The following is a 57,361-nucleotide window of genomic DNA, read 5'->3' as shown; positions in this document are numbered from 1 at the left end:
GCACCGTGGTCGCCACGTCCCGGCTGCGGTCGTTCGCGTTGACCGGCGAGACGAGCTGACCCTTTATCCTTGGATCCATGGCGGAGCTGGGCGTTGCCGACACCAACGGCATCCTGGCGCTGCCATGGATCCAGCCGGAACGCACCAGCGCCGGCCTCGGCTGGGAGCACGTGTTCGTGTCCAAACAGCACGAGGAGCCGTTCCAGGCCACGTTCGCGCCGGCCAGGACGCACCAGCTGATCCTGCACCTGGCCGGTCCGGTGGCCGTCCGCCGGGGCGGCGCGGCGCCACGCCGGGTGCAGGCCGGTGGCCTCTTCCTCCAGCCGGCGCACGGTGACCTGGCCGTGGAGCTGTGCGGCCCGCTGGACACGTTGCACGTCTACCTGGCCGACACGGCTGTCCAGGACGTGCACGAGGGGCCGGTCGAACTGGCTGAGGAACTGGGTGTCAACGATCCGCTGGTCGAGCAGCTCGCGCTGGCGTTGGACACGACCGCGCGGGACTGGGAGCCCAGTGCGCGCACGTACGTCGACCAGCTGACCTCCCTGCTCGCCACTCGTCTGGTCCGCGAGCACAGCGCGACCCGCAAGGCCCGTGCGGTTCACTCGAACGGCTTGTCCGAACGCCAGTTCACCCAGGTGCGGGACCTGTTGGCGGACCGGATCGCCGAACCGGTGCCGTTGGCGGACATGGCCAGGGTCGCCGGCCTGTCGGTGAGCCAGTTCTCCCGCCAGTTCAAGGCGACGGCCGGCGTCGCACCGCACCGGTTCCTGCTCCGGATGCGGGTCCGGCAGGCCGAACTGCTGCTGCGGACGAGTTCGGTGCCGATCGCGGAGATCGCGGCCCGGTGCGGGTTCACCCACCAGGAGCACATGACCAGGGTGATCCGCGCCCAGCTCGGCACCACCCCGGGGGCGCTGCGGCACGGCTGAGCGTTTCATGCAGTGCACTCAGCAGGATCGTGCAGGCGGACCAGGAGCCCCGGTCCGATACTCGGTGGATGACGTCATTCAGCTACACGGCCGGTCCGGCCCGGGTGGTGTTCGCGCCCGGCGCGGTACGGCACCTCGATCTCGACGTCCGCAGGCTGGGTGCCACGCGCGTCCTGCTGCTGTCCGGCGGCCGTCATGCCGAGGCCGTCGAGCAGGCGCTCGGCCCGCTGCTGGTGGCCAGGTTCGAGGGCGCCGTCATGCACACCCCGGTCGAGGTCACCGAGCAGGCGATGGCCGAACTGCGGGACTCGGCGGCCGACTGCGTCGTCGCGCTCGGCGGCGGTTCCGTGATCAACCTGGGCAAGGCGCTGGCCCTGCGGACCGACGTCCCGCAGATCGCCGTGCCCACCACGTACGCGGGCTCCGAGGCCACGCCGGTGCTGGGCGAGACGGCGGACGGCCGCAAGACCACCCAGCGGTCGCCGGCGATCCTGCCGGAGGTCGTTGTGTACGACGTATACTTGACGCTCACCCTGCCGGTGGCGATGTCCGTGACCAGCGGCGTCAACGCCCTGGCGCACGCGGTCGAAGCGCTGTACTCGGCCGACGCGAACCCGATCACCGACCAGTTGGCGTTGGAGGCGATCCGTCGGCTCGCCCGCGGGCTCCCCCAGATCGTGTCCGATCCGTCGGATGTGTCGGCCAGATCGGACGTCCTGCAGGCCGCGTGGCTGGCAGGCACGTGCCTGGGCACGGTCGGCATGGGTCTGCACCACAAGCTGTGCCACACGCTCGGCGGCTCGTTCGGTATGCCGCATGCGGAGACGCACACCGTCGTGTTGCCGCATGTGATGGCGTACAACGCCGCCGCGGCACCGGACGTGATGCGGCGGATCGCTGAGGCGCTCGGCGTGGACGACGCACCCGGTGGCGTCCACGACTTGATCGTCCGCTTGGGCGGCCCGACTTCGTTGCGAGAGCTGGGAATGGCCTTTGATGACTTGCCTAGGGCAGCCGAACTCGCGACGGCTCAGCCGTATCCGAACCCGCGTGAGGTCACTGCCGACGGGGTCCTCCGTGTGCTGGAGGAGGCGTGGACCGGCGAACGGCCGCAGGGCGGCTCGGCTGTCCCGAAGCTCACCGCCCAGGTGGTCGCGAGTTTCGACGACGCCCCGCCGCGGTTGCGTGTGCTGCTTCAGGACCTGGTCAGGACCTTGCACTCGTATGCCGTACGGACCGACCTGACCGAGTCGGAATGGTTGTCCGCCATCACGTTCCTGACCAGGACCGGACAGATCTCCAGCGACACGCGCCAGGAGTTCATCCTGCTGTCGGACACCCTGGGGGTGTCCAGTGTGGTCGATCTGCTGACCAACTCGCGTTCGCCGGACACCACGCCGTCCGCGGTGCTCGGACCGTTCTATGTGGACGGACCGCCAGCACGACCGCACGGTGTGGACATCGCCGAGGGCCTGCCGGGTGTTCCGTTGTGGGTGGACGTCCGGATCGTCGACACGCACGGAACGCCGGTGTCGGACGCGACCGTGGATGTCTGGCAGGCCAACGAGGACGGCTTCTACGACGTGCAACTGCCTGACCTCGACGGTCCCGTGTTGCGTGCTCGGTTCCGCACGGACGCCGACGGCCGGCTGACGTTCTGGACGATCCTGCCCGCGGCGTATCCGATCCCTGACGACGGGCCGGTCGGAGCGATGCTGACGGCCACTGGCCGGCACCAGTTCCGCGCCCCACACGTCCATTTCATGATCGCCAAACCCGGTTTCCGCACGCTGGTCACGCAATTGTTCGTCCAGGGCGGCGAGTATCTGGACTCGGACACCGTGTTCGGGGTGAAGGACGGACTGATCGTGGACTTCGTTGAGCAGCAGGGACCCACACCCGACGGTCGGGCCGTCGACTCGTGGCGCAAGGTGGACTTCGTGTTCCGTGTCTCCCAGGGGGTTTGATGACGTACGACACCGATGTGGTGGTGGTCGGCACCGGCCCGGCCGGTGGCGCCGCCGCGTTGCTTCTGGCGACTTACGGCATCCGCACGCTTGTGGTGAACAAGTACGGCTGGCTGGCGAACACGCCACGTTCGCACATCACCAACCAACGCACCATGGAGGTCCTGCGCGACCTCGGCGTCGAGCAGGAGGCTCTGGCCAGTGGTACGCCTCAGGAACTGATGGGCGACACGGTGTTGTGCACGTCCCTCGCCGGCGCCGAACTCGGTCGGATCACCAGTTGGGGCACGGGTGCGCGGTCGGCGACCGAATACCGGGCCGCCAGTCCGTGCCCACTGATCGACCTCCCGCAGACGTACCTCGAACCGATCCTGGTCACCAACGCGGCCGCGCGTGGCGCGAAGGTCCGGATGGACACCGAGTTCCTGTCGTTCACCCAGGATTCCTCTGGCGTCACTGTGCTTTTGCGGGACCGTGTCCGGGATGACTCGTACGAGGTTCGGGCCCGGTACCTGATCGGCGCGGATGGCGGCCGTAGCAAGGTCGCCGAGCAGGCTGGCCTGCCGATCGCCGGGCAGACCGGCAAGGCGGGCAGCATGAACATCACGTTCACCGCAGACCTGAGCAGGTACGTGGCGCACCGGCCGAGCGTCCTCTACTGGGTGATGCGGCCGGGCGCGCACATGGGCGGAATCGGCATGGGCCTGGTCCGGATGGTCCGCCCGTGGAACGAATGGCTGCTGGTGTGGGGTTACGACATCAGCAAGCCGCCACCGGAGGTCACCCGCGAGGAGGCGGTCGCGATCGTCCGTGACCTGGTCGGCGATCCCGACCTGGACGTGGCGATCACCTCGACATCACTGTGGACGGTCAACCACAACTACGCCACCGCCTACTCGGCCGGCCGAGTGTTCTGCGCGGGCGACGCCGTCCACCGCCACCCACCATCAAACGGCCTCGGTTCCAACACATCCATCCAGGACTCCTACAACCTGGCCTGGAAACTGGCGATGGTGGTCCGCGGCCAAGCCGGCCCGGCACTGCTGGACACCTACTCGGCCGAGCGAGCCCCAGTCGGCAAACAGGTGGTCGACCGCGCCAACCTCAGCCGTGACCAGTTCGGCCCCATCTTCGAAGCCCTCGGAATCACCGGCGACACCTCCCCAGCCGGCATCGACCAAGGCCTGGCCGCCTGTCTCGCCGAAACCCCAGAGGGCGCGCACCGCCGTCGTCAACTGGAAGCCGCGATCACCCTGAAGAACTACGAGTTCAACGCCCACGGCGTGGAACTGGACCAACGGTACGTCTCGACAGCCGTAATCAACCCACTGCCGTCCGAACAACTGGACGAACTCCGCCACCACCCGTCCGCCCAGCCCGGCGCCAAACTCCCCCACGCCTGGCTGGTCGGTCCGAACGGCCGCCGAGTGTCCACTCTGGACCTGGTTGGCGGCGGTCAGTTCACGGTGCTCACAGGACTCGCCGGAACCGAATGGGCACCAGCCGCCCACCAAGTGAGCGACCTCCTGGGCATCGCGCTCCGCGTAACGAGAATCGGCTCGGCGGACGCCCGCGACGCCTACGGCGACTGGACCCGACTCACCCGCCTGTCGGAAGAAGCCGCTCTCCTGGTCCGCCCGGACGGCTACATCGCCTGGCGCGCTGACACCCAACACGACGCGTACAACCAGTTGACAGCCGCGCTTGTGCCTGTTTTGGATCTTGTCCCCGCGCCGTCCGTCAGATAGCTCCGCAGTGTTGTAGTAGTCCAGCAGGGGAGCTGAGATGGGCGGTCGGGAGGCGTTGCTCGAAGAGATGTCGCGGCGCGTGCGCCTGGTCACCGAGGAACCGAGCGTCACATGGATCCTCGATGCCGACGCGCTGAGGCAGGCGGACCTGCTCGCCGGTTCGCTCGACGAAGCGGCGGGAACCGATCTCCCGGCCCGGTACGTCCTGGGATGGTTCTACTGGTACCGGTTCCGCGCCCTGCCGCACGAACCGGACGGCGGTGCGCGGGATCGGGTGCTGGAGATGCTGACGCCGTGCTTCCTTGCCGGTATGGCCGACCTCCCCGAAGCATTGTTGCCGCACCTGGCATATCGGGCGACGCTCACTGCCTTGGCGGCCCTCGTTCAGGAGAGTCCCGCTGAAGATCCACAGGCGGGTTCCGTCTCATTCGGTCAATGGTCACGCATTCTGCAGTCCATCCCGGACGACCACCCCTACCGGGCGATCGCGTTGGTGCGGTTCGGTGCCGCGTTGAAGGGCCGGTTCGATCGGACCGGGGTGCTGGACGAGCTGGACCAAGCTGTGGATGTCACCCGCCAGGCCGTGGACGTCAGCCGCCGTGCTGAGCACACCGCTCCCCCTGACGAGCCTGTTCAGGCAATGGCACTGTCGAATCTCGTGGGAATGTTGATGGCCCGGTTCGAGCGGGCGCGCCGTACGAGGGACTCCGTCGAGCGGTCGGGCGCGAAGGACTACTTGGATGAGGCCATCGACGTTGGACGCCAAGCTGTGAACGCCAGTCCGACCCATCACTTCATCCGATTACTGGCCCTGTCGAATCTCGGTCCGGCACTGCGGACCCGATTCGAGTGGACAGGCGCAACAGATGACTTGGACGAAGCCGTAGATTGCGCGCGCCAGGTCATGAACGTCAACCCCACCCCTGACTTGGACTGGGCAGGACGACTGTCGAACCTCGGCGTCACTTTGCGAGCTCGATTCGTGCGGACGGGAGTGCTGAGTGACCTGGCGGAGGCCGTGGATGCCGGCCGCCGAGCCGTGGACGCCACCCCCGACGGCCATCCCGACCAGGCAAGGCGACTGTCGAACCTCGGCATCACTTTGCGGGCTCGGTTCGCGCGGACCGGGGTGCTGAGTGACTTGAACGAGACCATGACCATCATGCGCCGGGCCGTGGCCGCCACCCCAGCCGACCACCTCGACCAGGCGCTCTACCTGGGAAACCTGGGAAGCGCGTTGCTTACCAGGTTCGCGCGGACCGCGGTGCTGGGTGACCTGGACGAGGCTGTGGACGTGTGCCGGCGGGCCGCTGCCATTGCCCCGCTCGATGACCCCAGTCAGGTGGTGTTGTTCAGGAATCTGGGTACCGCGTTGCTGACGCGGTTCAGGCGAATCGGAGCACTGGGCGACCTGGACGAGTCCATAGCCGCCGCGCTGCAGACGTGGGTTGCCACCGGGATCGGTCAACCCGAAGGTGTAGAAGCGCTGTCACTTCTCGCTGCGACGTTCAGGGACAGGTTCGAGCTGTTCGGGACGTTGACTGATCTGGACGCAGCCGTGGCTTGCCAACGCGATGCGGTGAACGAGGCCCCGGCCAACCACCCCGGCCAGGCAGGACTGCTGTCGGGCCTGTGCACGGCCTTGCACGTGCGGTTCCAGCGAACCGGGGTGCTGGATGACTTGCACGAGGCCGTGGACGCCGGTCGCCGGGCCGTGGACGCCACCCCCGTGGATCACCCCTACCGGGCGGGGCGGCTGAGCGGCCTCGGCAATGTCCTCGGGGACTTGTTCGAGCAGACCGGGATGCCGGGTGACTTGGACGAAGCCGTAGCTGTCGGCCGGCAAGCCGTGGACGCCACCCCGGCAGACCACCCCGATCGGGCATCCTGGCTGTACAACCTCGGCCTCACGTTGAGGACACGCTTCGAGCACACCGCCGTCGCGGCCGACCTGGACGATGCTCTGGGTGCCTTCGCCGAGGCGGCGCGGGTTGATTCGGCGAAACCATCCGTGCGGATCGACGCCGCCAGAAACGCGGCTTTCTATGCCGAGCGGAAGAACGACCTGGCCGGTGCGGCGGATTGGTGGGAAACCGCAGTCCGTCTGCTGCCCGAGGTGGCCCCGCGCCGCCTGCGCCGTGCGGACCGGCAGGTCTGGGTCTCCCGCATCGGCGGTCTCGCCAACCACGCCGCCGCAACGGTCTTGGCGGACACGACGACGCCTGCTCCACGGCGTGCCGAGCGCGCCCTGGCCTTGCTCGAGACCGGCCGAGCGGTCCTGCTCAGCCAGAGCCTGGAGACTCGCAGCGACCTCGCCGATCTGCGCCAGGCACACCCCGATCTGGCCGCACGTTTCGCCGAACTGCGAGATCACCTGGACCAGGACACCAGGGACACAGTGCACACCGACCCCGTAGCGGGCCGAAGAAAGATTCCCTCCGAGCTCTTCACGGCACTGTCCGACGCCGCTGGCCAGTCCGGCGCCGTCGACCAGCAGGACGCCGCCGACCGCATCGCGCTGGCCGAGGAACTGGCCACGACCCTGCGCAGTATTCGGACTCTGGACGGATTCGCCACCTTCGGCCTGCCGCCGACCGGTCAGGAGTTGACGGCCGAGGCCGCCGACGGGCCTGTGGTGACCTTCAACATCGCCAGCAAGCGTTGCGACGCCTTGATCCTCACCAGCGACCGGATCATGTCCTTGGAGCTGCCCGGGTTGACCGAGCAGGCTCTGATCGATCAGGTCACCGCGTTCCACCAGGCGTTGCCCGCGGCGGCCAGCCTCGACTTCGCCACCCATGTCGTCAACCGGGAGATCGAGGCGGTCTCCACCGGATCGAGTGCCCGCGACACGCTGAACTCCGTCCTCGCGTGGCTGTGGGACAACGCTGCCGGCCCGGTGCTGGACACCCTGGGATTTCACGGCACTCCATCGGGCGACATCACCGAATGGCCACGTCTCTGGTGGGCCCCTGGCGGTCGGCTCGGTCTGCTGCCGCTGCACGCGGCCGGCCACCACACCGACCCGGACACGCCCCAGCGGCGCACTGTCATGGACCGGGTCGTGTCGTCCTACACACCGACAATCCGCGCCCTGCGGCACGCCCGTCGATCTGGCGTCGCCAACCACCCGCCGAACCGCTCGCTGATTGTCGCCATGCCCACCACACCAGGGCTGCCGGGCAACGGACACCTGCCACATGTCCGCGCGGAAGCCGAGATCCTCAGCACCCTCCTGCCCCATCCGCTCACACTGATCGAACCCGACCCCGACGGCACGACGCCGGATGACACCAAGGCAGTCGCCACCGACCTTCCCACTGCCCGCCGCGTGCTGGACGAACTTCCCTCGCACGCGATCGTGCACTTCGCCTGCCACGGCACCCACGACCCCACCGAGCCGGCTGCCAGTCGGCTCCTGCTGCATGACCACGCCGAGGCACCCCTGACCGTGGCGCACCTCGACCCGGTCGACCTCGATCGCGCGCAGTTGGCGTACTTGTCAGCGTGCGACACCGCTCTGAGCACAGCCGGCGGGTTCCTCGACGAAGCCATCCATCTCGCGTCAGCGTTCCAACTCGCTGGCTTTCCCCACGTCATCGGCACTCTGTGGGCAGTCGACGACAAGGTCGCCGTAGAGGTCGCCAGCCACTTCTACCGCGCACTGCGCGACCCCCGCACCGGACACCTCGACGTCGGTCGTGCTGCGTACGCCCTGCATCAGACGGTCCGCTCCCTGCGCGACAAACTGCCCGGCAGCCCATCCCTCTGGGCTGCCTACTTGCATTCAGGAGCTTGACTCCGCGGTGGCCTGGATGACGGCCTGGACGATTTTTCTGATCCGGTCCGGTGCTCGGTCCGGGTCGGGTTGGCCGGCGTCCAGCCAGGTCAGCACTGCCTCCAGGGTGACCGTGGGGAGTAGCCGGGCGGCCCAGTCGCGCATGGCGTCGTGCGGGATCTCCATCAGGTACGAGTACGCGACATCGCGGGAGTGGGACCGGAAGGTGTCGATCACGTCGCGGAACTCCGGTTCGCGGGCCGCGTGGCGGAACAGCAGGCGGAAGCCGTCCGGGTCGGCGGCTGCCGCGCGCAGCAGGGCGGGGATGGTCTCGGCGTGGTACCCGTCGGATCCCAACTGTTCCTGCAGTCGAAGTCGCGCGCGCTCCAGGACGGCTCGGTACATGTCGTTCTTGGAGTCGAAGTGGCGGTACAGCAGGACGCGCGTGATGCCTGCCTCCGCGGCCACGTCGTCGAGACCCGTTGCCGTGTAACCGGAACGGGCGAAGGCTCGGGTGGCCGCGTCGAGTATCTGCTCGCGGCGCTCCACCCTCGGCATGCGCTGGACCACGCCACCTCCTCTTGTTAACCAGTGAGTATACAAGTACGGTTGTTTACAGACGGATATACAACTTGCTGTCAACAAGGGGATATCGTGATCAAGACGCAGACGCCCACAGGCGACCCGGCCTGGCTGGCCACCGACCACGCCGAGGTGCGCCGACTGCTGGCCGACGAGCGGCTCGGCCGGTCCCATCCCGAGCCGGCGACCGCGGCCCGGACGGGTGCGTCGGCCCTGTTCGGTGGGCCGTCCGGCAACTTCGAGACCGAGCACGCCGACCATGCACGGATGCGGTCGCTGCTCCAGCCGCACTTCTCGCCCAAACGCATGCGCGCCCTCCGTCCCCGCATCCAGGCGCTCACCACCGAATTGCTGGACAAGCTGACGCCGCCGACGGACCTCCACGCCGAACTCGCACTCCCGCTGCCGATCCTCGTCATCTGCGAACTCCTCGGCGTGCCCTACGAGGACCGCGACCAGTTCCGGCAGTGGACGCAGGACGCGGCGAACACCGTCGACGGGACACGTTCCCAGCAGGGGTTGGCCGCTCTCTTCGGCTACGGCCACGAACTGGTGGCGAAGAAACGCGCGAACCCTCAGGACGACGTGATCTCCCAGTTGGCGGCGACCGAGGGGGTGACCGACTACGAGGCCGCGACCCTGTCGATGACGCTCCTGTTCGCCGGCCACGAGACCACGGTCATGCAGATCGGCAAAGGCGCGATGCTGCTGCTCGACAACCCGGACCAGTGGCAGGCCCTGGTGGACGATCCGAGCCTGGTGCCGAACGCCGTCGAGGAGATCCTGCGGGCACCGCGCGCGTACGCCAACAAGGGCGGCGGAATTCCCCGGTACGCACGGACCGAAATGCAGGTCGGCGACGCCACGATTCACCAGGGCGACCTTGTGTTGCTGAGCATCACCGCGGCCAACGAGGACCCGGCGGTGTTCCCGGACCCGGAACGGGTCGACGTGACCCGGCAGACGTCCGCGCACCTCGCCTTCGGCCACAGCATCCGGTACTGCCTCGGCGCGCCACTGGCCCGGATCGAGCTGACCGAGGTGTTCACGCAGCTCGTGACCCGTTTCCCCACGATGCGCCTGGCGGTGTCGTCGGACGATCTGGTCTTCAACACGGACACGCTCGGCAGTGGGCTGACCGCACTCCCCGTGACGTGGTGATGAGCCGGGCGTAACCAGAGCGCCGGCCGGTCGTTCATTCCGATCAGAGGTCTTTTCAGATCCTTTCGGAAGGGTAACCGGCAATGACAACGATGTTCACCGGTAAGCGACGAGGCCGAGTCGCCGCCCTCGTCGGCGCGCTCCTGGTCGCCGTGGGAACTGCGGGAACTGCATCGGCGGCCACTCCCCCGCCACCGCAGAGCGACCCGTTCTACCAGCCGCCGAGCGGCTACGAGTCCACCGCGCCCGGGACGGTCCTGCGGTCCCGGGCGGTGTCGGTGTCGGCGTTCGCGGCGCTCCCGCAGAAGGCACAAGCCTGGCAGGTCCTTTACCGGACAACCGATACGAAGAACAACCCGCAGGCCACGGTCACCACGGTGCTACTGCCGTGGGGCGCGGCGCCGTCGGCGTCCCGGCCGCTGGTGTCCTATCAGGTCGCCGAGGACAGCGCCGCGCCGCAATGTGCCATCTCCTACCAGCTGTTGCAGGGCGCGGGCAACGAGAACATCGTGGCCCAGGCCGAGATCCTGCTCATCGACGCGGCCCTCCAGCAGGGCTGGGCAGTGTCCGTTCCGGACTACGAAGGCCCACGAAGTGCCTACGTCGCCGGACGTCAGGCCGGCCAGGCGACGCTCGACGGCATCCGGGCGGCCCGCAGCCACCTGGGGCTCGGCGCACAGTCCAACATCGGGCTGTGGGGCTACTCCGGTGGCGCGCTCGCGTCCGGCTGGGCCGCCGAGCTACAGCCGAGCTACGCGCCCGAACTCGACATCAAGGGCGTCGCCGAGGGTGGCCTGCCGGTCAACCCGCGCAACGTGCTGACCGGCGCCAACGGCGGCCCGTTCGCGGGCATCGCGATGAGCGGAATCGTCGGCATGTCGCACGCCTATCCCGAACTGGCCCAGTTCCTGGACACGTACCTGACCGACGAGGGCAAGGCCGCGGTCGCCAAGGCCGGGTCGCAGTGCAACTCGTCGAACGTGACCACGTTCCTGTTCAAGGACCTCTACAAGTACTTCACGATCCCGAACCCGCTCGACCGACCCGTGCCCACGCAGGTGCTGGCGGACGTCACGATGGGCCAGCACACCCCGACCGCTCCCCTGTTCGTCTACCACTCGGTCAACGACGAACTGGTGCCCGTCAAGGACACCGACGCGGTTGTGAAGAAGTACTGCGCCGAGGGCGGTCGGGTGACCTATCAAAGGGACATCGTCAGCGAGCACATCGCCCTGGTCGTCACCGGCGCGCCGGACGCGTTGAACTGGCTCAAGGACCGCCTTGCCGGGAAGCCCGTGTCGAACTCGTGCAGCACAAGGACGGTCGTGTCGTCGCTGTTGAACCCGACCGCGATCGTCACGCTGGGAACTGTGCTGTACAAGGACTTCCTGGCGCTGCTCGGCCGTCCCATCGGCCCCGGCTCCATCGGCTAGGTCGTGTTTCAGGTGTCCCGGTCGATGAGAGCCGGGATCGGGGCGGTTCCTGACGTCGCCGCCGGTACGCCGCGAATACTGGTTGTCTTTGGGCGTGCCGGCGGTGGCGTCAGGGACCGCATCCGGCCCGGCTATCGCGATCGGGACACCTGAAACACGGCCTAGGCCCGGCGGATCGCCCGAGTTCCGACAAGAAGGCCGAGCGCGGCCACGACAATGGCGGAGACCAGGCCGTACCCGACGGTCGCGGTCGCGATGTGGCCGTTGAACAGGTCGCGCTCGGCGTTCACCACGTACGTCAGCGGGTTGAACTTCGACATGGTCTGCAGCCAGGCCGGGCCGCCGTCGATCGGCAGCATCATCCCGGCGAGCAGCAGCAGCGGGAACAGCAGGGTCTGCTGGACACCCCAGAACATCCAGTCGTTGTCCTTGGACGCCAACGCCAGCGTGTACGAGAACGCGCCCAGCCCGACGCAGAACACCGCCAGGATCAGCAACCCGAGCACGGCGCCGACCGGATACAGGCTGAATCCAAAGGGGACAGTCACGATCACGAGCAGCACGGTCTGCGCGAGCATCGGCACGATCTCCTTGAGCGCGCGGCCGATGATCAGCGCCGGCCGCCGCAACGGGGTCACCAGGAGTCGTTCGTGCGAACCGGTCTGCATCTCGAACAGCAGGTTGGATCCGGTGGCGGACGTCCCGAACAGGCACGACATCACCACGATGCCGGGCACGAACCACTGTAGGGACGCGTCGCCGGGCAACAGCGGCGCGAACAACGCCAGGAAGAACAGCGGCTGCACCATGGTGAAGATCACCGAGAACGGGTTGCGCAGCACGGGTCGCAGCTCCCGGACGAACACCGTGACGGTGTCCTGGATCAGGGTAGTGGTCGGCACAGCGGGGGGGTCGGGAGAGTCACAGTCGTCATTTCGAAGCTCCTTGGGTCTCGTCACGCAGGCTGCGGCCGGTCAGGTTCAGGAAGACGTCGTCGAGGGTGGGCTGGGTGACCTCGACACGGGCGAGTTCGATGAGGGCGTCGTCCAAGGCGCGCAACAGCTTCTGCGCCAGCCGGGCGGCTCCGTCCAGGTCGATCACGACGGTCGTGCCGGCCTGCCGGATGTCCGCGCCGGCCACGATGCCCAGCGCCGGGTGCCGGACGATCTCAGCGGCCTGGCCGGCCGTGTCGAAGGTCAGGGTGATGCGGTCCCGCGCGTGTTCGGCCTTGAGGCGGGCCGGAGTGTCGTCCGCGATGAGCTTGCCGTGGTCGATCACGATCACCCGCTCGGCCAGCTGGTCGGCCTCGTCCAGGTAGTGCGTGGTCAGCACGATCGTCGTGCCGTGTTCGGCCCGTAGCCGCCTGATGTGGTCCTGCAGGTTGGCCCGGTTCTGCGGGTCCAGGCCGGTGGACGGCTCGTCCAGGAACAGCAGGGCGGGACTGTGGATCAGGCCCATCGCGATGTCCAGCCGGCGGCGCTGGCCGCCGGACAGCGACGACACCATCCGGTCGGCAACCGCGGCCAGGTCCAGGGACTCGATCAGCTCGTCCGCGCGGGCTTTGGCGGTGGCCTTCGTCATCCCGTACGCCCGGCCCTGGCCGACCAGCTCGTCCCGGCCGTGCTGGCTGTGCCCGGCGCCGTTGCCCTGGCCGATGTAGCCGATCCGGCTGCGCACCCCGCGCTGGTGCGTGACCACGTCGTACCCGGCGACCCGGGCTGTGCCCGACGTGGGCGCCAGCAGGGTGGTGAGCATCCGCAGGGTCGTCGACTTGCCCGCGCCGTTCGGGCCGAGGAGCGCCACCAGCTCGCCGGGCTCGACGTGCAGGTCCAGTCCGGCGACCGCGGTCACCGTCTCGTTCTTCACGACGAAATGCCTGGTCAGCCCGTTGGTGTGAATCATTGGCTCGGTCATGGGAACAACGCTATGAGTCATTCCGGTCAGTTTCTGACCTCTAGGTGTGCGAATCTGGGTCCATGGCGAACACGAGTGCGCGGATGCTGCGGCTGCTGTCCCTGCTGCAGACCCATCGGTACTGGCCGGGCCAGGAGCTGGCGGACCGCCTGGAGGTCAGCCCACGGACGCTGCGGCGGGACGTGGACAACCTGCGTGACCTGGGTTATCCGGTCGACGCCAACCGGGGTGTGGCCGGCGGCTACCAGCTGCAGTCCGGTGCCGCCATGCCGCCGTTGCTGCTCGACGACGAGGAGGCGGTCGCGATCGCGGTAGGCCTGCGCACGGCGGCGGGCGGTGCGGTGGCCGGCATCGAGGAGACGTCGATGCGCGCGTTGACCAAGGTCATCCAGGTCATGCCGCCGAGGCTGCGCCGGCGCGTGGAAGCGTTGCGCACCTATACCGTGCCCGCGATCTGGAGCGGCGGGCCGACCGTCGACGCGCTCGCGTTGACCGTGATCGCGTCATCGTGCCGTGACGACGAACGGCTGCGGTTCGCCTACACCGCGTACGACGGCGAGGAAACGCGTCGGCATGTCGAGCCGTATCGGCTGGTGTCGTTGGGGCGGCGCTGGTATCTCGTCGCGTGGGACGTGGAACGGCACGACTGGCGGACGTTCCGCGCGGACCGGATGGTCGACCCGAAGGCCACCGGCGCCCGGTTCCGCCAACGCGACCTGCCCGGCGGCGACCCGGCCGAGTTCGTGCGCCGCCGCCTGAACAACCGGCCGACCCAGCACGCCGTGATCGTGGACATCCAGGCACCGGCCGAGCGGGTCAAGTCGGTGGTGACGCACTGGGCGTCCGTCGAGCCGACCGGCACCGACACGTGCCGGATGACCATGAACACCGACACACTGGACTGGCCCACCATGTTGCTCGGCGGCATCGGCGCCGACTTCACCATCGTGCAGCCGACCGAGCTGCGTACTTACGTCCGGACCATGGGCGAACTGCTGCTGCGCAACACCGAGTGACGCATACTGGCCGGGTGTCCATCCGGGACTGGGTGCTGCACGTCGATCTCGACCAGTTCATCGCGGCGGTCGAGGTGGCGCGCCGGCCCGAGCTGCGCGGCCGGCCCGTGGTGGTCGGCGGCAACGGCGACCCCACCGAGCGCGCGGTCGTGGCGACGGCGACCTATGAGGCCCGCGAGTTCGGGATCCACTCCGGAATGCCGTTGCGGACCGCGGCCAAACGGTGTCCGGACGCGGTTTTCCTGCCGTCCGACCCGCCGGCGTACGAGGCGGTCTCCGAGCAGGTGATGACGACGTTGCGGGAACTGCCGGTCGTGGTCGAGGTGATCGGCTGGGACGAGGCGTTCCTGGGCGCGCGGACCGACGACCCCGAGGCGCTGGCCCAAGACGTGCGACGGGCCGTCGCCGAAGAGACCGGCCTGTCGTGCTCGGTCGGCATCGGCGACAACAAGCTCCGCGCCAAACTCGCCACCGGATTCGGCAAACCGGCCGGGATCTACCGGCTCACCAAGGACAACTGGGTCGCGGTGATGGCCGACCGACCGGTCGACGCGCTGTGGGGAATCGGCCCGCGGACCACGAAGAAGCTCAACGAGATGGGGCTGACGACGGTCGCCGCGTTGGCCCGCGCCGACCCGGCCGACCTGGCCGCCCGGTTCGGCCCCAACATGGGCCCGTGGTACCGGACGCTCGCCCTCGGCGCCGGGGACACCCACGTCGAAGCGACCCCGTACGTGGCGAAGTCCCGCAGCCGGGAGGTGACGTTCCAGGAGAACCTCACCGACCGTTCCGAAATCGATGCTCAAGTCATGGCCCTCGCGCGGCGGGTGGCGCAGGATGTCGCCGACGAAGGCCGCCCAGCGGCCCGGATCGCGGTGAAAGTCCGGTTCGCGCCGTTCATCACGTTGACCCGAAGCATGACGCTGCCTGAGGCGACGAGTGACGCGGACGAGATCGAACGCGCGGCACTCGAAGTGCTGGACCGATTCGAACACACGCGGCCGATCCGCCTGCTCGGCGTACGCGCCGAGTTCTAGACTTTCGCCTTGTATCCAAGGACGGCCGTCAACAACTCGCCTGTCGTCTCGCGCGGGCCGAGCTGGATAAGCGTCTCCGGCAGGACGACGTATCCGAACAGGACACCCATGTAGCACACGCGCATCAGGTGGACTTCCTCCTCGGTCGGCGCCACGCCGTCCGCCCGATGCGCCTCCTGGACCAATTCGAACGCGCCACTGAAGATCCTGACCAGCGCGTCCCGCAGCTCCGGCCGACGCGTTCCCTCCAGCAGCAGTTCGAGCATCGCCCGGTAGCGGTCCTGGTAGGTGGTGACCGCCTCGGCCAGGACCGTGGACAGGATCTCGTGCAGGGCCGCCCGGTTCAGGTCGCCGGCCCGTTGCGCGCGCAGTTCGGCGATCCACTGGAAATGCAGCTGAACCAGCCGAGCGACGGTCGCCTCCAGCAACGCTTCCCGCGACCGGAAGTAGTTGGACGTCGTCCCCCTCGGCACCTCGGCCGCCTCGTCCACCGCTCGGTGCGACAGGCCGTGCGTGCCCTCGCGGGACACGATGGCGATGGCCGCGTCCGCGAGGGCCTCACGGCGTTGCTGGTTGACGGGTGGCACGGCGCTACCTCCCTGGTCGGATTTCGGGAGCTGAGTCTACGTGCCGTCGCGAGTCCGGCGTTCCCGCTTTCCCCGGGCGATTTCCGTGCCCAGCGCACCCAGCCGCTGGGTCCAGAACCGCCGGTATCTGTCCAACCAGGCGTCGATTTCCTGCAGTGGCGCGGGATCGACGGAGTACAGCCGCCGCGTGCCGTCCGCGCGGACCGTGGCGAACCCGTTCTCGCGCAGAACACGCAGGTGTTGCGACACGCCGGGTTGCGAGATCCCGAACTCGGCGCGCACCACCTCGGTGATCTCCCCGGCCGGCAGCTCGCCGTCGGCCAGCAGCTCCAGAATCCGCCGCCGGACCGGGTCACCGAGAACATCGAACGCGTGCACCCGGCCAGCCTGACAACGCGTACTTATATAAGTCAAGTTTTATTCGTTGGGGTCGGCGGTGAAGACCTCGTAGCTGTGCCCGTCGGGATCGGCGACGTACACGCCGCGCCCGCCACCGAGATGGTTGATCTGCCGGTCCCAGCCGTGCATGGGCCCCGAGCCGTAGTCGATCCCCGGACTGTCCCGCAGGTGGCCGAGCAGCTTGTCGAACGTGTCGTCGTCGACAAGGAACGCGTAGTGCCCGGGGGTGGCGCCGCGCCGGTCGTCGAAGTCCATGGTCAGGTCGGCGTTGACCGGAACGGGCACGAACGGTCCGGCGGGCGCGCCCACAGGTAGTCCAAGCAGCCGGGCCAGGAACTCGGCGGACACCTGCTTGTCCGTGGCCGGCACGATCATGTGGTTGAGCAGAACGGTCATCACGGTCTCCAATACATGCGATTCGCACACATAATAAGTGCGCATCGCACGCGATGTACAGTCTCGATGTACCGTGGCTTCCGTGAATCACAACGGCGGGCCCGCGCTGTTTCGCCTGGTCCGGTTCTTCGCCCGGCGCTGGACCAACCACGCGTCCCGGGACCTCACCGGCGAGATGCGCCACGTCCAGCACATCCTCGTGGTCGAAGCCGTCCACGCCGCCCGACACAACGAGGCGACCGTCAACGCCGTAGCCCACCAACTCGGCCTCGACCACTCCGGCGCCAGCCGAATGGTCCGCGACGCCGCCGACGCCGGCTACCTCGACCGTGCCGAATCCGACCAGGACCGCCGCCGAACCGTGCTCCGCCTGACCGACGAAGGCCGCCACCTCCGCGAAGCCGCGAACCGATGGCAACGCCGAGCCTTCGACGAACTCACCGAGACCTGGCCAGACCACGACCGAAAACAGTTCGCCGTGTACCTCCACCGCCTCGCCGGCGAACTAGGCGTCTAACCGCGCCGGACTGTGCGGAGCAGCAGATTGCGCGGCACCGCCACGGGCGGGCGGAATGTGCTGTGAGAAACTCCAGCGCGAGGTTCGGGGACGGTGGAGGCCCGATCCGAGACGTCCGAGGTGACCCTGGTGCGACTGCCCGATCCCGAACGATCTTGTGCCGTTCTCATCGGAGTGAGTTCGTACCGGTCGACGGATCTGCCGAACCTGCCCGCGGTGGACAACAATCTCGACGCGTTACACACGGTGCTGACCGATTCGACCCGCAGTGGATTCACAGCGAACCGGTGCGGAATCGTCGACGGCACCGGCTCGGTTCGCGACGTGTACCGAACACTCTGCGAATACGCGAAGCGGGCCGACGACACCTTCCTGGTGTATTTCGCCGGACATGGCCTCACGGGATCCGTACGAAACGAACTGTACTTGTGCCTTTCCGACACGGACGTCGACGAGTTGCCGGTGAGCGCGCTGAGCATGGACCTGCTCCGGGATGTCTTCCTGAACTGCCAGGCGACCAACCGGGTCCTTGTGCTCGACTGCTGCTTCAGTGGCCGCGCCACCCAAGGGGTCATGACGGGCGACACGGAAGCCGTCCTCGGACAGATCGAGGTGGCCGGGACCTACACCCTGACGTCCACCCCGCCCAACACGCCGGCCCTCGCGCGGCCCGGCGCCACGTACACCGCGTTCACCGGAGAGCTCGTTGCCTTACTGCGTAACGGAATCCCGGATGGACCCGAACTGCTGAGCCTGGCCACCATCTACCGCCGACTGCGCGCGACGATGGCAGCGCGCGGCCTGCCGTTGCCGAGCCAACGCGGCACGGGCACCGCCGACCATCTGGCTTTGGTTCGCAATCCAGCACACGGTCTCGACGTCCCCGACAGTGTCGGGTTCGACGTGAGTCCCGCCCCCGACATCACACTTCCCGCTACCACGACAAGAACACGGGACAGAATCGTCTCGGTCGCCGTCGCGGGGATCGCGGCGGCCAGCGTGATCATCATCGCGACCAATCAAGATCGCGGTTCCCGGGCGTCCGGCACCACCACACCCTCCCAGACACCCACCACCACCTCGACATCCGACAGTTCCACCACGAGTACGAGGCCCTACCCCACCGACACGCGACTCAACCCTACCGACAACAAAACCCTCACCAAGGTTGATCCAGCGGCGCTCGACTGCGCCGACAAATGGGCGAGAGCATTCGTCAACCACACAGCGGGAATCACCAAAAAACAATGGCTGGACGGACTCAGCCCATACACTACCGAAGAATATCAGGCCATCACGTTGACCAGAATTGATCTGAGTGCGATCATCATGACCCGGGTGACTGGAAAACCCACTGCCACGCCGGATTCCTACATAAACTCGGTCACTGTCGACGTGCCGACTGACGGTGGCAAGAAACTCAGGCTCACCTTGATCAAGACATCCGACGGCTGGCGAGTCAACGAGCACGGCGAGGTGTCGTAAGCCGAGCCTGCCGCGAACTACGGTGTCCAGACATAAGGCGTGGTTGTGCCCACTGCGATGAAGCCGAGGCGTTCCAGGATGGGGCGGCTGTCGTCGGAGGCGTCCACCTGCAGGTACGTGATCCCTCGCTCGACGGCCACCTGGGCGCGGCGGGCGACCAGGGCGCGGTAGATGCCGCGGCGGCGCCAGTCGGCCACGGTGGAGCCGCCCCACATGCCCGCGAAGTGCGGTCCGTACTTGGCGACCAGCCAGGCGGCGGACACGAGCTGGTCGCCGGCTTCGGCGACGAGGACCGTGGTGTAGGCGCGTCGGGTGATCAGGTCGTCGGCCAGCCAGGAGAGGTCCATCCCCCACACGGCCGTCTCCATGGCCGCGATGCGGTGGAAGTCCTCGTCGGTGCTGACCTCCCGGATCACGATCCCGTCCGGGGTACGCGCTGGTTGGGCGGCTATGTCGGTGGCCGCGCCGATCACGATGGTTTCCCGGTCCTCGGGGACGAATCCGGCGGCGGACAAGTGGGATGGGAGGTCGGCCGGCAGGTCGTGGCCGCGGGTCTTCCATTCGAGGCCTTCGCCTCGGGCCGCGAAGAAGTCGCGTTGGCGGGCGATCAGCTTGTCCAGTTCGGCCCCGTCGACGCCGAGGTCCCGGGGTGTGCTCACGAAGCCTCGGTGCCGGCCGAAGATCCGCACCACCGGCCCGTCCCGTTCGACCCCGATCCCGGGCTCTACCTGGGTGTACTCGGCAGGGCGCAGCTGGTCGTCGTAGGCGGCGAGCAGTTCGGCGGCGTCAGGCACCAGCCGACCCTAACCGGAGATGATCGCCGGCCGCAGCGGATTTCCCGGACCGCTCGCGGATAATCCAAGGTCAAGGCCGTGTTACGCTTGTTTGCAATCGTTTTCTGCCTAGCCCCGGGTGCCGCCATGACCAACTCGCCCACCCTCAAGGAGGTCGCGCAGCGCGCCGGCGTGCACGTGACCACGGCGTCGCGCGCCCTCAACCCGGCGACGAGCTCGCTCGTCAACCCGGCCACGATGCGCCGGGTGCAGGCGGCGGCCCGGGAGCTGCGCTACCAGCCGAACGCGATGGCCCGTGGCCTGAAGACCGCGCGTTCGATGTCCGTCGGCGTCCTGATCCCGGACCTGACCAACCCGTTGTTCCCGCCGATCGTGCGCGGCATCGAGGACGTACTGGCCGCGGCCGGGTACACCACACTGATCGCCAACACCGACAACGACCCGGACCGCCAGGTCAAGCTGTTCGACACGCTCCGGGCGCGCCAGGTCGACGGCCTGGTGGTCGCCACGGCCCACCGTGAGGACGGGCTGTTCATCGACGCGCACCGGGCGGGCACCCGGATCGTCCTGGTCAACCGCAGGGTCGACCACTCCGACATCCCGTCGGTGACCGGCGACGACCACGACGGCATCGCCATGGCCGTCCGGCACCTGATCGACCTCGGGCACACCAGGATCGCGCACGTGGCCGGGCCGCAGGACACGTCGACGGGCCGCGGCCGGCTGCGCGCCTACCGGCAGGCGCTGGACGACGCCGGCATGACATTGGATCCCGGACTGGTGGTCGCGGCCAAGGGGTTCACCGAACTGGAGGGCGCGCGGGCGACGCGGGCGATGCTGGACGCGGGCAAGGTGCCGACCGCGGTCGTCGCGGCCAACGACATGATCGCCCTCGGCTGCCTGGACGTGTTCGGCGAACGCCGGCTGCGTTGCCCGCAGCACATCAGCCTGGTGGGGTTCAACGACATGCCGTTCATCGACCGGCTGACCCCGCCGCTGAGCACGGTCCGGGTCCCGCACTACCAGATCGGCGCGGAGGCCGCCCGGATGCTGCTGGACCGCTTCGGCAACCCGGACCTGCCGACGAAGTCCATCACCCTGCCGGCCACCCTGGTCCTGCGGGAGTCGACCGCGCCGCCGTCCCGTTAGGACTGAACGAACGCCCCGACGTAGAGCGACGCGATGTCTGGGTGCTCGGTGATCTCCTGTGCGGTTCCGTGCAGGCGCACGCGGCCGCCTTCCAACACCACGGCGTGTGTTGACAGGGCCAGGCCCAGGCGGACGTTCTGCTCGACCAGGACCACGGTTTTCTCGTTGTCGTGCATACGGTTGATGAGTACGGTCACCGCTTCGAGGCTTTGGGGGTCGAGGCCGAGTGAGGGTTCGTCGAGCAGGATCACCGCCGGGTCGAGCATCAGGGACCGGCCGATCTCCACCATTCGCCGCTGGCCGCCGGACAGGGTGCCGGCCGGGGTGTCGGCCCGGTGCGCGACCAGCGGCACCAGGTTCACCACCGCGGAATACCGTTCCGCCAACAATTTTCGCTGCCGTCGAATCAGATATCCGCCCATCAGCACGTTCTCCCGCACGGTCATCCCCGGGAACAACGCTCCTGTCTGCGGAACGTGGGCGACACCCAGGCCGAGCACCTCCGGTGGGCTCAGCCCGTCGATTCTCCTGTCCCCCAACGTCACCTTTCCGAGACGGGGCCGGACCAGCCCACTGACCACACGCAGCACAGTGGACTTGCCGGCCCCGTTCGGTCCGAGGACACACGTCACCGACTGGGGGACAATTGTCAGATCGATTCCCTGTAACACGTCACCACCGCCGTAACCGGCGGACACGCCCTGCAGTTCCAACATTACGAGACCACCCCGCCAAGGTACGCGTCCAGCACGGCCGGGTTGGACCGGATGATCTCCGGCGGGCCGGCGGCCAGTACCGATCCCCCGGCCACGACGAACACCGAGTCGCACAGGTCCAGAACCATCGGGATGTTGTGTTCCACCACCAGGAAAGTGACGCCTCGGTGGTTCAGTTCGCGGATGATCTCGGCCATTCGGTCGACCAGGCCGGGGCTGATCCCGCCGGCCGGTTCGTCGAGCAACACCATTCGCGGCTCAAGCATCAACACCTGGGCCAACTCCACCAGTTTCTGTTGCCCGTACGACAAAGCGCCGGCCCGTTCGGTGGTGAACCGGCCGAGACCGACGAACGACAACAATTCCCGCGCACGGTCGGCTTCATGACCGGCCACCGCGTCTGACGCGAGCACGCCTGGCGCGAAACCACGCAGCGGCGCGACCACGTTCTCCATCACGGTCATGGCCTTGAACAGCCGCGTGACCTGGAAGGTGCGGCCGAGCCCGAGGTGCGCCCGGGTCCACGGCGGCAGCCCGGTCAACGGCCGGCCGGCCAGCCGGATCTCCCCGGAATGCCCGCCCGCGATACCCGTGACCAGGTTGAACAAGGTCGTCTTGCCGGAGCCGTTCGGCCCGATCAGCGCGGTGATCGAACCGTCGAGCACCGCGAGGTTCACGCCGTTCACCGCGCGCAGTCCGCCGAACGCCTTGCCCACATCCCGGAATTCCAGCAGTACCTCGGTCTTCGGGACACTCGGCTCGACCGGACGGCGTTCCACGGTGACGACGTGATCGATGTAGTCGACAGCTTGGCGTTTTCGGGCGACGAGACGATTCAGCAGTGGCACCAGGCCGTCGGGCATGAACACCACGACCAGCACGAGGGCGACGCCGAACATGACCAGACGGGTCTGCGACTCACCGCCGAAATTGGTCGCGGCCTCCCCGGCGAAGGAGACGATGAACGCACCGACCACAGGTCCCCACAACGTTCCCTTGCCGCCGACAAGTGCCGCGAGAACGACCATGACGCTGGCGAGGATGTTGAAGGCGCCCAACGGGTTCAGAAACGTCAGGAAATACGCGTACACGGCACCGGCCACCCCGACGAAGAACGCGCTGGCCGCATAGGCCAGGTTCTTGTACAGCGTGGTCGGGATCCCGATCGCCGCTGCCTTGCCCTCGTCCTCGCGGATCGCCACCAGCCCGGTGCCGAACTTGGTCCGGCGAATCCACCCGGCGAAGCCGACCGTCACCACCAGCAATCCCAGAAACGCGTAGTAGAACGGGATGTTCTGAATGTCCGACGACCAGGACGGCAGTTCCAGCGTGATTCCGTCGGAGCCGTTGGTCAGCGCCGGCGTGTTCACCGTGAGCACCTGGAACACCAACAACAACGCGATGGTGATGATCACGAACGCGGGCCCTTTGGCACGCAACACAACGCTGCCGACAAGCAGCGCGACGACCACCGCGACCACGCCTGCCAGCGGCGCCAGCACCAACGGGTTGACGTGCCAGCGAGCGGCCAGTATCCCCGCGGTGTACGCGCCGATTCCGAGGAACACACTGTGCCCCAACGAGATGTAACCGGCGAACCCAGAGATGATGTTCCAGCTGACGGCCTGGATCGCGAGCAGGAACGCCATCAGCAACACGGTCTGCTCGTAGGTCGCGGCCGGGTCGATGACCGGGAACGCGACCAGCGCTCCCAGAACCAGCAACGGCAGACCAGTGCGTACGTTCATGTCGCGACGTCCTCACGCAGTCGGGTGCCGAACAGCCCGTGCGGGCGGACAAGCAACACCAGCAGGATCACCGCGTAGAAAACGAGTGTCGACCAGCGCGGCGAGCCGTAGGTGGCGGTGGCCGTCTCGGCGAGGCCGAGAATCAGCGCGCCCACCCAGGCGCCGCGCAGCGATCCCATGCCGCCCAACACGATGATGCCGAGCAGCTTGGCGATCCAGTCGTAGTGTGACGCCGGGAAGAACGGGTACAGCACGGACAGGATCGACCCACCCGTGCCGGCCGTGGCCGCGCCCAGTGCAAACGATAGCGCGGCCACTGTGGACGCACTGATCCCGACCAGCGCGGCACCGCTCGGGTTCTGCGCGGACGCCCGGATCGCCCGGCCGGTCCACGTCCGGTTCAGGACGAGATACAGCAGGCCCAGCACCAGAAGCGCGGCCGCGCAGCCGTACACCTGTGCCTTGGGCAGCGCGACCTGTCCGATGTGGAACGACTCGGCGAAGTAGGCCGGGGTGGCCGACCGGAAACGATTGCCGGCCGTGACGTTCAGGACGCCCTCGATGGTCAGCGCGATGCCGAACGTCAGCAGCATCGACATGGCCGGCGTCGACTGGCGGACCCGGACCACCACCAGCCGGTACAGCAGCCATCCCAGGCCGAACATGGCCGGCGTGGTGGCCAGCGCGAGCACGATCGGGTCGATCCCGGTGAGCGACCAGACCTTCCACGTCACCATCGCCACCAGCACGAGGAACGCGCCCTGGGCGACGTTGACGATCCCCATGATCCCGAACACCAGGGTCAGCCCGGCCGCCATCAGCGCGTACACGCCGCCGATGAGCAGGCCGAGCACGACCGTCTGGAGCAGTTGCGTCATTGCCACCCCGGCTTCGGGAACACGATCCTGTCCGTGGTCGCGGCCTCCTTGGGCGACACCACCTCCACCTTGCCGCCCTGCCACTGGGCGAGCATGAACGCGGTCTGCGGTTCACCGGTCGGCGCCCACTTCAGCGTGCCGAGAATGGTCGGCACCTGGTTGGCGCGCAGCCAGTCGGCGAGCGCCGCCTGGTCGACCTTGCCGACCGCGGTCACCGCGGCCTGCAGAACCTGTGCGGCGGCGAACCCGTCGGCCGCGTCCTCGGCTGGGTCGGATCCGAAACGTTTGCGGTATTCGGCGTTGAAGTCCGCGTTCAACGGCGTCTTGGCGTTCTCACTCCAGCTCGTGCAGTAGAACACGCCCTCGGTCGCGGGCATCCCGATCCCGTCGCTGTACTCCTTCCCGTTGCCCGGGGCGTTGGTCTGGAACAGCACCTTCGGCGAGAACCCGATCTGCTTCAACGCCCGCACGGCGCCGATGCCGTCCTCGAACTGGGCGCCCTGGGCCACCAGATCCGGTTTGCCACCGGCGATCGCGCTGGCCAGCGGCTGGAAGTTCGTGGTGTCCGCGGGATACACCTGGGAGTACAGGGTTTTCACCCCGGCCGCCTCCAGCTGCTTCTGCAGCGACTCGATGGCCGGTCGGGTGAACGGATCATCCTGCGTGATGTACGCGGCGGTGGCCGGGCGGCTCGCCGCGGGCAGCGATGCCAACCATTGCACCACCCCGTCCGCCTGGTGCGGCGCGGTCGCGGGCTGGGCGAAGAACAGCATCTTGAAACCGCGGCTGAACATGTTCGGCGCGCCGCCGGCCGGCTCGACGTACAGCATCTTGTTCTTCTCGGCCACCGCGGACGCCGGGTAGTTCAACAGCGACGAGAAGCTGCCCAGCAACAGGTCGACCTTGTCCTGGGTGATCAGCTTCGTGTAGTCGCTGATGATGGTGTCCTGGTTGCTGGCGTCGTCGGTGATCTTCAGCTCGACCTGGCGGCCGAGCAGGCCGCCGGTCGCGTTCACCATGTCGCGCCAGATCTCGTAGCCCCGCTTGGCCTCCCCACCCGGTTGGGAGAACTGGCCGGTCAACGGCAGCGACGCGCCGATCACGAGCGGCCCGGCGCCGCCGCCCTTCGCACTGCCGTTACCGCACCCCGTCGCGACCAGCGCGACACAGGTGACCACGGTCGGCAACCACCCTCGGACAGGCATGCGTGCTCCTTTTACGTCGGGACGGATTGAGCACGACGGCAAACGATTGCAGCGCCGGTCATCGTCCTGCCGTCGACACCAGTCTGTCAACACCCGGGCACTCGCACACCCACTGAAGGAACGGTTCCCGCGCGGCCGACCCGCTGAACTCAGGCGCCGCCGAACGCACGTGACCAATATCGGGTCGCGTTCGAGACCCGGAAGACGGATGGTGTAGGTATGACGATCCTGCCGAGCACATCGCACTGGGGAGCGTTTCTCGCCGAAGTGGACCAGGACGGTGAGCTGCGGGTTCGGCCGCATCCGGCCGACCCGGCGCCGTCACCCCTGCTCGACAACCTCAAGGCCACGCTCGGCCACCGCAGCCGGGTCGCCGCGCCGGCCGTTCGCCGTGGCTGGCTGGAGCACGGGCCCGGCCCGGACGAGCGGCGCGGGCGGGACGAGTTCGTCGAAGTCAGCTGGGACGAAGCGTTCGACCTGGTCGCCGGCGAACTCCAGCGGATCCGCACGGACCACGGCAACCAGGCGATCTACGGCGGCTCGTACGGCTGGGCCAGCGCCGGGCGGTTCCACCACGCGCAGAGCCAGTTGCGCCGGTTCCTGAACCTGGTCGGCGGGTACACCGCGGGCAAGGGCACGTACAGCTTCGGCACGTCGATGGTGTTGCTGCCGCACGTGGTCGGCGAGGCGCACTCCGTGCTGTTCAACGGGTCCACGTGGCCGACGATCGTCCAGAACACCGAGCTGCTCGTGGCGTTCGGCGGGGTGCCGGCGAAGAACCTGTTCGTCACCCCCGGCGGGGTCACCAAGCACACCATGCCCGGCCACCTGCACGACCTGGCCAGGTCCGGAGTGGACATCGCGCTGGTCGGGCCGTTCCGCGCCGACCTTCCGTCCACAGTAGAGGCGAGATGGTATCCGGTCCGGCCGGGCACGGACACCGCGCTGATGCTCGGCCTCGCCCACACCCTGTGCGCGGAAGGGCTGCACGACAAGGACTTCCTCGACAGGTACTGCACCGGATACGACGAGTTCGAGCGGTACCTGACCGGCGGCGAGGACGGCGTGGTCAAGGACGCGGCGTGGGCCGCCGCGATCACCGAGATCCCGGCCGCGGACATCGTCGCGCTGGCCAGGCGGATGGCCAGGTCACGGACGATGATCACGGTCACCTGGTCACTGCAGCGGACCCAGCACGGCGAACAGCCGGTGTGGGCGGGGATCGCGCTGGCCGCCATGCTCGGCCAGATCGGCCTGCCCGGCGGCGGTTTCGGGCACGGCTACGGGTCCATGGGCGACGTCGGCTCGACCGGTCCGGACGTCCGGATCCCGGCCCTGCCGCAGGGGGTGAACCCGGTCAGGGAGTTCATCCCGGTCGCCCGGATCGCGGACATGCTGTTGAACCCGGGCGGACAGTACGAGTTCGACGGCTCGACGCGGACGTACCCGGACATCCGGCTGGTCTACTGGGCCGGCGGCAACCCGTTCCACCACCACCAGGACCTCAACCGGCTGCGGACCGCGTTCGCCCGGCCGGACACCGTGGTGGTGCACGAGCCGTACTGGACAGCGACCGCCCGGAACGCGGACATCGTGCTGCCCACGACGACCATGGTCGAACGGGAGGACTTCGGCGCGGGTCGACGGGACACCCACCTGATCGCGATGCACCGGATCGCCCCACCGGCCGGCCTCGCGCGGGACGACTACGCGATCTTCACGGGCCTCGCCTCGCGGATGGGCGTCTCGGCGGAGTTCACCGAGGGCCGGACCGTCCGGCAGTGGCTGGAGCACCTGTACCAGGGTCTGGGTGACGAGGTGCCGTCGTTCGACGACTTCTGGGCGGCCGGCGAACTCGTTCTCCCCCAAGGGGAAACGGACCGCACCCTGTTCGCCGACTTCCGGTCCGACCCGGACACGCACGCGTTGCCGACCCCGAGCGGACGGATCGAGATCACCTCGGCGACCGTGGCGGGCTTCGGGTACGACGACTGCCCCAGCCATCCGACCTGGCTCGAACCCGAGGACTGGCTCGGCGGCCCGCGCGCCCAGGACTTCCCGTTGCACCTGATCGCCAACCAGCCCAGCACCCGGCTGCACAGCCAACTGGACGTCGGACCGACCAGCCAGGCGGCCAAGGTCGCCGGCCGGGAAGCGATCCGGATCCACCCGGCGGACGCGGCCGCCCGCGGCATCGCCGACGGCGACATCGTGCGTGTGTTCAACGACCGCGGCGCGTGCCTGGCCGGTGCCGTGCTGTCCGAAGAACTGCGGGAACGTGTCGTGCAACTGCCGACCGGCGCCTGGTTCGACCCGGTCGCGGATCACCCCAGCGGTGCGTTGTGCGCGCACGGCAACCCGAACGTGCTGACCGCCGACCGAGGCTCCTCCCGCCTGGCCCAAGGCTGCACCGGCCAACACGCCCTGGTCCAAGTGGAACGCTTCGACGGCCCGGTCCCGCCGGTCACCGTCGGCCGCCGCCCCTGAGTCAGCGGCGGTCGGCGAGGTACTGCTTGGCCACGCGTCTTGGGGCCCGGCCCAGCCAGGCCTCCACCACGAGTTCCGCCAACTCCTTCACCTCGATCTCGTCCAGCCGGACGAGCACCGCCGGGTATCCGTCGAAGTGCGGGGTGGTGAAGTACACCTTCGGGTTGTCGGCCAGCAGCGCTGCCTTGGCACCGACGTCAGGGGTTCGGGCGGCGAGGATCGGGCCGTCCGGCGCGGACTCGCCGAGCGCCGCGATGTCCCCCTGGCGCAGCGGGCGTTCCCACACGAACAGCTTGTCCTTGACCCGCCACTGCAGGACGTCGTCCTCAGTGTCCCGTTCCTCCACCAACGGCAGCCCCATCGCGAGCCGGCGTACGTCGTCCCAGGTGCTCAATGTCGGCTCATTTCAGGTGTTCGGCGAAGAAGTCGTCGATGCGCTGCCAGGCGTCGGCGGCCGCGGTCGGTTCCGGGCCGATCCCGGCCACCCGCATCAGCGGGCGCAGGAAGCCCGGTCCGGTCTCGGCGTCGTTGAGGAACGAGTGCCCGGCCGAGGGGTACATCTTGACGTCGTGCGGAACGCCGGCCTTGGTGAGCGCCGCCTCCAGCTTGGCGGGGGCGCTGCGGAACGGCCGGTCCTTGCCGCCGTAGCTGGCGACGATCGGGCACGCACCGTCCAACGCGGAGTCCAGGTCACGCGGCAGCACCCCGTAGTTCACCGAGGACGCGTCAAAGCCCGATTTCGCCGTGAGTAAGGCGAAAGCACCGCCCATACAGAAGCCGATGATGCCGGTTTTGCCCGTACAGTCCGATGACTGGCCCAACCACTGCCGGGCCACCTCGATGTCCCGGAACGCCCGGCCCGAACCGGTCAGGACCGAACGGAACGTGCCCACCAGGCACCGCGCCGCACCACCCTGGCTGTACAGGTCGACCAGCAGCGCGAGATTGCCCGCCCCGGCGAGCCGCTCGGCCTGCCGACGCATCACGTCGTCCACGCCCCACGCCTCGTGCACCACCACGACACCGGGCCACGGGCCGTCGCCGTCGGGCTTGACGAGGTAACCCCGCAGCGGCTGCGAGCCGCCGCGCTGCCGGGCCAGCTCGGACAGGTCCACATACGGCATGTCGCGCCTCATTTCCGGATCGGCTGACCTGACCGTAGCGAGCCCAAGCCAAGTTGTCCTGTCTGACATCCCGGTAGGGTGACGACAGGCGGGTCAGCGGGTGTGGCGGAGCAGGGTTTCGTGCGGCGGGTGGCCGTATGTGTGACGGTAGTGATGGGCGAAGCGTCCAGGATGGAAGAAGCCCCAGTGGGCGGCGATCTGGGTGACGGTGGCGCCGGTGGTGGGGTCGGCGGCCATGAGTTCCTGGTGGGCGTGGTGCAGGCGGACTTGGCGCAGGTAGCCCATGGGGGTGGTGTCGCGGTGGCGGCGGAAGGCGTATTGCAGGGCGCGGATGGTGACGTGCGTGGCGGCGGCGATGTCGGCGACGGTGATGTCGTGGTGGGCGTGGTCGTCGATGAAGGCGATGGCGCGGCGCAGGGTGGCCGGGTGGGAGTCGTGACGGTCTTCAATGGTGGGATCGGTCACCGCGGTGTTGGGGAAGGCGTTCAGGACCGTTGCCGCCATCCACTGGGGGACGGTGGAAGCGATCAGCGGAGCGGCCAGGGCGGTCGGGTCGGTGAGTACGTGATCGTGCACGAACCTGATGGCGTGTCGCAGCAGCCGACCGGCGGCCGGGGAGACCGGCCGATGGCCGCTCAGCCGCACTGGCTGGTCGGTGCGGCCGGGCGCGGTCGCGGCCACCTGGGACAGCAGTGCCGGCTCCAGCGAGGTATATGTGAAGCGCACTTGCCGCACCCGGCCGGTGAAGGGCCGATCGGGCTGGGCGAGGAAGAACACCTCGCCCGGACCATACCCGCCACGCCCTCAGTCGTATGGCGGGGGAACGTGCCGGACTCCACGTCGACCAGGGCGACCGTGCCCATCGGGTGGGAGACGTAGTCGAGATCCACGCCGAGGCAGGTCGGAGACATCTTGATGGGCCCCAGCGAATGCTGGACGATCCGCATCCGGGGATGGGGGCAACGAGGGCTCAGCCGCATCGAGGTGTAGCCCGCCCTGATGAACTCGCAGATCTCGTCCAGATCGGTGCTTTCGAAAACCGTTCCCATGCTGTCCCACCGTCCGTTTCGGCGGTCAGCTTGCCCCGGCCGGCGCACAGATGGTGACGGCATCACGCGGTTGGGTGAACAGGCCTGCGCGAATTGCTCCACCCGGGCGACGCGGAGCACCGTACGGTGAATCATGAGGATTTTGCTTGTGGCGGCGACCGTTCTGGGGCTAACGGTCGCACCGGCCACCGCGTCCGCATCCGACGGCTCCTGCCCCGGCCCGAAGCCCACGGTCAGCACGTTCCTGCACAGTGCCGACTGGTACGAGAACGCCGAGTTCGACGGGCACGGGCGGATCTGGATCGCCAATCTCACCGCCAACCGGCTGGAGGCGTACGGCCCGGCCGGCGACCTTCGGGCCACGGTCCCGGTCAACGCGCCCGGGGCGATCCGCCGCGGGCCGGACGGGCTGCTGTACGCGAACTTCGGCAACAACGCGACCAGCCATGGGGCGCCGTCCGGGGTGGTTCGGTTCGACCCCGAGCACCCGCGGCCCACGGTGTACGCGACCGGGGACGCGTTCGGCTCGGCGAACGGCGCCGAGTTCGACTCCGCGGGCAACCTGTACGTCGCCGACCCGTTCGCCGGGCTGGTGAAGATCCGGCCGGGTGGGCGGGTCGACCCGGACTGGAAGACGGACCTGCCCGGGGCTGACGGCGTGGCGACGCTCGGCGGCCAGGTCTTCACGACGTTGCTGTTCGACCCGAAGTCGGCGGTGGTGCGCGTGACCCGGGCCGACGCGACCCACCCGAAGACGCTCGTGGAGCTGTCGCCGGACGGCGTCGGGAAGCTTCCCGACGACATGGCGTTCGGCCCGGACCTGCGGCTGTACGTGGCCACGTACGGCAGCGGCGAGGTCTTCCGGACGGACCTGGCCGGCCGGAAGTGTGTTCTGCTGTCCGGGCTGGACCATCCGACGTCGGTGCGGTTCGCGCAGTGGTTCGGGCGGCCCGGGGACATGTACGTGACCGAGGCGTCCGGATCGGTGCTGCGGGTCCGTCTCGGCCGATAACCGCCGGCCGGAGCCCGAAATGAGGTGATGGCCGGAAACGTCGGCATCACCCTAGGATCAGGTACCTTTCGTTGGCTTGGGGGCCTGACATGGACGAAACCGGTTCGTTACCTCGCTTCGCGGCGCGCCCGGTCGGCATCGTCGTCGCGGTACAGATCGCGGTCGCCACGGCGTTGTCGTGGCGGTATGGATTCCACCGGGACGAGCTGTACTTCGTCGCCGCGGGCAAGCGCCTGGACTGGGGGTACACCGACCAGCCGCCGATCACTCCGCTGCTCGCCCGGATCGCCACCACGGTCTTCGGGGAGACGCCGATGGGGTTGCGTGTGGTCGCGACGCTCGCCGCTGCGGCGACCGTCGTGTTGGTCGCCTTGGTGGCCAGGGAGATCGGCGCCGGCCGGACCGCGCAATGGGTGTCAGCCGCTTCGGCCGCGTTGGCGTCGTACGTTGTCGTGGTCACGCACATGGTGTCGACGACAACCATCGACATGCTTGTCTGGGTCGCGTTGGGACTCGCCGTGATGCGGCTGTTGCGGACCGGTGATCCACGGTGGTGGGTGGCGGTCGGCGCGATCATCGGGGTGGGGCTGGCGAACAAGTGGCTGGTGCTGCTGCTGGTGTCCGGGCTCGCGGTCGGTGTGGTCGTCTTCGGGCCACGGAACGTGCTGCGCAGCTGGTGGTTGGCGGTCGGGGTGCTGGTGACGCTGGCGCTCGCCGCGCCGATCATGGTGTGGCAGGCCGCGCACGACTTCCCGATGCTCACGGTGGCGTCCGGGATCAGCCAGGACGACGGCCCCGAGAACCGGATCATGTTCGTGCCCATGCAGCTCGTGTACCTGTCACCTGTGCTCGTGCCGGTGTGGATCACGGGCATCCGGCGGCTGTGGCGGCTGTCGTGGGGACGCGCGTTCGCCGTCGCCTACCCGGTTGTGTGCGTGGAGTTGTTGGTACTGGGCGGAAAACCGTACTACTCGGTGCCGTTGTTGCTGCTGTTGATGCCCGCCGGTGTTGAGCCGGTGCTGCAATGGCTGTCCCGCAGGGCGCTCTGGCGAGGCGTGGCGATCGCGGGGGCCGCGACCGGAGTGGTGGTGTCGTTGGTCGTCGGCATGCCGATCCTGCCGGCCAGCGCGTTGAACGGGCCGGTGCTCGGGGTCAACAAGGAACAAGGTGAACAGTACGGCTGGCCCGAGTTGACCTCCACCGTGGCCCGCGTGTGGCAGGAGATCCCGGCCGACCAGCGCGGCAAGGCCGTGATCCTCGGCGGGAACTACGGCGAGACCGCCGCGATCGAGTACTACGGGCCGGAGCACGGCCTGCCGCAGCCGTACTCCGGCCATATGTCCTATGCGGACTGGGGTCCGCCAGCGGATACCATGACCGGCCCGGTGGTGCTCGTCGGATACCCGAGGCAGTCCGACGCCCACCAGTTCATCCCCGGCTGTCACGTGGTCGCCACCGTCGACAACGGAATCGACCTGGACAACGAGGAACAGGGCAAGCTGGTGTCGCTCTGTTCCCCGCCGAACCAGCCGTGGTCGCGGATCTGGCCGTCGCTACGCAACTTCTACTGACGCACGGACTCGTTCCCGAGGCCTCGACGTGGCCAGAAAGGACCCGCCGAGGATGAGGACGAACGAGATGGTCGTGGTCAGGGTCAACGGCTCGTGCAGCAGGAGCACCCCGGCCGCGACCGCCACCACTGGGTTCACATAGGTGATCACCATGGCCCGCGCCGGGCCGGCCTCGCGGATCAGCTGGAAGAACAGCATGAGGCCGAGCGCGGTACACACGACCGCGAGACCGACGAGGGCGAGCAGCACGTCGACGTCCGGCATCCGCTCCGGCCAGGTCGCGATCGCCGGCGCCGTGTAGACCAACCCGGCCAGCGTCAGAGTGATGGCCGTGACCACGATCGACGGGATCTCCCGCAGCTTGCGGTCGGCGATGACCGGGGCCACCGCGTAGCCGATCGCCGTCAGCAGAACCTCCACAATGGACCACGCGTCGCCGCCGTGCAGGTTCGGCGCGGCGAGCAGCGCGACGCCGCCGAAACCGACCGCCAGCCCGGCCCACTGTTTGACGCCAAGGCGTTCGCCGAGGAACCCGACCACCACGGCGCCGATGATCGGCACGGCCGCGATCAGCAAACCGGCCATCGAGCTGGACAGGTTGTGCTCGGCGTCGGACAGCAACGCCCAGGGGCCGACCACTTCGAGGACCGCGAACGCCAGCACCCACGGCCAGTGCTTGCGCAGCGCGTCCCATCGGACCTTGCGTATCGCGATCGGTACCAGGATGGCCGCGCCGATCGCGGTCCGGGCGAAGACAAGGACAGGGACGGAAACGCCACCGACTGCCACCTTGATCATCAGGTAGGGCAGCCCCCAGATCACGCCTAACAGCGCGAACAAAACCCAACCAGTGCGTGTCACCTGATCAGCTTCGCAGCCGGCTCAGTCGCCTGTCTTGAACGCTGTTGCGAAAGGCTCCCGGTGTGACGCCGACCACACGGCGAAACCATCTGGTGAGATGGGCCTGGTCGGCGAACCCGGTCATCGTCGCGGCCTGCGCCGGCCGATACCCGTCGGCGAGCAGCAAACGCGCGCGTCCGACGCGGTACTGCGACAGCCAGGCGTACGGCGGCATCCCGATGGTTTCCCGGAACGCACGCAACAGCTGGAAGCGGGAGAGCCCCAAGTCCGCGGCGATCTGTTGCAGGCTCGGCGGGTTCAGGATGTTGCCGGCAAGGCGGTCCATAGCCGCGCGCGCCACCGCGTCGCCCGCGGTTCGCACCAATCGCGGTGGGTTCACCGCGTGCCTGTGGACCAGTTTCGCGAGCAGCCATTGCAGGCGGGACTCGGCTTCGAGCGGATCACGCCACTGGCTGAGCAGGAGATGGGTCCGCGTGGCGTCGGCCGCCAGCTCGGGGTCGTCGAAGACGAGGTCACGGAAATGCGGCGGGTCGTCCACGGACAGCATCGACCACAGTGGATACAGGACCCGGTACGCGAACCCGGTGGGACCGGCGGCCGAGCCGGTGTGCACCTCGTTCGGCTCCACCACGACCACACTGCCGGGCCCCGCGTGGTGCCGGGTGCCGCGGTAGTCGATCACCTCGACGCCTTCGAAGCACACGCCGATCGAGTACTCCTCGTGCGTGTGCGGGGCGAAGCGATGGTGGACGAAACGTGCCGTCATCATGTCCAGCGGGACGCCGTTCCCCGCGTCGACCCGTGTCCACACCGCCTGCTCCACAGCGGTGACTGTAACCACGGGATCGCGAATCCGGAAACGTGTTCACGTGACCACTTTCCGTATTCGCCGGCCGGCCCGATTCGGCCCGGTCGGTGGATTATGCGATTTCCGTCCGGGGCGTACCTTCTGGCCATGGCCCATAATCCGACATTTCCGGTCATATCATGACTATCGCGATTCTGGTTTTCGGCGGTGTGCTCGCCGGCATTCTGAATGTCGCGGCGGCCGGCGGCAGCCTGCTGTCGTTCCTGACGTTGAGCCTGGTCGGAGTGCCGCCACTGGCCGCGAACGCGACCAATCTCGCCGCCACACCGGCGAGTTTCCTCGGCGGATTCCCGAACGCGTGGCACGCCCGCAAGGAGACCCGACTGGGATTTCTCAGCGCCGTCGCCGGAACAGCTGTCGGCGTATGGCTGGTGAACAGTCTCACCGCGGATGTGTTCCGGCGGATCGCGCCGATTCTGTTGGTCGTCGCCGCGCTGGTGCTGATTCTGCAGCCGTGGTTGGGTCCGAGGGTCCAACGCCGCGCCGGCACCAGCGAAACCCATCCGGCCGCGATGACCGTGTCCCTTTTCGGGACCGGTGTCTACGCCGGCGGATTCGGCGCTGGAGTCGGCATTCTCGTGCTCGTCGTCCTCGCGTACACGACACCGTGGCCGTGGCGGACGCTGAACGGCTCGAAGAACGTCGTCTGCCTGATGACCTCGTTGGTCGGCCTCGCCGCGTTCGCCATGACCGGGCTGGTGGTGTGGCCGCTCGCGGCGGTCCTGGCCGGGTCGATGGCCGTCGGCGGCCTGCTGGGCCACTGGATCACCCGCCATGTGCCCGGCGAACTGCTGCGCGGCACGGTCGCGGTGATGGCCGCGTTCGGCGCCGGACACATGGCGGCGAGCTAGCGCACGCGTACTGGGAGCCGCGCCGGGCCGCGCAGGTTGATCCGACCGTTCCACTCGACGTCGCCGTCGAACGCCAGGTCCGGGAACCGGTCCACCAGCCGGCCGATCGCGATCTTCCCCTCCAGCCGGGCCAGTGCCGCGCCGAGACAGTGGTGCGGGCCGGCGCCGAACGACGCCTGGTGGCGGGCGTCCGGCCGGTCCAGGCGGAGTTGTTCGGCGTCCGGGCCGAAGAAGCGGTCGTCCCGGTTGGCCGACGCCAGGCAGGCGAGGACGAACGAGCCAGCCGGGATCTCCTTGTCCCGGACGGTGTGCGGCTCGATGGTGATCCGCCGGGTCTGCTGCACCGGCGAGTCGTAGCGCAGCAGCTCCTCCACCGCGTTCTCGGCCAGGTCGGGCCGGGACCTCAGCAGGGCGAACTGGTCCGGGTTGCGCAGCAGCGCGACCGTGCCGTTGGCGATCAGGTTGACCGTCGTCTCGTGGCCGGCCACGTACAGCAGGACTACCTGGGCGACCAGTTCGTCGTCGTTGAGCATCTGGCCCTCGTGTTCGGCCGTGATCAACGCGGTGAGCAGGTCGTCCGCTGGGTTCTCGCGCTTCCACGCGATCAGGCCGCGGGTGATCTCGGTGAGCTCCATGCTGGCCGCGACGATCGCCTTGACCGTCTCCTCGTCGGCGACCTCCAGCGACTTCACCAGCGTGCCGCTCAGCTCACGGACCCGGACGTGGTCGGTCGGCGGCATGCCCAGCATCTGCGAGATGATCGCGAACGGCAGCGGGAACGCCAGCTCGTCGACCAGGTCCACGCTGCCCGCGTCGGCCATCCGGTCCAGCGACTCGTCCACCTGCCGGACGATCTCCGGCTCCAGCGCGGCGATCGCGCGGCGGGTGAACACCTTGGTGACCAGCGACCGCAGCCTGGTGTGGTCCGGCGGGTCGCGGTCGAGCATCGAGTAGTTCAGGATGGCCTGCCCGACGTCGCCGGTCATCATCGTGTGGTACTGGTCGCGGACGGTCGTGTCCGCGATGTGCCTGTCCTCCACGGACAGCCCGGCCCGCAACAACGCCGAGACGTCGTCGTACTGGGACAGGAACCAGAAGCCCATCGGGCTCTCGTGCACGGGATCGTTGTCCCGTAACCGCTTGTACTGCGGGTACGGGTCCGCCAGGAAGCCGGGTTCGAACGGGTTGAACATCAGTTCGGCCGACTGGGTATCGGTCATCGCGTATCACCCCAGTGATCTGCGTGCGCTGTGTCGGTTACATACACAATGTATGACTTAGACTCCACGTATGTCCAGGAGCCTGAGCCGGCGCGAGCGGTACTCGCAGGCCACCAAGACGGCGCTGCTGGCGGCGGCCACCCGCCGGTTCGCCGACCTGGGGTTCGCGGGCACCTCACTGGAGGACGTCGCCGCCGACATCCAGGCCACCCGCGGCGCGGTGTACCACCACTTCGCCAGCAAGACAGCGCTGTTCGAGGCGGTGTTCCAGCAGCTGGAGACGGCGGCGATGGAACGCGCGGTCGCGGCCGCCGCCGGTGCGCCCGACCCGTGGCTGGCCGCGCTCGCGGCCCTGAACGTGTTCCTGGACAGCTGCTGCGACCCGGTGTACGGCAAGATCGTGTGGCAGGAGGCACCGATCGCCCTCGGCTGGCACCACTGGCGGGAGAGCGAGGAGGAGTTCTCCTTCGGGCTGGTCGAGCAACTGCTCGGGGCGATGATGGACAGCGGCATCATGGACCGGCAGCCGCTGCGAGTGACCACCCGGATCGTGTTCGCCATCCTCGGCGCCGCGGGGGTGGCGCTGGCCGACGCGCCCGAGCCCGACAAGCACCAGGTCAAGGCCGAATACACCGAGGTGATCCGGCGGATGCTGGTCGGTCTCAGACCCGCCAGCGCAACCACAGCTCAGGCGGCTTCCTGAAGACCAGTCCGACCGGCTGGGCGGGCTGGGCGATCATGACGTCTGGCAGGCCCAGCAGCGCCTTCAGGACCGCGCGTGTCTCCATCCGGGCGAGGTCGGCGGCCAGGCAGGCGTGCGGGCCGTGCGCGAACGCGAGGTGTTGGCGCGCGTTGGGCCGGTGAACGTCGAAGGTGTCCGGGTCGGCGAAGACCGCTGGGTCGCGGTTCGCGCCCGCGATCGAGACGGTGACCAGATCTCCCTGCTGGACAAGGGATCCGGCCAGCTCGACGTCCTGGGTCGCGTACCGGTCGACCACCGCGGCCGCGGGTTCAAGCCGCAACGACTCCTCCACCGCGTCGGCCAGGTCGTCGACCTCGTCCGGACAGGAAAGCACGTGCAGGGCCGCGTTCGTGATCATGCCCTCGGTGGTCTCGATGCCGCCGAACATCATCACCGCCGCGTTGGACACCACCTCGTTGTCCCGCAGCCCGGCGACCTCCCCGAGCAGCGACCCGGTCCGGCGGGTCGACCGGACACCGTCCGCGAGCCGCGCGAACGCGTCAGCCCCTGCCTGGCTCACCGGACGGCCGGCCGTCACGCCCTGCACAGCGTCCACAATGGCGTCATACCACTTCAACACGACCGCGGGATCCACTTGCAGGCCAAGGACTTCCGCGACCACCGCCACGGACAGCGGTCCCGCGACCTGACGCCGCAGTTCGCCGGAGCCGGCCGGCCGCATCCGGTCGACCAGGTCACCGGCGGTGGCGGACACGAAGTCGGCGAACCGGGACCGGACCTCAGCGGGCCGGAACGCCGGCGCGAACGGGCCGCGGTGCCGCGCGTGGTCGTTGCCGTCCAAGGAGAGCATGCTCGGCCCCACCACCCGGGCAGTGGAGAACCGGGGGTCGTCGACGGTGAACCCGACCGGGTCACGCATCACCCGCACGGCCAGGTCGTGCCTTGTCACCAACCAGCCGCCGAGCGCCGGCACCCACGCCACCGGCGCCTCCTGCCGCAGCCGTGCGAGCACCGGATGCGGGTCGTTGGTCAGTTTCTCGATCGTGACGTCCACGTTCCGACGGTAACCTGCACTGGGAGGTCACCATGCGAACGCGCCAGCAGGACCGCGACTTACCGGGCCCTGGGCCCCATCCGTGGAACGAGATCCGGCCGCACCTGTGGATGGGCGGCCATTTCTGGACCGACCCGAGCGGTGAGTTGCAGGTCGCGGTCGTGCGTGACGAGTTCGAGGTGGTGGCGAGCCTGCACACGCAGCCAGGCCACGGTCCTGGCCCCGGCGTCAACCACCGGATCCTGGAGATCCCGGACGATCCGCTGACCGCGGCCCAGATCGACCAGGTGCGGCGACTGGCCGAGGAGGTGGCGGAGTCGGTCCAGGCCGGCCGCACCACCCTGGTCCGCTGTTACGCCGGCCTCAACCGGTCCGGGCTGGTCACCGCGCACGCGTTGACGTGCCTGGGGATGGACGTCGGCGACGCGATCACCCTGATCCGGCGGCAACGGTCCCCCTTCGCGCTGCACAACTCGACGTTCGAGGACTACCTGCGAACCGGTTTGGCGGTCGCCGGCCTGGACTCCGCTTAGGGCACCCGCCGGGTCGCGGACTGAAAGGCCTTGGGGTTACGGCCATCCGGCGTCAATCGGATTGCACGGGTAGCGCCGGGGTGTCGGCCGGCGATGCCCGAAACGGGACAGGTGGTCTGTCTGGAGTCCGATGCCCTTGGGAGGGCGGATGTTTCGGTTGTCGAGGTGGACGGCGGTCGTCGCCACACTCACCCTGACCGTGTTCGGCGCGCCGGTGGCCGCGGCTGACGACTCGCCGTTCAGCTCGATCTACACGCCGACCGACGGGGTGCGCGCCGAAGTGGGCGAACCGGTCCTGCTGACCGGGGGCTCGATCATGCCGAACGGCACTGCCGCCGAGCGGGTCGAGTTGACCTTCGACGACGGCGCGACCTGGATCGGCATCGACTGGCCCACGTTGCCGTGGCACTATCTGCTCACCCCCACCCAGCCCGGCGACATCACGTTCCGCGCGCGCGGCTGGTTCGGCGACACCGTCGGGGAAACCTCGCCACCACGCACGTTCCGCGTCGGCACCGGCAGCCCCCTCGGTCCGGCCAACTGTGATCTGGGGTGCTTCTACACGTCATCGGCCTTTCCACACAACGAGCCTGACACCGACCCGGTGGAACTGGGTGTCCGGTTCACGGTCGACCGGCCCCTCCGGCTGAACGCGGCCTACCTGGTCCGCGGGACCTACCAGGGCCCGATCACGGTCCGGGTCTGGGGCCCGGACGGCACACTGCTGCACGAGCACGTCGACTCGGTCCGAGGCGAATGGCCGGCGCTCTTGTCCGCGCCGATCGATCCGCCGGTACCGCTGCAGCCGAACGTCGACTATGTGGTCTCGTACTACACACCCCAGGGCGGTTACCGGCAGAACGAGGACTTCTTCATCGGCACCCTGTTGTCGGAGACGTTCACCTTCCGCGCCGACGCGGGTGTCTTCCACTACGGCGAAGGCGGCGGGTTCCCGACGGACACGTGGGGCCACAGCAACTACGCGATCTTCCCGCATGTCATAAGGTGATCCTGGGATTCACCGGTACAGCGCGCGATGCACGGCCTTGATCGCCAACCGGTACGGACCGCCGGCCAAGCCGTGTCGTGCCAGGGCCGCTTTGGCCGCGTTGGCGCCGGGGGCGCCGTGGACCGCCCCACCGGGGTGGGCCGCGGCGCCGGCCAGGTAGAGCCGGTCGATCGGGGTGTCGGCGCGGCCGGTGCCCACGGTCGGGCGGAAGACCAGTTGTTGGTGCAGGGCGGCCGTTCCCGTGTTGATCGAGCCTTCGACCAGGCTCATGTTGTGCTCGGCCAGTTCAACCGGGCCCATCACTGAGCGGGCGACGATCTTGGCGCGGAAGCCGGGGGCGTGCTGCTCGATCGCCTGTTCCATCCGGTCGGCGCGGCGGCGGATCCGGTCCGGGGTCCATTGGCCGCGCGGCACGTGGGTGTAGGCCCAGGCGGATTCTGTTCCCTCGGGCGACCTGGTCGGGTCGGTCGTGGTCATCTGGCCCATCAGGATGAACGGGGTCCGGGGCAGCCGGCCGCAGGCCAGGTCGTTGCGGAAGGTGGCGAGGCCGTTCACGTCCGGTCCTATGTGGACTGTTCCGGCCGACGCGGCGTCCGCGACCGCCCACGGGACCGGGCCGGACAGCGCCCAGTCGACCTTGATGGTGGCGTCGTCCCAGTCGAACCGGGCCAGGTCGGCCACGAAGGCGGCCGGCAGGTGGTCAGGGCCCACCAGGTCCAGGTACAGGGCGGGCGCGGGAACATCGGCCAGGACCGCGTGCCGGGCCAGCACGACCGAGCCCGACGAGTCCCGGACACCCATGGCCCGACCGCCAGCCACCAGGACCGAGGTGACCCGCCGGCCGCACGACACCTGACCGCCGCGTTGCCGCAGCCGGGCGACCAGCGCGGCGGTGAGACTGCCCGCGCCGCCCACCGGCGCCGGGAACCCCACTTCCTGGCCGATCATGGCCATCATCCAGCCGAACACCGCGCTGCCCGCCTGATCCGGGCCGAGGTCGGTGTGCAAGGCGTTGCCGGCGAGCAGGACCTGCGCGCCTTCGCCGGTGAACCGCTCCTCCCCCATTCGGCGGGCGGTCAACGTGAACGTCCGCGCCAGTCGCAGCGCGTCCCCCACACCCAACGAACGCAACAGCCCGACCGACGCGCGGACCGGCGGGAACGGGCCGGTGATCGCGGCCATCACGGGCTCACGGATCTTCAACCACTCCGCGTACAGCTCCCGCCACGCGTCCCCGTCGCCTGCCACGAAGCTCTCCAACGACTTCGCGGTCCGGTCCAGGTCACGCGACAGCAGTACGGTCCGGTCGTCCGGCAGCACGTGCGCGAGCACTTCCGGGGCGTGCGTCCAGCGCAGCCCATGCCGCTCCAACTCCAACGCCTGTAAGACCGGCGACACCGCCGCGACCGGGTAGAACGAGCTGCACAGGTCGTTGCGGAACCCGGGTGCGGTGATCTCGGCGGTCCGCACCGACCCGCCCGGCTCGTCCGCCGCCTCCAGGACCAGCACCGACCAGCCCGCGTCGGCGAGCAGGTTCGCCGCCACCAGACCGTTGGGACCTGATCCGATCACCACCGCGTCGACCGCCATGCCGTCCATTATTACGACGGAAGCATCAGGCATCAGGTCCGTGGCGTGATCTTCCGACGCATCAACTGGGCCACGGGTTCCACGACACGTGCCGCGACAGGCCCGAGAATCGCCATGAGCAGCACGTATGCCGTGGACAGCGCGGCCAGTTCCGCGTCGACAGCGCCCGCGCTGACCGCCAGACCCGCGATCACGATCGAGAACTCTCCGCGCGCCACCAGGGCGGCACCCGCTCGCGCGCGTGCCATCCGGGAGAGGTGACGCGCGGCGAACCACCCGGTCGCGACCTTGGTCGCCACGGTGACCGCGGCCAGCGCGATCGCGTAGCCGAGGACGGGCGGGATCGTCGCCGGGTCCGTGTTCAGCCCGAAGGCCACGAAGAACATGGCCGCGAACAGGTCCCGCAACGGCTCCAGCATCTTGGTGGCGTTGTGCGCGGTCGACCCGGAGATCGCGATGCCCAGCAGGAACGCGCCGACCGCGGCGGACACCTGAAGTTGGGCCGCGACCCCGGCGACGAGCAGCGCCGCACCGAGCACGCGCAGCAGGAACACCTCGGAGTCCGGGCTGTCCAGCGCCATCGACACGAACCGGCCGAACTTCAACGCGATGATGAGCACGATCGTGATCACCACGAGGGACACACCCACCGCGGTGAGCCCGCCGAGCAGCGTCGCCCCGGCCAACAGCGCGGTCAGGATCGGCAGGTAGACGGCCATCGCCAGGTCTTCGAACACCAGCAGCGACAGCACCATCGGCGTTTCCCGGTTGCCGAGCCGGCCCAGGTCGCCGAGGACCTTCGCGATGATCCCGGACGACGACACGTACGTCACCCCGGCCATCGTGATCGCGCCGACCGGCCCCCACCCGAGCAGCAACGCGACCGCCACCCCGGGGGTGGCGTTCAGCAGGATGTCGACCACGCCCGCCGGCCACGACCGCCGCATGCCCGTGACCAGCTCGTTCGCCGAGTACTCCAGGCCGAGCAGCAACAGCAGCAGGATGACGCCGATCTCGCCCGCGAGGTGCGCGAACTCGTCGATGCCGTGCAGCGGGATCAGCCCGCCCGAGCCGAACGCCAGGCCGCCGAGCAGGTAGAACGGGATCGGCGAGATCCCGATCCGCCACGCCAGCCGGCCGAGCACGCCGAGCCCGAAGAAGACCGCGCCCAGTTCGATCAGGGAGATCGCCGTGTCCGCTGTGTCCGCCATCGACTCAGCCGTGTTCGAGCAGGTCGGCGGCGCGGGCGAGGCCGTCGGACGTGCCCACTGTCACCAGCATGTCGCCGCCGGCCAGCGCGAAGTCCGGCCGGGGCGACGGATGCACGGTCCCGCCGCGCACGACCGCCACCACGGACACCGCCGTCCGGGTCCGCAACGCCGTGTCGCCCAGTGTGCGACCGTCGAACGGCGAGGCCGGCGCCAGCGGGAGCTGACGCGTCGTGATCCCGGTCTGTTCCTCGATCCGGCTCACCAGGTGCGGCGCGCCCAGGAGGGTCGCCAGCGTGCCGGCCTCCTCCTGGGTGAGCGGGACCGACACGCCGCACGAGTCCGGGTCGTCCTGCTTGGACACGATCAGTTCGACCCGGCCGTCCCTGGTGGTGACCACCCCGATCCGGCGGTTGCCACGGGACACGAAATCCTGGCGTGTGCCTATGCCCGGCAGGGGTGTCACCTCAACGTCCACACCGTCCACCATAACAAGGAGGGTCCGGCCGCGCCGGACCCTCCAAAGTGGAGCTTATGGCAGTGAGTTGAGGAACGGCCGCATGGCGTTCTGGAACTCCGATCCGGAGAACCGGTCCCAGTTGACCGACCACGTCATGATGCCGCGGAATCCCGGCGTCGGCCCGCCCCGCAAGGTGTATCCGCCGCAGTTCTGCCCGCTGGTCAGGCACGTGATCGCCTGCTGGTTCTGGGCGGGCGAGATGAACCCGTTGCCGGCGTTGACCGTCGCCGGCACGCCGAACGCGATCTGGTCCGGCCGCAGGCCGGGGAACTTGATCCCGGTGTTGGCCACGGTGAACCCGGCCTTGAGCATGTCGGTCATGGCGATGTGGAAACTGGCGTCGCCCATCTGATGGAACTGGTTGTCCAGCCCGGTGACCGGACCGGAGTTGTAGTCCTGCACGTGCAGCACGGTCAGGTCGTCACGCATGGCGTAGATCACCGGCAGGTACGCGCCGGTCCGGTTGTCGCCGCCGTTCGCGCCGCCGTAGAACTGGTAGCCGACCTGGACGAAGAACGTCTCCGGCGCCATCGTGAGCACGAACTTGGCGCCGTACTTGGACTTCAGCGTGCGCAGCGCGGAGATGAGATTGACGATCACCGGCGTGGTCGGGCTGCGGAAGTCGGTGTCGCCGGCGTTGAGCGACAACGAGTGGCCTTCGAAGTCGACGTCCAGCCCGTCCAGCCCGTACTTGTCGATGATCGCCGACACCGAGCTGACGAACCGGTCCCGCGCGCCGGTCGTGGTCAGCTGAACCTGGCCGTTCTGGCCGCCGATGGACAGCAGGATCTTCTTTCCCTTGGCCTGTTTCGCCTTGATCGCGGCGATGAACGCGGCCTCGGTCTCCACGTTGGCGCACTCGCTGACCGGGCACGGGGCGAAGTGGATGTTGCCGGACGTGGGCGTGTCGGGCTCGCCGAACGCGAGGTCGATGATGTCCCACGCGTCGGGCACGTCGGCCATCCGGATGTAGCCGGAGCCGTTGGCGAAGCTCGTGTGCAGGTAGCCGATCAGCGCGTGTTTCGGCAGGCCGGTGTTGGTACAGCCGGTGGTGAACGCGGAGACCTCAGCGGTGTGCACGGACTCGCCGGCCGTGTTGAACGCCGCGACCGCGTACGAGTGGCCGCTGCACGCCGTCAGGCCGGTGATCGTGGTGCTCGTGCCTGTGACGGTCGCGCGGACAGTGCTGCCCTCGTAGACGCGGTACCCGGTGACGGTTCCCGCGGACGCGCCCCACGACAGGGCGACGGACGTGTCGGTGACCGTGCCGACCGTCGGATTCCCAGGCGTGGCAGGGGTTCCCGGTGTGTTGCCGCCGGGGCCGTCCAGGACCACGTCGTCGGCGTTGTACGTGCCGGCGCCGTACCAGCCGTGCAGGAACAGTTGGGCGCTGGTCTGGTTCGCGGCGCTCGTGAACGTCAGGGACAGCTGGGCGTAGCTCGCGGCGTTGGTCCATGTGGACGGGCCGCCGGTGATGCCGAGATACACCGGGTTTCCGCGCACCCAGGCGGAAACGGTGTAGGTCGTACTCGGTTGGACGGACACGGTCTGGGTGCACTGGCCGATGTCCTGGCCGCCGGCCGTGGCGGCCAGCGCGAAGGAGCCGGAGTGCACCGGACTGGCCACGGCGGTGGCGGTGGCGCAGGTCCAGCCGGACGTGGACCCGAGCTCGAATCCGGGGTTGGCCAGCAGGTTGGCGGCGTTCGCGGCGGTGCCGGCGGCGACCAGCCCGGCGGCGGTCAACAGAAGGGTGGCGACGAATGCGGACAGGCGTGATCGCATGCGGTCCTCCAGGCAGGGGGAAAGGAATACCGCTGTTCGATATTGTCTAGACCAATGCTGGCCGGTTGTCTAGGGCCGGTATCGACGTCCCCGTTCGATGAGAGTCGGGATCGGGGCGGTTCCTGGGGTCGCCGGCGGGACGCCGCGAAGACTGGTTGTCTTTGGGCGTTCCGCCGGTGGCGCCAGGGACCGCATCCGGCCCGGCTATCGCGGACGGGGACGTCGATACCGGCCCTGGTGGTCCTGCCCGGACAACGTGGCCAGGGTGCGGGTCACGATCGGGGAGGTGTGGAAGGCCCGCGCGACCTGGCCCAGCCAGGCGACCTCGCTCGCCACCGCGCCGTCCAGGGCGGCCGGGGTGGTCATCGGTGGTTCCGGGTGCTCGCTCGGCGGCCGGCCGGTGGCCTTGGCGGCGAGGGCGGCGGCCAGGGTCGCGGCTTCGACCACGGCGGCGACCCGCCGGTCGGAGAGCCCCGCGTACCGGCCGAGGGTCCCTGCGATCCGGGCCGCGCGTGGGTCGACGTACGGGCGCAGCGCGAGTTGGGCGTCGCGGATCTCGATCACCTGACGGTAGAGGCGAAGCCGCACGTCACCCCCGGTCGTCGGCGGGAACAGCGCGATGTCCGGACTGGCCTGGTACACCGCGTGCCAGAGCGGCCGCAGCCGCCGCAGCGCGCGGTTGTCGGCGACCCGCTGCCATTTCGGCCCCAGCGACGGGATCACCGACCCGGTGATCACCAACATGTCGGCGGTGAGATACATCGGCCGGACCGTGGCCGCCGCCCAACTGTCGACGTCCACCCCGAATTCGGGCAACGTGAACGTCACCGCGAATGTCACCACGTAGACCAGTGCGACGACACACCCGGCGGTGAGAACGCGCAGCCCGGTCCGGAGGAATCGTTGTTCGGTGAGCCCGGCGTAGCGCAGGCACATCCGGATCACGGCGATCAGCGTGCCGCCCAGGTAAAGCGAATGGAGATACAGGTAAAGATACGGACTGGGCAGAACCGGGAGATGCCCGGTCATGGTCCGCGGGTCGCCGTGGAAGAAGTGCGGATCCGGCGGGCTGAGCACGAACAGGACGATTATCGCGACGAGTGTCGCCACCATGGCCCGATACCGCCAACGCGCCTGGGAAAGCGCCTGCTCGGGCGGCTGGTACACGCGGATGAGGAAGACCTGGCCGGCGCCGGCCGCGACCAGTACCGCGCAGTCGCTGACGAATCCGCCCAACTGCGGGATTCCGATGAGCCGGTCGAGGGCCGGGACGAACGGCAGCACACCGACGCTGACCGCGATCGCGGCCAGCAGAAGACACAACGCCCGTAATGACCGGTCGCCCGGGTTTCGCGTGAGTTCCCGGAGCCGGTACGCCAACGCGGCCACGCATCCGGCCGTGACCAGCAGGAAGAAGGCCGTACTCACAACGCCGTGCTCACAAGCTCGATTCCAGGCGGCGCAACGCCTCCGCGGTGGACCGGTCCAACGCGGCCGGAGTGCCTGGCCGGGCGGCGCGTTCCAGGATCAGGCACGCCAGCATCTCCGCCTCCAGTTCCTCGTCGGTCGGATAGCCCGTCCGGCCGAGCACCCGGCGGACCATTACCGGGTCCAGGGTCGGGAACAGGCGGGCCAGGTGGCTGTCGTCGAGTCGCGACGCCGATTCGTGCCCGCAGAGCAGATGGCCTATTTCGTGCAGCGCTATGTGCGTCTGGTGCAACGGAGTGGTCGCCTGCTCGTAGACGATGTAGTCACGCAGTTCACCGCAGATCCACATGCCGGATGGACTGGGCGCGCCCATCGACATCGGGATCAACAGAATCGGCCGGCCGCGGCGCGCGCCCAGCCGCTCGCAGAAAACGGTGAGGTCGAACGGATTCGGGATGAAGACGTCCGCGAGTCGGGCGTCACACCATTCGCGGAGCGCGGTCAGGTCCACGGCACACCCCCGTGTCGCAGCCTACCTTTTCTCGCCGCTCCGCGGTGTTTTCCCTTCCAGTTCGCTGACCCGGGAGATCACCTCGTACACGGTCCGCAGGCTCTCCGGCGACAGTCCGGCCGCCCGTAACGCGACGCCTCGAACTCCGGCGTCGTTCATGGCGGTGAGCAGGGCCAGTTCGGCCTCGACGCGGTTGGTCATCTCGTCGTCGAAGAAATACGCGGCCGGCACGCCGAAGAACCGGGCGAGCGCGGTGAGGTGTTTGAGCGTGGGGTTGTCCCGCTGGCCGGTGCGCAGGTACCAGATATAGGACGACGAGATGGTCTCGCCCTGCTGGCTGACCAGCGCGGCGACCTCCTCGTTGCCGTACTCCCGGCCGTCCGGCCGGCGGACAGTGTGGAACAGGTGTTCCAGCTTCTGTCCCACGGTCCGCCGCGGCGCCGACTCAGACTCCACATCTTGGACTCTAGTGGACAGGTGAGCGATTGGCTTCACGTCGGTTGACACGACCGCTAGGGTTTTCACTGAGGTGAGAAGCTGGCCCCAGTTGTTCATCTCAGTCGCAGTATTTCGAGGTCGCAGTATTTCGAGAGGGAGGGACCGGGGCGGCGGCCCAGGAGCGCGGGCCGCCGCCCCGTCACCCGGCGAGCGCGATGGTGTGCCCGCTGTGCTCCACTTTGGCGCGCAGGTAGCTCAGGTTGTTGGCGGTGGTGAACACGCCGGTGGGCACGTGGTCGCGCACGACGATCCCGTGCGCGGCCAACTGGTCGGCCTTGTCCGGGTTGTTGGACAGCAGGTCGATGGTGTCGACGCCGAGCGCCGTGAGCATCTGGGCGGCGGCGGTGTAGTCGCGGCCGTCCTCGGGCAGGCCGAGTGCCATGTTGGCCTCGAAGGTGTCCAGACCGCGGTCCTGCAGGGCGTACGCGTCGAGCTTGTTGTAGAGGCCGATGCCGCGACCTTCCTGCCGTAGGTACAGCAACACTCCCCCGGCCGTCGAGATCCGTTCCACCGCCTCCCGCAGCTGCGGGCCGCAGTCGCATCGGGCGGAGCCGAACACGTCCCCGGTCAGGCACTCCGAGTGCATCCGCACCAGTGGCCGGCCGGTCGGCACCCCGAAGACGAGGGCGACGTGCTCGGCCCCGTCGGCCAGCCCACGGAACGTGACCGCGTCCGCGGTGGTCGAGTAGCCATCGTTGAAGCGCAACGGAATACGAACCCGGGTCCGGACGGTTGCACTCATGGTCGCTCCGATCACCAACTCGTTCAACTTTCAACCAACACTACATGATGGTTCGAATGTGAACTACTGGTGTGACGTCCCCGACAGGACAGACAGCCCGGGAGTCGGGCGACGTCACCCGGTCGGGTAGCGCCGACGTCCACCGTGGACGGGCGGTGTGTCACTAGGGTTTCCGGCATGCGGAGCTGGATCGTGGGCGCGGCGGGCGTCCTGGCGGCCATGGTGGTCATTCCGCCGGCACAGGCTGGCGAGCAGCTGATGCTGCCGGACCTGCGGCAGGCCCCGCCCGGTTGTCCCGGCGGGTACGACGGCGACCCGAACCGTTGCTGGGACTGGGATGTCTGCATGGTCGCCGACGCGGACGCGCCGAACGGCAACTGTGTGACCGATGGGGACGTCCGCGCGGTCCGCCTACGGTTCACCACCGCCGAGGACAACATCGGCGACGGCCCGCTCCTGCTGTACGGGCACCGCGACGCCGGCGCCACAATGCAGGTGCGCCAAGCGATCCAGTCCGGCCGGCACGGACCGATCCCGGGTTCGTACGGCGACGCGCGCCAGGCCACGACCACGTCGATGTACTACGAACCCGCGCCCATGCACCAACACTGGCACCTGATGAACTTCGAACGGATGCAGCTGCGCACCCCGAACGGCGACATCGTGGTGACGGACCGCAAGAACGGCTTCTGCCTGGGCGACCGCTACAAAGTCCCGGACACCGTCGAAAGCGGCGACGACACGCCCGAACACAACCTCGCGCTTTTCCTGCGCGACAACATGTGCGGCCATCACAACACGGCGGCGACCGACATCAAGGCCGGCATCTCGGCCGGTCAGGGCGACGACTACCGCTTCGACGTGGACTTCCAGTGGCTGGACATCACCCACGTCCCGTCCGGCACGTACGACCTGGTGAACACTGTGGACTCCGACCACACGCTGCTGGAGAAGGACTACACCAACAACTCCTCGGCCGCGGTGTTCAGCATCCAGTGGCCGCGCTACGCCAAGAACGCGCCCGCGGTCATCACCGAGCCGCCCCGGGTCAGGCTGCTGCGCAGTTGCCCGGGACGGGAACGGTGTGCCGCGTCAGGCTGACAGGTGTTCGTAGGGGGTCTGCTCGCCGGCCTCCACCGCGAACGGCAGCCGGTTTCCCTCTGGCGGCAACGGACATGTGGCGAAGACGGTGAACGCGCACGGCAGGTTGACCGCGCGGTTGAAGTCGAGCACGACCGATCCGTCGTCGCCGACGTCCACCGCGAGCGACCGGTTCGCCGCGTAGGTCGTGACCCCGCTGGTGGCGTCGGTGAACAGGATGCTCAGGCCGCTGGTCTTGCCGTTGAAGGCCGTCAGTGTGTGCTCGGTGCCGCCGTGGGTGAACCGGACGATGCCGGGCGCGGTGTACACGTGGCTGAGTCCTTCGACGACAGCGCCGACCGTGGTGGGACGCGGAGTGTCGAACGGCTCGAACCGCCCGGCCACCACCCAGTCCGAGTTCGGCTCGTACGACGGCACACCGCGGAAGTCCCGCAGCGCCTGCGCCTTCGGGTCGTGCACCCGGATCAGGTAGCCGGACCTGCGGGCGACCTCGATCTCCACGTCGCCGGCCGCGACCCGGGTGCCCGGGCCGCTGTTGACCAGCTCGAACCGGCGCACCCCGGTGAGCCGCTGCCCGTCGTGGAACAGTTCGGCGCCCTGGGGGTCGACGTAGGCCGCGTCGGCGTCCTGCCACCACGCTCCGGGTAGCTCGCCGTACGTGCGTGGGGTGTCGTCGAGCCAGTCCAACGACACCAGCGCCAGCCAGCCGTACGGCTCGGCCAGGTCCCGCTCGCGGTCGGTCTTCCAGTCCTGCCATTCCTGCGCGTACGTCATGTCCGCTCCCTTCCACCAGGGAGAACAATACGGGCGGCGATCTGTTCCTTGTCCCATCCTGTGGACAGGCTGCCGGACACCACCTTGGCCGGCGTGAACCGGACGCGCCGGTCCTGGTTCCACTCGATCGCCGCGTTCCCGGACAGGTGCAGCGTGCGGCCGGTGTCGAAGTCGATGAACAGCAGGGCCGCGCCGCTGTCGACGGCGAGGTTTCCCAGGCTGTTGAACATGTTGTTGCCCGGATAGTCCGGCCACACCAGGTCGCCGCCGTGGACGGTCACGAACCCGGGCTCGCCGCCGCGATGGGACGAGTCGACACCCCGGCTCGGGTGCGCGGTGCCGAGGAAGAACGTGTCCGCGTGCTCGATCAGGCGCACGTGGTCGGCTTCCAGGCTGTCGCTCCAGACCGCCGCGACGGGGTTCGGCGCGGGGTGCACGAATCGCGGGTGGATGAACCGTGGGCAGTTGCCGTACGCCTGGTCGACCACGATCGACAGTCCACTGTGGTCTGTCGCGTCGACGGTGCCGTTGATCCGGATCCGCCGCCGGGTCGCGAAGTCGATCACGATCATGCCGACGTCCTGACCGGCCGTCAGGGCCGCCAGCGGCTCGCCCGGCAACGCTGCCACCCGCAGCACGTCCGGGGCGTCGACGGCGAGGAAGCCGGGGCGGCCGAGCACGGGGACCGTCCACAGCCGGCCGTCCCGGTCGCGTGCGGTCAGCACGAGCAGGTCGCGTTCGGCCAGGAAGAGCCGGGCGCCGCCGGTGAGATCCGGGGGCGCGAGCATCCCGGTGAGCCGGTCGGCCATGTCCCCGACACCGGCCTGACGCTGCACGGCGAGTTCGCCCTCGTGGAAACCCATCCGAACCCCTAATGCTTGAGGCGGCTGTCAATCATTAGCGTATCATCGTGCCGTGACCAGTGCACCCGTGCTCGGCGAGCCCCTCCCGGTCGAGCTGATGAACACCGTCTGGGCGGACCGGGACGGCGTGCACGACAGCCTCGACTCCCCCGCCGGCCTCGCCGACTGGCTGGCCGCCGTCCGCCCCCGGCTGCCGCACCTGCCCGAGTCGGGCCCGCTTCCGCTCGCGGAGTTCCGTCGGCTGCGGGACGCGTTGCGTGTCCTCGCCGCGGCCGTCACCGAAGACACCCGTTCGACGCGGGAGCTCGACGTCGAGTCGGCAGTGGACGTCCTCAACGCCAGTTGCGCGTACGCGCCGAACTGGTCGGCGATGACATGGCCGGACACACTGACGAAAATCGCGGCGCAACCGTTCGCGGACGCGGCACTGTCGATCATCGCCGAGGAAGCCGTGGCCCTGTTCGCCGGGCCGGACCGGAGCCGGCTACGGGCCTGTTACGCGCCCACGTGCGTGCTGTTCTTCATCAGGAACCATCCCCGACGCGAGTGGTGCTCGGCATCGTGCGGGAACCGGGCACGGGTGGCGCGGCACTATCGACGCCATCACGCCGACTCGGAACAGGGTCGATCCTGAACCGCAGCCGGCACACCACCGCGTCCGAGCGACGGCGCAGCGCGTGCGCGAGCACGGCGCCGCGCTGGTTCTGCAGGATCCGCTGCCACATGTGCTCCGGCTCGACCTCGGCGATCAGCACGAACACCTGTCGTTCGGGCACTTTCCGCAGGTACTCCACGAGCGGCTCGCCCAGCCGGCGGCGTTCGTCGTCGAGCAGCACCAGGTCGACACCCGGGTTCCACTTGTCCCACGCGGCCACGAACCGTTGGGTCACGGCTTCGTCCTCGGGATGCGTGACGTACACCGCGACCACCCGGTCGCCGAGGGACAACGCGGCGGCGATGGCGTCGCGGGTCAGCCGCGAGACCGTGCCGACGGGCACCACGACGAGCGACTTGTTCGGTCGGGGCGGGGCCGGTGTCCGGCCGAGTTCGAGCCGGTCACCGATCTTGCGGTAGAACCGGTGCACCCAGTCCATGGCGAGCACCAGCACCGGCAACGTCGCGACGATGAGCCAGCCGCCCTCGGCGAACTTGCTGACCGTGACCACGACCGCGGCGACGGCCGTGAGCAACGCGCCGAACCCGTTGAGGAAGGCACGGCCGCGCCAGCCCGGTCCACGTTCCCGCCGCCAGTGTCTGGTCATGCCGAACTGGGACAGCGTGAACCCGACGAACACTCCGATGGCGAACAGCGGCACGAGCACGTTCATCTCGCCGCCCGCGGCGATCAGCAGGATCGCCGACGCCACGGTCAGGAACCCGATGCCATACGTGTGCACCTGGCGTTCGGCGCGCAGCGCGAACAGGTGCGGCAGGTTGTTGTCCTCGGCGAGCAGTTGCGCCAGCACGGGCAGGCCACCGAACGACGTGTTCGCGGCCAGCGCGAGCAGCACGACCGTGGCGAACTGGACGACGTAGAACCCGAAACCGCTGCCGATGGACGCCTCGGTGACCTGGGACAGCACGGTGACGCCGTCGACCGGGTGGATCGAGAACTTGCCGATCAGCACGGCGATACCCAACAGCATGACCGCGAGCAGCACGCCGAGCGCGATCTCGGCGTTCTGCGCGCGCTTGACGCGTGGCGCGCGGAACGACGGCACCGCGTTCGCGATCGCCTCCACACCCGTCAACGCGGCACAGCCGTTCGCGAACGCCTTCAGCAACAACAGCACGCCCACGGTCTGCAACTGCGGCACCGGTCCGGAGTGCTCGGTCACCGCCGGCTGGTCACGGATCAGGCCGACAACCTCCACCACAACAATCGACCCGACATAGATGACCGTGGGCGCGATGAACGCGCGCGCACTGTGCGCGATGCCGCGCAAGTTGATGGCCGTGACGACAGCGAGAACGCCCAGGCACAGCCAGACCGTGTACGGCAGCAGCTCGGGAAACGCGGACGTCAGCGCCGCGACGCCAGCCGCGACCGACACGGCGACGTTCAGCACGTAGTCCACAACCAGGGACGCGGCGGCCACGAGCGACGCATGCCGGCCCAAGTACTTCTTGGCGACCCCGTAGGCGCCACCGCCGTCCGGGAACGCGGCGATGACCTGCCGGTACGAGACGGTCAGCACGCCCAGCAGGATGGCGATGGCCAATGTCACCGGCAGCGTGAACCCCAACCCGGCGCCGCCCGCGACGGCGAGGACGATCACGATCGCTTCCGGCCCGTACGCCACGGACGCCATCGCGTCCAACGACAGTGCGGCAAGCCCCCCGACCACCGTCAACCGGTGCCGGTCCCCCTGTGCAGTCACGTTACGCATCGCAGGTCACGGCCGTGCCGCGCACAACATCCCGCACAGGCTTCTAACACCCGTTCCTCGGGTTGTTTACGCAATCCTTACGCCACGAGTTCAGAGCCACTGGTTGCGTTTGAACACCCGGTACAGCAGGAAACACGCGGCCAGGACGAGCAGGATCACCGCCGGGTAGCTGAACTGCCAGTGCGTCTCGGGCATGAAGTCGAAGTTCATCCCGTACAGGCCGAACACCATGGTCGGCACCGCGATGATGGCCACCCACGCCGAGATCTTCCGCATGTCGGTGTTCTGCTGCAGGCTGATCTTGGCCAGGGCGGCGTTGACCAGGCTGGTCAGCAGCTCGTCGAACGCGGTCACCCGCTCGGACACCGCGGTCAGGTGGTCGTCGACGTCCTGGAAGTACGGCCTGACCTGCTTGAGGCCGTCCGCCTCGGCCAGCCTGCGCAACGGGGTCACCAGCGGCGACACGGCGTTGCGCAGTTCGAGGATCTCCCGTTTCATCATGTAGATCTGCTCGGCGCCGACCTCGCTGCGCGGCTCGAAGATCACCGACTCCATCTGCTCGATGTCCTGCCCGAACGCCTCGGTCACGGCCAGGTAGCTGTCGACGACCTGGTCGGCGATGGCGTGCAGCACCGCGGCCGGACCCAACGCCAGCCGCTCCGGCCTCCCCTCCAACCCACGGCGCAGCTCGTGCAGCCCGGAGTGCGAGCCGTGCCGGACGGTCACGATGAAGTCCGTGCCGAGGAACGCCATGATCTCGCCGGTCTCGACGATCTCGTTCGTGGTCGCCGGCGACTCGTGCGCGACGTAGTGCACGGTCTTCAACACCATGAACAACGTGTGGTCGTACCGTTCCAGCTTGGGCCGCTGATGCGCGCACACCGCGTCCTCGACCGCCAGCGGATGCAGGTCGAACGTCTCGGCGACCACCTGCATGTGCTCAAGGTCCGGCTCGTACAGCCCGACCCACACGAACCCGTCACCGCGGCGCCGGACCTCCTCGATCGCCGCGTCGTGCGACCACCGCCCAGGCAACCGCTCACCGCCGACGTAGACAGCGCAGTCGACGACGTACGCGGACACAGGCACGGGAACAGCCACGGCCGCAGAATAACGGGAACGCGTTCAGCGGGCGTGGCCGAGGATCTCGTTGGCCAACGCGCGCAACGGATGGTCCTTGGGCAGCGCCCGGCGGACCTTCTTGGCCAGGTCCACCGCCTGCTTGAGATCGTCCTTGGCCCTGGTCACCTGGAACCGGCTCAGGTGCACCGCGCCCAGGCCCAGCATCCGTTCCGGCAGCTCCGGGTCGTCCCGGGAGCTGGCGCGCACCGACTCGACGCCCGCCAGCAGGGCCTGGTCGAGATCCGCGCGGTCGCCGTCCCGGTCGAACCGGGTGTGCCGGGCCTGCACCAGGCTGCCGAGCCGGGCGGCCCGGGACGGGTCGTCCGGCGAGGTCGCCGCGACCCCCTCGACCAGCAACCGCACCGCCGTGTCCAGGTCGGCGTCGTCCTGCCTGAGGTACACGTACCGGATCAGCCGCGCGCGCCCCAGGTTCGCCAGGAACATCGGGTCGTCCCCGGTGATGTCGACCGCCTCCTGCAGCGCCTCGATCGAGGCGTTCAGGTCGGCCGGGTCCGAGGTGACGCCGAACCGCAGTTGCAGCAGACCGCCGAGGAAGCTGCTGCGCTCGTCCGAGTCCGGCACCCGGGTCAAGGTCGCGACGGACGCGTCCAGGTCGGCGACGTTCCCGGTGCGCAGGAAACGTAACCGTTGCGCCTCAGCGAGATTCATCAACGACTGGGCGTCGTCGGGCTCGGCCCGCAGGTGATGGCGGATCATCACGATCGCGCCGTCCACCTCGGGCAGGGGTGACCCGCCGAACGTGAACGCGGCCACCTGGCCGGGGGTCAGCCGGACCGGCCGGGACGCGGCCTCGTTCAGATCGCTCAGCTGACCGGGCAGGCCGGGCGCGTTCACCTTGTCCAGCAAGGACTTCGCGGTCGCCAAGTCGGCTTCTCCACCCTCCGCCGCCAGGTGGCGGGCGTAGTGCAGGACGCCGGCCGCGTGGATGCCCTCCGGAGTCGGCGTCGCCAACAGGAACTCCACGTCCCGCAGGCCGGCGGGGTCGAGCACGTCCTCGGGGTCGGACGCGGACGTGTACCTGGCGATCCGTTCGCGGACGGCCGCCAGTGCCTCCTCGTAGGTCACGAGCCCAGTCTTCAGGAGGAAAATGGCCATCAGGCAAAGAAACCCACAAGGGTGACGCATCCGTTGCCGGGACCCGGCACGTCTGCGACGATGCCGGCGGCAACGCGGTCAACCGATCAAGGAGCTGTCCCCATGTCGTCCGTGCTCAACCCGTATATCAGCTACTCCGACAACGCCCGTGCGGCGCTGGAGTTCTACCATGGCGTCTTCGGCGGCGACCTGACGCTGAACACGTTCGGCGAGAACGGCGTCGACGGCCCGGACGCCGACAAGATCATGCACGGGATGGTGGCCACTGCCAACGGTTTCACGTTGATGGGCGCGGACACCCCGACCGGGATGGAGCACAACCCCGGCACCAACATCTCGATCAGTGTCAGCGGCGACGACGCCGACGAACTGCGTGGCTACTGGGACCAGCTGTCCGCGAACGGCACCGTCGCGATCCCGCTGGAGAAGCAGATGTGGGGCGACGAGTTCGGCATGTGCGTCGACGGGTTCGGCGTCCAGTGGATGATCAACATCAGGCAAGCTCAGTAGCCGTCGGGGTCGGGTTGCGGAACAGGTCCAGCACCGGGCAGTGCGCGTCGACCTCCTGCTTGAGCTCCTCGTAGCGCTCCCGGCTGGCCGGCCCGGACAGCTCGACCCGCACCCGCACGTCGGTGAATCCCGCGCGGGTGTCCGAGAACCCGAAGAAGCCGTGCAGGTCCAGGTCGCCCTCGACCTGCACGGTCACCGACTCCAACGGAATCCCCAGCTTGGCCGCCCAGAACTGGTACGTGATCACCTGGCACGAGCCGAGGGCGGCGAGCGCGTACTCCACCGGGTTCGCGGCGGTGTCGGTGCCGCCGAGCACACCCGGCTCGTCGACCGCGAACGAGTGGTCGCGGACCTGGACGTCGACCACGGTCGCGGTGCCGGGCACCAACGTGTTGGCGACGGTGAACGAGACCTGGGCGTTCGCCGGGTCGACGGCGACGGCCTGGCGGGTTCCTTCGATGACGTCGGTCAAGGACACTGCGGGCTCCTGAAGTGTGGCGAATGGACGCACCCAGCGTGACCGCAGTCGCGCCCCGGCGCGAGAGCTCCCAGGTGGTGGGAAACCTCAGCAGTGCTCGCGCGGGCGCTTCAGGTTCGCCAGCAGCCGGGCGAGCACGTTCGGGTTGCCCGGCAACGAGAAGTGGTCCACACCAGGGTTGTCGGTGAGGCTGAAGGCGTGGCACGGCATGGCCCGCCACACCCGGACGGCCTCGTTGGTGATGTCCTCCTGGTTGCCGTCGCCGTCGCGGAACAGGAACTCGCCGGGGTCGGTGAGCTGGCCGACGGTCAGGTCCGGCAGCCGTGCGCCGACCAGGGTCGGCAGCCCGGAGCCCTTCTCCGCGGTGACATCCACCTCGGGGAATGAGCCGCGGTCGGCGAACCTCACGAAACCGATGTAGTGATCGGCGATCTGCCGGGCCGCGGCCGGCAGGTGCGCGTCGGCGAACAGCGTCGGGTAGTCGCGCGGGGTGTAGTCGCGTCCGCCGGACGACACCACGACCTCGCGGTCGTCGAAGATCCTCGGGTCGGACGCGCTCATGTACGTCGACGGCAGCGACAGGTACATCCGGGCGCTGCTGACCGCGTTGGCCTTCGTCGTGGGATAGCCGAAGTCCTGGACGTTCAGGCCGGTGAACAGGATCGAGTAGAGCGATCCCTGGCCGGGGAAGTTGCCGGCGATCGGCGTGAAGCCGTGCACGTATTTGGCGCGCCAGGCCTGGCTGGTGTGGGTGAGCAGGTACTGGACGTAGAGCGGGCCGTTGGAGTGGCCGACCAGCTCCACCGGGCGGTTCCCGTTGTCCCGGAAGGTGTCCTCGATCAGGTTCTTGGCGCGCGGCAGGAACCCGCCCATGTCCGGGGTCAGGCGGGCGTCGTACCCGGCGACGCGGATGTCCTTGTCCCGCACGTATCCCGCCGACTCCA

The 57,361-nt window shown here is 68.6% G+C and carries 55 protein-coding genes (2 of these 55 only partly in view); 22 read left to right on the top strand and 33 right to left on the bottom strand.

Features of this window, described 5'->3' with window-relative positions:
* The 5 genes from EV192_RS45770 to EV192_RS45750 form a co-directional block, all read left to right on the top strand.
* Positions 1–59 carry the 3' end of an ABC transporter permease subunit gene (locus tag EV192_RS45770; RefSeq protein ID WP_132125034.1) on the top strand. It extends 655 nt beyond the left edge of the window, so 59 of the gene's 714 nt are visible here — the last part of the coding sequence; the start codon falls outside the window, past its left edge; the stop codon is at positions 57–59.
* Between the two features lie 18 nt (positions 60–77).
* A complete protein-coding gene (locus EV192_RS45765; protein WP_132125033.1) occupies positions 78–932 on the top strand; it encodes an AraC family transcriptional regulator in 855 nt (284 codons plus the stop codon).
* A 68-nt stretch (positions 933–1,000) separates the two neighbouring features.
* Positions 1,001–2,899, top strand: a complete 1,899-nt coding sequence (locus EV192_RS45760; protein ID WP_132125032.1) for a maleylacetate reductase and hydroxyquinol 1,2-dioxygenase domain-containing protein — start codon at positions 1,001–1,003, stop codon at positions 2,897–2,899.
* Positions 2,899–4,647 carry an FAD-dependent oxidoreductase gene (locus EV192_RS45755; protein WP_132125031.1) on the top strand — a complete coding sequence of 583 codons (1,749 nt, stop codon included), beginning with the start codon at positions 2,899–2,901 and terminating at the stop codon, positions 4,645–4,647. The genes EV192_RS45760 and EV192_RS45755 overlap by 1 nt, the downstream gene beginning before the upstream one ends.
* Before the next feature lie 37 nt (positions 4,648–4,684).
* Complete coding sequence (locus EV192_RS45750; protein WP_132125030.1) at positions 4,685–8,446, top strand: CHAT domain-containing protein; 3,762 nt, start codon at positions 4,685–4,687, stop codon at positions 8,444–8,446.
* Here the strand turns inward: EV192_RS45750 and EV192_RS45745 are convergent.
* Positions 8,435–8,995, bottom strand: coding sequence for a TetR/AcrR family transcriptional regulator (locus EV192_RS45745; RefSeq protein ID WP_243727492.1), 561 nt, complete (start codon positions 8,993–8,995; stop codon positions 8,435–8,437). The two genes, EV192_RS45750 and EV192_RS45745, sit on opposite strands and share 12 nt — an antisense overlap.
* Positions 8,996–9,079: 84 nt before the next feature.
* Between EV192_RS45745 and EV192_RS45740 the strand changes: the two genes are divergently transcribed.
* Together EV192_RS45740 and EV192_RS45735 are read left to right on the top strand one after the other, a co-directional pair.
* Positions 9,080–10,168: a cytochrome P450 gene (locus EV192_RS45740; protein ID WP_243727491.1), complete on the top strand. Its 1,089-nt coding sequence runs from the start codon at positions 9,080–9,082 to the stop codon at positions 10,166–10,168.
* A gap of 83 nt (positions 10,169–10,251) precedes the next feature.
* A complete protein-coding gene (locus EV192_RS45735) occupies positions 10,252–11,601 on the top strand; it encodes a lipase family protein (protein WP_132125028.1) in 1,350 nt (449 codons plus the stop codon).
* Positions 11,602–11,762: 161 nt separating this feature from the next.
* Here EV192_RS45735 and EV192_RS45730 read toward each other — a convergent pair whose 3' ends face one another.
* Complete coding sequence (locus tag EV192_RS45730) at positions 11,763–12,503, bottom strand: ABC transporter permease (RefSeq protein ID WP_207926769.1); 741 nt, start codon at positions 12,501–12,503, stop codon at positions 11,763–11,765.
* Positions 12,504–12,531: 28 nt separating this feature from the next.
* On the bottom strand, positions 12,532–13,503 hold the full coding sequence (locus EV192_RS45725; RefSeq protein ID WP_132125133.1) for an ATP-binding cassette domain-containing protein: 972 nt from the start codon (positions 13,501–13,503) through the stop codon (positions 12,532–12,534).
* A gap of 74 nt (positions 13,504–13,577) precedes the next feature.
* On the opposite strand from EV192_RS45725, the gene EV192_RS45720 reads away from it, so the two are divergent.
* Positions 13,578–14,531, top strand: a complete 954-nt coding sequence (locus EV192_RS45720) for a helix-turn-helix transcriptional regulator (RefSeq protein ID WP_132125027.1) — start codon at positions 13,578–13,580, stop codon at positions 14,529–14,531.
* 14 nt (positions 14,532–14,545) lie between these two features.
* Complete coding sequence (locus EV192_RS45715; RefSeq protein ID WP_132125026.1) at positions 14,546–15,568, top strand: DNA polymerase IV; 1,023 nt, start codon at positions 14,546–14,548, stop codon at positions 15,566–15,568.
* Here the strand turns inward: EV192_RS45715 and EV192_RS45710 are convergent.
* From EV192_RS45710 to EV192_RS45700, 3 genes are read right to left on the bottom strand one after another with little or no spacing between them, the layout of a single operon-like run.
* Positions 15,565–16,155 carry a TetR/AcrR family transcriptional regulator gene (locus tag EV192_RS45710; protein ID WP_132125025.1) on the bottom strand — a complete coding sequence of 197 codons (591 nt, stop codon included), beginning with the start codon at positions 16,153–16,155 and terminating at the stop codon, positions 15,565–15,567. The genes EV192_RS45715 and EV192_RS45710 overlap by 4 nt on opposite strands.
* Before the next feature lie 36 nt (positions 16,156–16,191).
* Complete coding sequence (locus EV192_RS45705) at positions 16,192–16,533, bottom strand: ArsR/SmtB family transcription factor (RefSeq protein WP_132125024.1); 342 nt, start codon at positions 16,531–16,533, stop codon at positions 16,192–16,194.
* 39 nt (positions 16,534–16,572) lie between these two features.
* Positions 16,573–16,950: a VOC family protein gene (locus EV192_RS45700; protein WP_132125023.1), complete on the bottom strand. Its 378-nt coding sequence runs from the start codon at positions 16,948–16,950 to the stop codon at positions 16,573–16,575.
* Between the two features lie 82 nt (positions 16,951–17,032).
* Here EV192_RS45700 and EV192_RS45695 point away from each other — a divergent pair, with 82 nt between their 5' ends.
* Both EV192_RS45695 and EV192_RS45690 read left to right on the top strand, forming a co-directional pair.
* The gene (locus tag EV192_RS45695) at positions 17,033–17,467 is read left to right on the top strand and encodes a MarR family winged helix-turn-helix transcriptional regulator (RefSeq protein WP_207926767.1); all 435 of its coding nucleotides are present in this window, start codon (positions 17,033–17,035) and stop codon (positions 17,465–17,467) included.
* A 93-nt stretch (positions 17,468–17,560) separates the two neighbouring features.
* Positions 17,561–18,952 (top strand): caspase family protein, encoded by a 1,392-nt coding sequence (locus tag EV192_RS45690; RefSeq protein WP_132125022.1) that lies wholly within the window; start codon positions 17,561–17,563, stop codon positions 18,950–18,952.
* A 17-nt stretch (positions 18,953–18,969) separates the two neighbouring features.
* Here the strand turns inward: EV192_RS45690 and EV192_RS45685 are convergent, their stop codons facing one another.
* The gene (locus tag EV192_RS45685) at positions 18,970–19,746 is read right to left on the bottom strand and encodes a GNAT family N-acetyltransferase (protein WP_132125021.1); all 777 of its coding nucleotides are present in this window, start codon (positions 19,744–19,746) and stop codon (positions 18,970–18,972) included.
* A gap of 126 nt (positions 19,747–19,872) precedes the next feature.
* Here EV192_RS45685 and EV192_RS45680 point away from each other — a divergent pair, with 126 nt between their 5' ends.
* Positions 19,873–20,895 (top strand): LacI family DNA-binding transcriptional regulator, encoded by a 1,023-nt coding sequence (locus tag EV192_RS45680; RefSeq protein WP_132125020.1) that lies wholly within the window; start codon positions 19,873–19,875, stop codon positions 20,893–20,895.
* Here the strand turns inward: EV192_RS45680 and EV192_RS45675 are convergent.
* From EV192_RS45675 to EV192_RS45660, 4 genes are read right to left on the bottom strand one after another with little or no spacing between them, the layout of a single operon-like run.
* Entirely contained in the window at positions 20,892–21,611 is a 720-nt protein-coding gene (locus EV192_RS45675; protein WP_132125019.1) for an ABC transporter ATP-binding protein, read from the bottom strand. The two genes, EV192_RS45680 and EV192_RS45675, sit on opposite strands and share 4 nt — an antisense overlap.
* Positions 21,611–23,359 carry a branched-chain amino acid ABC transporter ATP-binding protein/permease gene (locus EV192_RS45670; RefSeq protein ID WP_132125018.1) on the bottom strand — a complete coding sequence of 583 codons (1,749 nt, stop codon included), beginning with the start codon at positions 23,357–23,359 and terminating at the stop codon, positions 21,611–21,613. The genes EV192_RS45675 and EV192_RS45670 overlap by 1 nt, the downstream gene beginning before the upstream one ends.
* Entirely contained in the window at positions 23,356–24,237 is an 882-nt protein-coding gene (locus tag EV192_RS45665) for a branched-chain amino acid ABC transporter permease (protein ID WP_132125017.1), read from the bottom strand. The genes EV192_RS45670 and EV192_RS45665 overlap by 4 nt, the downstream gene beginning before the upstream one ends.
* The gene (locus tag EV192_RS45660; protein WP_132125016.1) at positions 24,234–25,442 is read right to left on the bottom strand and encodes an amino acid ABC transporter substrate-binding protein; all 1,209 of its coding nucleotides are present in this window, start codon (positions 25,440–25,442) and stop codon (positions 24,234–24,236) included. The genes EV192_RS45665 and EV192_RS45660 overlap by 4 nt, the downstream gene beginning before the upstream one ends.
* Positions 25,443–25,661: 219 nt before the next feature.
* On the opposite strand from EV192_RS45660, the gene EV192_RS45655 reads away from it, so the two are divergent.
* Positions 25,662–27,929: a molybdopterin-dependent oxidoreductase gene (locus tag EV192_RS45655; protein ID WP_132125015.1), complete on the top strand. Its 2,268-nt coding sequence runs from the start codon at positions 25,662–25,664 to the stop codon at positions 27,927–27,929.
* Between the two features lies 1 nt (position 27,930).
* Here the strand turns inward: EV192_RS45655 and EV192_RS45650 are convergent, their stop codons facing one another.
* From EV192_RS45650 to EV192_RS45640, 3 genes are all read right to left on the bottom strand, one after another.
* Complete coding sequence (locus tag EV192_RS45650; RefSeq protein ID WP_132125014.1) at positions 27,931–28,323, bottom strand: MmcQ/YjbR family DNA-binding protein; 393 nt, start codon at positions 28,321–28,323, stop codon at positions 27,931–27,933.
* 7 nt (positions 28,324–28,330) lie between these two features.
* On the bottom strand, positions 28,331–29,053 hold the full coding sequence (locus EV192_RS45645; RefSeq protein ID WP_132125013.1) for a dienelactone hydrolase family protein: 723 nt from the start codon (positions 29,051–29,053) through the stop codon (positions 28,331–28,333).
* 93 nt (positions 29,054–29,146) lie between these two features.
* A complete protein-coding gene (locus EV192_RS45640; RefSeq protein WP_243727490.1) occupies positions 29,147–29,779 on the bottom strand; it encodes a helix-turn-helix transcriptional regulator in 633 nt (210 codons plus the stop codon).
* A gap of 456 nt (positions 29,780–30,235) precedes the next feature.
* On the opposite strand from EV192_RS45640, the gene EV192_RS45635 reads away from it, so the two are divergent.
* Both EV192_RS45635 and EV192_RS45630 read left to right on the top strand, forming a co-directional pair.
* Positions 30,236–31,114 carry an SMP-30/gluconolactonase/LRE family protein gene (locus EV192_RS45635; RefSeq protein ID WP_132125012.1) on the top strand — a complete coding sequence of 293 codons (879 nt, stop codon included), beginning with the start codon at positions 30,236–30,238 and terminating at the stop codon, positions 31,112–31,114.
* Between the two features lie 89 nt (positions 31,115–31,203).
* Complete coding sequence (locus EV192_RS45630; protein WP_132125011.1) at positions 31,204–32,685, top strand: ArnT family glycosyltransferase; 1,482 nt, start codon at positions 31,204–31,206, stop codon at positions 32,683–32,685.
* On the opposite strand, the gene EV192_RS45625 is transcribed toward EV192_RS45630, so the two are convergent.
* A complete protein-coding gene (locus tag EV192_RS45625; protein ID WP_132125010.1) occupies positions 32,668–33,546 on the bottom strand; it encodes a DMT family transporter in 879 nt (292 codons plus the stop codon). The two genes, EV192_RS45630 and EV192_RS45625, sit on opposite strands and share 18 nt — an antisense overlap.
* A gap of 4 nt (positions 33,547–33,550) precedes the next feature.
* On the bottom strand, positions 33,551–34,369 hold the full coding sequence (locus tag EV192_RS45620) for a helix-turn-helix domain-containing protein (protein ID WP_207926763.1): 819 nt from the start codon (positions 34,367–34,369) through the stop codon (positions 33,551–33,553).
* Positions 34,370–34,533: 164 nt separating this feature from the next.
* Between EV192_RS45620 and EV192_RS45615 the strand changes: the two genes are divergently transcribed.
* Positions 34,534–35,265 carry a sulfite exporter TauE/SafE family protein gene (locus EV192_RS45615; RefSeq protein ID WP_132125009.1) on the top strand — a complete coding sequence of 244 codons (732 nt, stop codon included), beginning with the start codon at positions 34,534–34,536 and terminating at the stop codon, positions 35,263–35,265.
* Here EV192_RS45615 and EV192_RS45610 read toward each other — a convergent pair.
* Positions 35,262–36,485: a cytochrome P450 gene (locus EV192_RS45610; RefSeq protein WP_132125008.1), complete on the bottom strand. Its 1,224-nt coding sequence runs from the start codon at positions 36,483–36,485 to the stop codon at positions 35,262–35,264. The two genes, EV192_RS45615 and EV192_RS45610, sit on opposite strands and share 4 nt — an antisense overlap.
* Before the next feature lie 70 nt (positions 36,486–36,555).
* Here EV192_RS45610 and EV192_RS45605 point away from each other — a divergent pair, with 70 nt between their 5' ends.
* On the top strand, positions 36,556–37,188 hold the full coding sequence (locus EV192_RS45605; protein ID WP_132125007.1) for a TetR/AcrR family transcriptional regulator: 633 nt from the start codon (positions 36,556–36,558) through the stop codon (positions 37,186–37,188).
* On the opposite strand, the gene EV192_RS45600 is transcribed toward EV192_RS45605, so the two are convergent.
* On the bottom strand, positions 37,148–38,242 hold the full coding sequence (locus EV192_RS45600) for a cytochrome P450 (protein WP_207926761.1): 1,095 nt from the start codon (positions 38,240–38,242) through the stop codon (positions 37,148–37,150). The genes EV192_RS45605 and EV192_RS45600 overlap by 41 nt on opposite strands.
* Positions 38,243–38,274: 32 nt before the next feature.
* Here EV192_RS45600 and EV192_RS45595 point away from each other — a divergent pair, with 32 nt between their 5' ends.
* Both EV192_RS45595 and EV192_RS45590 read left to right on the top strand, forming a co-directional pair.
* Positions 38,275–38,775: a protein-tyrosine phosphatase family protein gene (locus EV192_RS45595; RefSeq protein WP_132125006.1), complete on the top strand. Its 501-nt coding sequence runs from the start codon at positions 38,275–38,277 to the stop codon at positions 38,773–38,775.
* A 148-nt stretch (positions 38,776–38,923) separates the two neighbouring features.
* Positions 38,924–39,784, top strand: a complete 861-nt coding sequence (locus EV192_RS45590; RefSeq protein WP_165960946.1) for a DUF4082 domain-containing protein — start codon at positions 38,924–38,926, stop codon at positions 39,782–39,784.
* 9 nt (positions 39,785–39,793) lie between these two features.
* Here EV192_RS45590 and EV192_RS45585 read toward each other — a convergent pair whose 3' ends face one another.
* From EV192_RS45585 to EV192_RS45550, 8 genes are all read right to left on the bottom strand, one after another.
* On the bottom strand, positions 39,794–41,383 hold the full coding sequence (locus EV192_RS45585; RefSeq protein WP_132125004.1) for a phytoene desaturase family protein: 1,590 nt from the start codon (positions 41,381–41,383) through the stop codon (positions 39,794–39,796).
* Between the two features lie 23 nt (positions 41,384–41,406).
* Positions 41,407–42,585 (bottom strand): cation:proton antiporter, encoded by a 1,179-nt coding sequence (locus tag EV192_RS45580; protein ID WP_132125003.1) that lies wholly within the window; start codon positions 42,583–42,585, stop codon positions 41,407–41,409.
* A gap of 4 nt (positions 42,586–42,589) precedes the next feature.
* The gene (locus tag EV192_RS45575; protein ID WP_165960945.1) at positions 42,590–43,060 is read right to left on the bottom strand and encodes a cation:proton antiporter regulatory subunit; all 471 of its coding nucleotides are present in this window, start codon (positions 43,058–43,060) and stop codon (positions 42,590–42,592) included.
* Positions 43,061–43,114: 54 nt separating this feature from the next.
* A complete protein-coding gene (locus EV192_RS45570) occupies positions 43,115–44,884 on the bottom strand; it encodes a chitinase (RefSeq protein ID WP_132125001.1) in 1,770 nt (589 codons plus the stop codon).
* 204 nt (positions 44,885–45,088) lie between these two features.
* On the bottom strand, positions 45,089–46,312 hold the full coding sequence (locus tag EV192_RS45565) for an MAB_1171c family putative transporter (RefSeq protein WP_132125000.1): 1,224 nt from the start codon (positions 46,310–46,312) through the stop codon (positions 45,089–45,091).
* A 10-nt stretch (positions 46,313–46,322) separates the two neighbouring features.
* Positions 46,323–46,823: a hypothetical protein gene (locus EV192_RS45560; protein ID WP_207926759.1), complete on the bottom strand. Its 501-nt coding sequence runs from the start codon at positions 46,821–46,823 to the stop codon at positions 46,323–46,325.
* Between the two features lie 21 nt (positions 46,824–46,844).
* Positions 46,845–47,279, bottom strand: a complete 435-nt coding sequence (locus EV192_RS45555; RefSeq protein ID WP_132124999.1) for a helix-turn-helix domain-containing protein — start codon at positions 47,277–47,279, stop codon at positions 46,845–46,847.
* Positions 47,280–47,460: 181 nt separating this feature from the next.
* Positions 47,461–48,063, bottom strand: coding sequence for a GTP cyclohydrolase II (locus EV192_RS45550; RefSeq protein WP_132124998.1), 603 nt, complete (start codon positions 48,061–48,063; stop codon positions 47,461–47,463).
* Positions 48,064–48,240: 177 nt separating this feature from the next.
* Between EV192_RS45550 and EV192_RS45545 the strand changes: the two genes are divergently transcribed.
* Positions 48,241–49,164 (top strand): lysyl oxidase family protein, encoded by a 924-nt coding sequence (locus EV192_RS45545; protein ID WP_132124997.1) that lies wholly within the window; start codon positions 48,241–48,243, stop codon positions 49,162–49,164.
* Here the strand turns inward: EV192_RS45545 and EV192_RS45540 are convergent.
* A complete protein-coding gene (locus tag EV192_RS45540) occupies positions 49,156–49,938 on the bottom strand; it encodes a DUF1684 domain-containing protein (RefSeq protein ID WP_132124996.1) in 783 nt (260 codons plus the stop codon). The genes EV192_RS45545 and EV192_RS45540 overlap by 9 nt on opposite strands.
* Positions 49,935–50,801: a pyridoxamine 5'-phosphate oxidase family protein gene (locus tag EV192_RS45535; RefSeq protein WP_132124995.1), complete on the bottom strand. Its 867-nt coding sequence runs from the start codon at positions 50,799–50,801 to the stop codon at positions 49,935–49,937. The genes EV192_RS45540 and EV192_RS45535 overlap by 4 nt, the downstream gene beginning before the upstream one ends.
* Positions 50,802–50,853: 52 nt before the next feature.
* Between EV192_RS45535 and EV192_RS45530 the strand changes: the two genes are divergently transcribed.
* Entirely contained in the window at positions 50,854–51,435 is a 582-nt protein-coding gene (locus EV192_RS45530) for a CGNR zinc finger domain-containing protein (protein ID WP_132124994.1), read from the top strand.
* Here EV192_RS45530 and EV192_RS45525 read toward each other — a convergent pair.
* The 3 genes from EV192_RS45525 to EV192_RS45515 all read right to left on the bottom strand — a co-directional run bounded on the left by EV192_RS45525 (position 51,326) and on the right by EV192_RS45515 (position 55,399).
* Positions 51,326–53,191 carry an APC family permease gene (locus EV192_RS45525; RefSeq protein ID WP_132124993.1) on the bottom strand — a complete coding sequence of 622 codons (1,866 nt, stop codon included), beginning with the start codon at positions 53,189–53,191 and terminating at the stop codon, positions 51,326–51,328. The two genes, EV192_RS45530 and EV192_RS45525, sit on opposite strands and share 110 nt — an antisense overlap.
* Positions 53,192–53,281: 90 nt before the next feature.
* On the bottom strand, positions 53,282–54,292 hold the full coding sequence (locus tag EV192_RS45520; protein WP_132124992.1) for a magnesium and cobalt transport protein CorA: 1,011 nt from the start codon (positions 54,290–54,292) through the stop codon (positions 53,282–53,284).
* Between the two features lie 24 nt (positions 54,293–54,316).
* Entirely contained in the window at positions 54,317–55,399 is a 1,083-nt protein-coding gene (locus EV192_RS45515) for a tetratricopeptide repeat protein (RefSeq protein ID WP_132124991.1), read from the bottom strand.
* Between the two features lie 132 nt (positions 55,400–55,531).
* On the opposite strand from EV192_RS45515, the gene EV192_RS45510 reads away from it, so the two are divergent.
* A complete protein-coding gene (locus tag EV192_RS45510; protein ID WP_132124990.1) occupies positions 55,532–55,939 on the top strand; it encodes a VOC family protein in 408 nt (135 codons plus the stop codon).
* On the opposite strand, the gene EV192_RS45505 is transcribed toward EV192_RS45510, so the two are convergent.
* Together EV192_RS45505 and EV192_RS45500 are read right to left on the bottom strand one after the other, a co-directional pair.
* Positions 55,923–56,417 carry an OsmC family protein gene (locus tag EV192_RS45505; RefSeq protein WP_132124989.1) on the bottom strand — a complete coding sequence of 165 codons (495 nt, stop codon included), beginning with the start codon at positions 56,415–56,417 and terminating at the stop codon, positions 55,923–55,925. The two genes, EV192_RS45510 and EV192_RS45505, sit on opposite strands and share 17 nt — an antisense overlap.
* An 87-nt stretch (positions 56,418–56,504) precedes the next feature.
* Positions 56,505–57,361: the 3' portion of a lipase/acyltransferase domain-containing protein gene (locus EV192_RS45500; RefSeq protein ID WP_132124988.1), read on the bottom strand. The gene runs 379 nt beyond the window's last position; 857 of the gene's 1,236 nt are visible here — the last part of the coding sequence; the start codon falls outside the window, past its right edge; the stop codon is at positions 56,505–56,507.

The sequence above is a fragment of the Actinocrispum wychmicini genome (genome assembly GCF_004345645.1).
Lineage (GTDB): Bacteria > Actinomycetota > Actinomycetes > Mycobacteriales > Pseudonocardiaceae > Kibdelosporangium > Kibdelosporangium wychmicini.
The sequence above is the reverse complement of the archived record's forward strand: the minus strand, read 5'-3'. Positions and strand labels throughout refer to the sequence as shown.

What these genes read in the sequence shown, in the direction of transcription:
- EV192_RS45630 (WP_132125011.1), top strand. Translation starts at nt 31,204, where the DNA reads ATGGACGAAACCGGTTCGTTACCTCGCTTCGCGGCGCGCCCGGTCGGC.
- EV192_RS45585 (WP_132125004.1), bottom strand. Translation starts at nt 41,383, where the DNA reads ATGGACGGCATGGCGGTCGACGCGGTGGTGATCGGATCAGGTCCCAAC.
- EV192_RS45635 (WP_132125012.1), top strand. Translation starts at nt 30,236, where the DNA reads ATGAGGATTTTGCTTGTGGCGGCGACCGTTCTGGGGCTAACGGTCGCA.
- EV192_RS45765 (WP_132125033.1), top strand. Translation starts at nt 78, where the DNA reads ATGGCGGAGCTGGGCGTTGCCGACACCAACGGCATCCTGGCGCTGCCA.
- EV192_RS45700 (WP_132125023.1), bottom strand. Translation starts at nt 16,950, where the DNA reads ATGACCGTTCTGCTCAACCACATGATCGTGCCGGCCACGGACAAGCAG.
- EV192_RS45615 (WP_132125009.1), top strand. Translation starts at nt 34,534, where the DNA reads ATGACTATCGCGATTCTGGTTTTCGGCGGTGTGCTCGCCGGCATTCTG.
- EV192_RS45605 (WP_132125007.1), top strand. Translation starts at nt 36,556, where the DNA reads ATGTCCAGGAGCCTGAGCCGGCGCGAGCGGTACTCGCAGGCCACCAAG.
- EV192_RS45675 (WP_132125019.1), bottom strand. Translation starts at nt 21,611, where the DNA reads ATGTTGGAACTGCAGGGCGTGTCCGCCGGTTACGGCGGTGGTGACGTG.
- EV192_RS45680 (WP_132125020.1), top strand. Translation starts at nt 19,873, where the DNA reads ATGACCAACTCGCCCACCCTCAAGGAGGTCGCGCAGCGCGCCGGCGTG.
- EV192_RS45760 (WP_132125032.1), top strand. Translation starts at nt 1,001, where the DNA reads ATGACGTCATTCAGCTACACGGCCGGTCCGGCCCGGGTGGTGTTCGCG.
- EV192_RS45725 (WP_132125133.1), bottom strand. Translation starts at nt 13,503, where the DNA reads ATGATTCACACCAACGGGCTGACCAGGCATTTCGTCGTGAAGAACGAG.
- EV192_RS45535 (WP_132124995.1), bottom strand. Translation starts at nt 50,801, where the DNA reads ATGGGTTTCCACGAGGGCGAACTCGCCGTGCAGCGTCAGGCCGGTGTC.
- EV192_RS45540 (WP_132124996.1), bottom strand. Translation starts at nt 49,938, where the DNA reads ATGACGTACGCGCAGGAATGGCAGGACTGGAAGACCGACCGCGAGCGG.
- EV192_RS45750 (WP_132125030.1), top strand. Translation starts at nt 4,685, where the DNA reads ATGGGCGGTCGGGAGGCGTTGCTCGAAGAGATGTCGCGGCGCGTGCGC.
- EV192_RS45645 (WP_132125013.1), bottom strand. Translation starts at nt 29,053, where the DNA reads ATGCCGTATGTGGACCTGTCCGAGCTGGCCCGGCAGCGCGGCGGCTCG.
- EV192_RS45610 (WP_132125008.1), bottom strand. Translation starts at nt 36,485, where the DNA reads ATGACCGATACCCAGTCGGCCGAACTGATGTTCAACCCGTTCGAACCC.
- EV192_RS45735 (WP_132125028.1), top strand. Translation starts at nt 10,252, where the DNA reads ATGACAACGATGTTCACCGGTAAGCGACGAGGCCGAGTCGCCGCCCTC.
- EV192_RS45590 (WP_165960946.1), top strand. Translation starts at nt 38,924, where the DNA reads ATGTTTCGGTTGTCGAGGTGGACGGCGGTCGTCGCCACACTCACCCTG.
- EV192_RS45755 (WP_132125031.1), top strand. Translation starts at nt 2,899, where the DNA reads ATGACGTACGACACCGATGTGGTGGTGGTCGGCACCGGCCCGGCCGGT.
- EV192_RS45570 (WP_132125001.1), bottom strand. Translation starts at nt 44,884, where the DNA reads ATGCGATCACGCCTGTCCGCATTCGTCGCCACCCTTCTGTTGACCGCC.
- EV192_RS45660 (WP_132125016.1), bottom strand. Translation starts at nt 25,442, where the DNA reads ATGCCTGTCCGAGGGTGGTTGCCGACCGTGGTCACCTGTGTCGCGCTG.
- EV192_RS45525 (WP_132124993.1), bottom strand. Translation starts at nt 53,191, where the DNA reads ATGCGTAACGTGACTGCACAGGGGGACCGGCACCGGTTGACGGTGGTC.
- EV192_RS45595 (WP_132125006.1), top strand. Translation starts at nt 38,275, where the DNA reads ATGCGAACGCGCCAGCAGGACCGCGACTTACCGGGCCCTGGGCCCCAT.
- EV192_RS45545 (WP_132124997.1), top strand. Translation starts at nt 48,241, where the DNA reads ATGCGGAGCTGGATCGTGGGCGCGGCGGGCGTCCTGGCGGCCATGGTG.
- EV192_RS45720 (WP_132125027.1), top strand. Translation starts at nt 13,578, where the DNA reads ATGGCGAACACGAGTGCGCGGATGCTGCGGCTGCTGTCCCTGCTGCAG.
- EV192_RS45655 (WP_132125015.1), top strand. Translation starts at nt 25,662, where the DNA reads ATGACGATCCTGCCGAGCACATCGCACTGGGGAGCGTTTCTCGCCGAA.
- EV192_RS45665 (WP_132125017.1), bottom strand. Translation starts at nt 24,237, where the DNA reads ATGACGCAACTGCTCCAGACGGTCGTGCTCGGCCTGCTCATCGGCGGC.
- EV192_RS45580 (WP_132125003.1), bottom strand. Translation starts at nt 42,585, where the DNA reads ATGGCGGACACAGCGGACACGGCGATCTCCCTGATCGAACTGGGCGCG.
- EV192_RS45550 (WP_132124998.1), bottom strand. Translation starts at nt 48,063, where the DNA reads ATGAGTGCAACCGTCCGGACCCGGGTTCGTATTCCGTTGCGCTTCAAC.
- EV192_RS45510 (WP_132124990.1), top strand. Translation starts at nt 55,532, where the DNA reads ATGTCGTCCGTGCTCAACCCGTATATCAGCTACTCCGACAACGCCCGT.
- EV192_RS45670 (WP_132125018.1), bottom strand. Translation starts at nt 23,359, where the DNA reads ATGAACGTACGCACTGGTCTGCCGTTGCTGGTTCTGGGAGCGCTGGTC.